The 54,146-nt window shown below is 69.8% G+C and carries 53 protein-coding genes, 1 tRNA gene and 2 pseudogenes (1 of these 56 running past the window's edge); 31 read left to right on the top strand and 25 right to left on the bottom strand.

What is annotated here, in order from left to right; genetic code table 11:
• Both AC07NX_RS15525 and AC07NX_RS15520 read left to right on the top strand, forming a co-directional pair.
• Positions 1–1,206, top strand: the 3' portion of a protein-coding gene (locus AC07NX_RS15525; RefSeq protein WP_494642992.1) for a tryptophan halogenase family protein. Its footprint begins 387 nt before the window's first position; the window shows 1,206 of its 1,593 coding nt (coding positions 388–1,593); its start codon lies off the left edge, out of view; it ends in the stop codon at positions 1,204–1,206.
• Positions 1,207–1,629: 423 nt separating this feature from the next.
• The gene (locus AC07NX_RS15520; RefSeq protein WP_494643078.1) at positions 1,630–2,466 is read left to right on the top strand and encodes an alpha/beta fold hydrolase; all 837 of its coding nucleotides are present in this window, start codon (positions 1,630–1,632) and stop codon (positions 2,464–2,466) included.
• 333 nt (positions 2,467–2,799) lie between these two features.
• Here AC07NX_RS15520 and AC07NX_RS15515 read toward each other — a convergent pair whose 3' ends face one another.
• Positions 2,800–3,699: a LysR family transcriptional regulator gene (locus AC07NX_RS15515; protein WP_494642990.1), complete on the bottom strand. Its 900-nt coding sequence runs from the start codon at positions 3,697–3,699 to the stop codon at positions 2,800–2,802.
• Positions 3,700–3,845: 146 nt separating this feature from the next.
• Between AC07NX_RS15515 and AC07NX_RS15510 the strand changes: the two genes are divergently transcribed.
• Genes AC07NX_RS15510 through AC07NX_RS15500 form a run of 3 tightly spaced genes read left to right on the top strand, consistent with a single transcriptional unit; the run spans position 3,846 to position 6,307 of the window.
• Positions 3,846–4,991 (top strand): aldo/keto reductase, encoded by a 1,146-nt coding sequence (locus AC07NX_RS15510; protein ID WP_494642989.1) that lies wholly within the window; start codon positions 3,846–3,848, stop codon positions 4,989–4,991.
• 8 nt (positions 4,992–4,999) lie between these two features.
• Positions 5,000–5,815 (top strand): (R)-mandelonitrile lyase, encoded by an 816-nt coding sequence (locus tag AC07NX_RS15505; RefSeq protein WP_494642987.1) that lies wholly within the window; start codon positions 5,000–5,002, stop codon positions 5,813–5,815.
• A 15-nt stretch (positions 5,816–5,830) separates the two neighbouring features.
• Positions 5,831–6,307: a GlcG/HbpS family heme-binding protein gene (locus AC07NX_RS15500; protein ID WP_494642986.1), complete on the top strand. Its 477-nt coding sequence runs from the start codon at positions 5,831–5,833 to the stop codon at positions 6,305–6,307.
• Positions 6,308–6,586: 279 nt separating this feature from the next.
• Here AC07NX_RS15500 and AC07NX_RS15495 read toward each other — a convergent pair whose 3' ends face one another.
• Entirely contained in the window at positions 6,587–8,260 is a 1,674-nt protein-coding gene (locus tag AC07NX_RS15495) for a glycoside hydrolase family 13 protein (protein WP_494642985.1), read from the bottom strand.
• A 153-nt stretch (positions 8,261–8,413) separates the two neighbouring features.
• Between AC07NX_RS15495 and AC07NX_RS15490 the strand changes: the two genes are divergently transcribed.
• Positions 8,414–8,758, top strand: coding sequence for a hypothetical protein (locus AC07NX_RS15490; protein ID WP_494642983.1), 345 nt, complete (start codon positions 8,414–8,416; stop codon positions 8,756–8,758).
• Between the two features lie 47 nt (positions 8,759–8,805).
• On the opposite strand, the gene AC07NX_RS15485 is transcribed toward AC07NX_RS15490, so the two are convergent.
• The 5 genes from AC07NX_RS15485 to AC07NX_RS15465 form a co-directional block, all read right to left on the bottom strand.
• Positions 8,806–8,895, bottom strand: a tRNA-Ser gene (locus AC07NX_RS15485).
• A 138-nt stretch (positions 8,896–9,033) separates the two neighbouring features.
• Positions 9,034–9,456: a PaaI family thioesterase gene (locus AC07NX_RS15480; RefSeq protein ID WP_494642982.1), complete on the bottom strand. Its 423-nt coding sequence runs from the start codon at positions 9,454–9,456 to the stop codon at positions 9,034–9,036.
• 83 nt (positions 9,457–9,539) lie between these two features.
• The gene (locus tag AC07NX_RS15475; RefSeq protein ID WP_494642980.1) at positions 9,540–10,382 is read right to left on the bottom strand and encodes an MBL fold metallo-hydrolase; all 843 of its coding nucleotides are present in this window, start codon (positions 10,380–10,382) and stop codon (positions 9,540–9,542) included.
• Positions 10,383–10,508: 126 nt separating this feature from the next.
• A complete protein-coding gene (locus AC07NX_RS15470) occupies positions 10,509–11,216 on the bottom strand; it encodes a hypothetical protein (RefSeq protein ID WP_494642978.1) in 708 nt (235 codons plus the stop codon).
• A 94-nt stretch (positions 11,217–11,310) separates the two neighbouring features.
• On the bottom strand, positions 11,311–12,372 hold the full coding sequence (locus AC07NX_RS15465; RefSeq protein ID WP_494642976.1) for an RluA family pseudouridine synthase: 1,062 nt from the start codon (positions 12,370–12,372) through the stop codon (positions 11,311–11,313).
• Between the two features lie 96 nt (positions 12,373–12,468).
• On the opposite strand from AC07NX_RS15465, the gene AC07NX_RS15460 reads away from it, so the two are divergent.
• Complete coding sequence (locus AC07NX_RS15460) at positions 12,469–14,979, top strand: TonB-dependent receptor (RefSeq protein WP_494642974.1); 2,511 nt, start codon at positions 12,469–12,471, stop codon at positions 14,977–14,979.
• A gap of 131 nt (positions 14,980–15,110) precedes the next feature.
• Complete coding sequence (locus tag AC07NX_RS15455; RefSeq protein ID WP_494642972.1) at positions 15,111–16,820, top strand: alkaline phosphatase D family protein; 1,710 nt, start codon at positions 15,111–15,113, stop codon at positions 16,818–16,820.
• 196 nt (positions 16,821–17,016) lie between these two features.
• Here the strand turns inward: AC07NX_RS15455 and AC07NX_RS15450 are convergent, their stop codons facing one another.
• Positions 17,017–17,646: a LysE family translocator gene (locus AC07NX_RS15450; RefSeq protein ID WP_494642970.1), complete on the bottom strand. Its 630-nt coding sequence runs from the start codon at positions 17,644–17,646 to the stop codon at positions 17,017–17,019.
• Positions 17,647–17,727: 81 nt separating this feature from the next.
• On the bottom strand, positions 17,728–18,129 hold the full coding sequence (hisI, locus tag AC07NX_RS15445; RefSeq protein ID WP_494642968.1) for a phosphoribosyl-AMP cyclohydrolase: 402 nt from the start codon (positions 18,127–18,129) through the stop codon (positions 17,728–17,730).
• Positions 18,130–18,192: 63 nt separating this feature from the next.
• Between hisI and AC07NX_RS15440 the strand changes: the two genes are divergently transcribed.
• A complete protein-coding gene (locus tag AC07NX_RS15440; RefSeq protein WP_494643076.1) occupies positions 18,193–19,038 on the top strand; it encodes a DUF817 domain-containing protein in 846 nt (281 codons plus the stop codon).
• Between the two features lie 68 nt (positions 19,039–19,106).
• On the opposite strand, the gene AC07NX_RS15435 is transcribed toward AC07NX_RS15440, so the two are convergent.
• Positions 19,107–20,642, bottom strand: coding sequence for a UbiD family decarboxylase (locus tag AC07NX_RS15435; RefSeq protein ID WP_494642966.1), 1,536 nt, complete (start codon positions 20,640–20,642; stop codon positions 19,107–19,109).
• 134 nt (positions 20,643–20,776) lie between these two features.
• Here AC07NX_RS15435 and AC07NX_RS15430 point away from each other — a divergent pair, with 134 nt between their 5' ends.
• Complete coding sequence (locus AC07NX_RS15430; RefSeq protein WP_494642964.1) at positions 20,777–22,624, top strand: DUF4153 domain-containing protein; 1,848 nt, start codon at positions 20,777–20,779, stop codon at positions 22,622–22,624.
• Here AC07NX_RS15430 and AC07NX_RS15425 read toward each other — a convergent pair.
• From AC07NX_RS15425 to AC07NX_RS15415, 3 genes are all read right to left on the bottom strand, one after another.
• Entirely contained in the window at positions 22,621–24,411 is a 1,791-nt protein-coding gene (locus tag AC07NX_RS15425; protein ID WP_494642962.1) for an ABC transporter ATP-binding protein, read from the bottom strand. The two genes, AC07NX_RS15430 and AC07NX_RS15425, sit on opposite strands and share 4 nt — an antisense overlap.
• A gap of 46 nt (positions 24,412–24,457) precedes the next feature.
• Positions 24,458–24,748: a DUF454 family protein gene (locus AC07NX_RS15420; protein WP_494642960.1), complete on the bottom strand. Its 291-nt coding sequence runs from the start codon at positions 24,746–24,748 to the stop codon at positions 24,458–24,460.
• Positions 24,749–24,935: 187 nt separating this feature from the next.
• Positions 24,936–25,169, bottom strand: a complete 234-nt coding sequence (locus tag AC07NX_RS15415) for a hypothetical protein (protein ID WP_494642958.1) — start codon at positions 25,167–25,169, stop codon at positions 24,936–24,938.
• A gap of 230 nt (positions 25,170–25,399) precedes the next feature.
• Between AC07NX_RS15415 and AC07NX_RS15410 the strand changes: the two genes are divergently transcribed.
• Both AC07NX_RS15410 and AC07NX_RS15405 read left to right on the top strand, forming a co-directional pair.
• Positions 25,400–26,422 (top strand): UbiA family prenyltransferase, encoded by a 1,023-nt coding sequence (locus tag AC07NX_RS15410; protein ID WP_494642956.1) that lies wholly within the window; start codon positions 25,400–25,402, stop codon positions 26,420–26,422.
• A gap of 223 nt (positions 26,423–26,645) precedes the next feature.
• Positions 26,646–27,599, top strand: a complete 954-nt coding sequence (locus AC07NX_RS15405; protein ID WP_494642954.1) for a fatty acid desaturase family protein — start codon at positions 26,646–26,648, stop codon at positions 27,597–27,599.
• 30 nt (positions 27,600–27,629) lie between these two features.
• Here AC07NX_RS15405 and AC07NX_RS15400 read toward each other — a convergent pair.
• A pseudogene (locus AC07NX_RS15400) lies at positions 27,630–27,776 on the bottom strand (hypothetical protein); the annotation flags it as partial.
• Positions 27,777–27,875: 99 nt separating this feature from the next.
• Here AC07NX_RS15400 and AC07NX_RS15395 point away from each other — a divergent pair.
• The 4 genes from AC07NX_RS15395 to AC07NX_RS15380 all read left to right on the top strand — a co-directional run bounded on the left by AC07NX_RS15395 (position 27,876) and on the right by AC07NX_RS15380 (position 30,006).
• Complete coding sequence (locus AC07NX_RS15395; protein WP_494642952.1) at positions 27,876–28,535, top strand: class I SAM-dependent methyltransferase; 660 nt, start codon at positions 27,876–27,878, stop codon at positions 28,533–28,535.
• Between the two features lie 43 nt (positions 28,536–28,578).
• Positions 28,579–28,923, top strand: a complete 345-nt coding sequence (locus AC07NX_RS15390; protein WP_494642950.1) for a VOC family protein — start codon at positions 28,579–28,581, stop codon at positions 28,921–28,923.
• A 115-nt stretch (positions 28,924–29,038) separates the two neighbouring features.
• Positions 29,039–29,479: a YkgJ family cysteine cluster protein gene (locus tag AC07NX_RS15385; protein ID WP_494642948.1), complete on the top strand. Its 441-nt coding sequence runs from the start codon at positions 29,039–29,041 to the stop codon at positions 29,477–29,479.
• On the top strand, positions 29,476–30,006 hold the full coding sequence (locus AC07NX_RS15380; RefSeq protein ID WP_494642946.1) for a YkgJ family cysteine cluster protein: 531 nt from the start codon (positions 29,476–29,478) through the stop codon (positions 30,004–30,006). Before AC07NX_RS15385 ends, AC07NX_RS15380 begins: the two co-directional genes overlap by 4 nt.
• A gap of 269 nt (positions 30,007–30,275) precedes the next feature.
• On the opposite strand, the gene AC07NX_RS15375 is transcribed toward AC07NX_RS15380, so the two are convergent.
• Positions 30,276–31,181, bottom strand: a complete 906-nt coding sequence (locus AC07NX_RS15375; RefSeq protein ID WP_494642944.1) for an NAD-dependent epimerase/dehydratase family protein — start codon at positions 31,179–31,181, stop codon at positions 30,276–30,278.
• Between the two features lie 45 nt (positions 31,182–31,226).
• Here AC07NX_RS15375 and AC07NX_RS15370 point away from each other — a divergent pair, with 45 nt between their 5' ends.
• The 3 genes from AC07NX_RS15370 to AC07NX_RS15360 are packed head-to-tail and all read left to right on the top strand — an operon-like array spanning position 31,227 to position 33,076.
• Positions 31,227–31,571, top strand: coding sequence for an MmcQ/YjbR family DNA-binding protein (locus tag AC07NX_RS15370; protein ID WP_494642942.1), 345 nt, complete (start codon positions 31,227–31,229; stop codon positions 31,569–31,571).
• Positions 31,568–32,215, top strand: coding sequence for a Pr6Pr family membrane protein (locus AC07NX_RS15365; RefSeq protein ID WP_494642940.1), 648 nt, complete (start codon positions 31,568–31,570; stop codon positions 32,213–32,215). The genes AC07NX_RS15370 and AC07NX_RS15365 overlap by 4 nt, the downstream gene beginning before the upstream one ends.
• Before the next feature lie 21 nt (positions 32,216–32,236).
• Positions 32,237–33,076, top strand: coding sequence for an aldo/keto reductase (locus AC07NX_RS15360; RefSeq protein ID WP_494642938.1), 840 nt, complete (start codon positions 32,237–32,239; stop codon positions 33,074–33,076).
• Between the two features lie 110 nt (positions 33,077–33,186).
• On the opposite strand, the gene ppk2 is transcribed toward AC07NX_RS15360, so the two are convergent.
• The gene (ppk2, locus tag AC07NX_RS15355) at positions 33,187–33,948 is read right to left on the bottom strand and encodes a polyphosphate kinase 2 (protein WP_494642936.1); all 762 of its coding nucleotides are present in this window, start codon (positions 33,946–33,948) and stop codon (positions 33,187–33,189) included.
• Between the two features lie 46 nt (positions 33,949–33,994).
• On the opposite strand from ppk2, the gene AC07NX_RS15350 reads away from it, so the two are divergent.
• The 3 genes from AC07NX_RS15350 (at position 33,995) to AC07NX_RS15340 (ending at position 37,908) form a co-directional block, all read left to right on the top strand.
• The gene (locus tag AC07NX_RS15350) at positions 33,995–34,711 is read left to right on the top strand and encodes a 16S rRNA (uracil(1498)-N(3))-methyltransferase (RefSeq protein WP_494642934.1); all 717 of its coding nucleotides are present in this window, start codon (positions 33,995–33,997) and stop codon (positions 34,709–34,711) included.
• Between the two features lie 32 nt (positions 34,712–34,743).
• On the top strand, positions 34,744–36,399 hold the full coding sequence (locus AC07NX_RS15345; RefSeq protein WP_494642932.1) for a family 43 glycosylhydrolase: 1,656 nt from the start codon (positions 34,744–34,746) through the stop codon (positions 36,397–36,399).
• A 150-nt stretch (positions 36,400–36,549) separates the two neighbouring features.
• On the top strand, positions 36,550–37,908 hold the full coding sequence (locus AC07NX_RS15340) for a glutamate--cysteine ligase (RefSeq protein WP_494642931.1): 1,359 nt from the start codon (positions 36,550–36,552) through the stop codon (positions 37,906–37,908).
• Between the two features lie 24 nt (positions 37,909–37,932).
• Here the strand turns inward: AC07NX_RS15340 and AC07NX_RS15335 are convergent, their stop codons facing one another.
• On the bottom strand, positions 37,933–38,091 hold the full coding sequence (locus AC07NX_RS15335) for a hypothetical protein (protein WP_494642929.1): 159 nt from the start codon (positions 38,089–38,091) through the stop codon (positions 37,933–37,935).
• Between the two features lie 106 nt (positions 38,092–38,197).
• A complete protein-coding gene (locus AC07NX_RS15330; protein WP_494642927.1) occupies positions 38,198–38,779 on the bottom strand; it encodes a DUF427 domain-containing protein in 582 nt (193 codons plus the stop codon).
• Positions 38,780–38,964: 185 nt separating this feature from the next.
• Between AC07NX_RS15330 and AC07NX_RS15325 the strand changes: the two genes are divergently transcribed.
• Positions 38,965–40,866, top strand: coding sequence for a peptide MFS transporter (locus tag AC07NX_RS15325; RefSeq protein ID WP_494642925.1), 1,902 nt, complete (start codon positions 38,965–38,967; stop codon positions 40,864–40,866).
• 48 nt (positions 40,867–40,914) lie between these two features.
• Here the strand turns inward: AC07NX_RS15325 and AC07NX_RS15320 are convergent, their stop codons facing one another.
• Positions 40,915–41,376 carry a cupin domain-containing protein gene (locus AC07NX_RS15320; protein WP_494642923.1) on the bottom strand — a complete coding sequence of 154 codons (462 nt, stop codon included), beginning with the start codon at positions 41,374–41,376 and terminating at the stop codon, positions 40,915–40,917.
• Positions 41,373–42,119 (bottom strand): hydroxyacylglutathione hydrolase, encoded by a 747-nt coding sequence (gene gloB / locus AC07NX_RS15315; RefSeq protein WP_494642922.1) that lies wholly within the window; start codon positions 42,117–42,119, stop codon positions 41,373–41,375. Before gloB ends, AC07NX_RS15320 begins: the two co-directional genes overlap by 4 nt.
• 99 nt (positions 42,120–42,218) lie before the next feature.
• Between gloB and AC07NX_RS15310 the strand changes: the two genes are divergently transcribed.
• Positions 42,219–43,040: a class I SAM-dependent methyltransferase gene (locus tag AC07NX_RS15310; RefSeq protein WP_494642921.1), complete on the top strand. Its 822-nt coding sequence runs from the start codon at positions 42,219–42,221 to the stop codon at positions 43,038–43,040.
• 29 nt (positions 43,041–43,069) lie between these two features.
• A complete protein-coding gene (locus AC07NX_RS15305; protein ID WP_028038154.1) occupies positions 43,070–43,414 on the top strand; it encodes a P-II family nitrogen regulator in 345 nt (114 codons plus the stop codon).
• A 29-nt stretch (positions 43,415–43,443) separates the two neighbouring features.
• Here the strand turns inward: AC07NX_RS15305 and AC07NX_RS15300 are convergent.
• A pseudogene (locus tag AC07NX_RS15300) lies at positions 43,444–43,551 on the bottom strand (hypothetical protein); the annotation flags it as partial.
• 39 nt (positions 43,552–43,590) lie between these two features.
• The gene (locus AC07NX_RS15295) at positions 43,591–45,147 is read right to left on the bottom strand and encodes an MFS transporter (RefSeq protein ID WP_494642919.1); all 1,557 of its coding nucleotides are present in this window, start codon (positions 45,145–45,147) and stop codon (positions 43,591–43,593) included.
• 92 nt (positions 45,148–45,239) lie between these two features.
• On the opposite strand from AC07NX_RS15295, the gene AC07NX_RS15290 reads away from it, so the two are divergent.
• The gene (locus tag AC07NX_RS15290; protein ID WP_494642918.1) at positions 45,240–46,784 is read left to right on the top strand and encodes a phospholipase D-like domain-containing protein; all 1,545 of its coding nucleotides are present in this window, start codon (positions 45,240–45,242) and stop codon (positions 46,782–46,784) included.
• Between the two features lie 68 nt (positions 46,785–46,852).
• On the opposite strand, the gene AC07NX_RS15285 is transcribed toward AC07NX_RS15290, so the two are convergent.
• The 3 genes from AC07NX_RS15285 to metX all read right to left on the bottom strand — a co-directional run bounded on the left by AC07NX_RS15285 (position 46,853) and on the right by metX (position 49,741).
• On the bottom strand, positions 46,853–47,599 hold the full coding sequence (locus tag AC07NX_RS15285; RefSeq protein WP_494642916.1) for an endonuclease/exonuclease/phosphatase family protein: 747 nt from the start codon (positions 47,597–47,599) through the stop codon (positions 46,853–46,855).
• Complete coding sequence (gene metW / locus AC07NX_RS15280) at positions 47,596–48,264, bottom strand: methionine biosynthesis protein MetW (protein WP_494642915.1); 669 nt, start codon at positions 48,262–48,264, stop codon at positions 47,596–47,598. Before metW ends, AC07NX_RS15285 begins: the two co-directional genes overlap by 4 nt.
• 325 nt (positions 48,265–48,589) lie before the next feature.
• Entirely contained in the window at positions 48,590–49,741 is a 1,152-nt protein-coding gene (gene metX / locus AC07NX_RS15275) for a homoserine O-acetyltransferase MetX (protein WP_494642913.1), read from the bottom strand.
• A gap of 75 nt (positions 49,742–49,816) precedes the next feature.
• Between metX and AC07NX_RS15270 the strand changes: the two genes are divergently transcribed.
• Genes AC07NX_RS15270 through AC07NX_RS15250 form a run of 5 tightly spaced genes read left to right on the top strand, consistent with a single transcriptional unit; the run spans position 49,817 to position 53,998 of the window.
• Positions 49,817–50,329, top strand: coding sequence for a SixA phosphatase family protein (locus AC07NX_RS15270; RefSeq protein WP_494642912.1), 513 nt, complete (start codon positions 49,817–49,819; stop codon positions 50,327–50,329).
• A complete protein-coding gene (locus tag AC07NX_RS15265) occupies positions 50,326–50,670 on the top strand; it encodes a DUF952 domain-containing protein (RefSeq protein ID WP_494642910.1) in 345 nt (114 codons plus the stop codon). The genes AC07NX_RS15270 and AC07NX_RS15265 overlap by 4 nt, the downstream gene beginning before the upstream one ends.
• Positions 50,667–51,740: a quinone-dependent dihydroorotate dehydrogenase gene (locus AC07NX_RS15260; protein WP_494642909.1), complete on the top strand. Its 1,074-nt coding sequence runs from the start codon at positions 50,667–50,669 to the stop codon at positions 51,738–51,740. Before AC07NX_RS15265 ends, AC07NX_RS15260 begins: the two co-directional genes overlap by 4 nt.
• Positions 51,737–52,474: a TVP38/TMEM64 family protein gene (locus tag AC07NX_RS15255; protein WP_494642908.1), complete on the top strand. Its 738-nt coding sequence runs from the start codon at positions 51,737–51,739 to the stop codon at positions 52,472–52,474. Before AC07NX_RS15260 ends, AC07NX_RS15255 begins: the two co-directional genes overlap by 4 nt.
• Before the next feature lie 9 nt (positions 52,475–52,483).
• On the top strand, positions 52,484–53,998 hold the full coding sequence (locus AC07NX_RS15250; RefSeq protein WP_494642907.1) for a sensor histidine kinase: 1,515 nt from the start codon (positions 52,484–52,486) through the stop codon (positions 53,996–53,998).
• Positions 53,999–54,146 lie beyond the last annotated feature (148 nt).

Genomic DNA, 54,146 nt, shown 5'->3' with positions numbered 1-54,146 from the left:
ATCCCGTTCTCCGACGCCGTCACCCTGCAGGACAAGGTCTGCGAGGCCGGCCGGGGTCCCAAGCGGCTGGACGATCCGCAGTACGGCGGGCCGATGGCCTACGCCTACCACTTCGACGCGGGCAAGCTGGCGGGCCTGCTGCGCGACGTCGGCAAGGCCACGGGCGTCCGGCACGTGCTGGGCAACGTGCTGGCGGTCAACAAGGCCGAGGACGGCTCCATCGCCTCGGTCACCACCCGCGAGCACGGCGACCTGACGGCCGACCTCTATGTCGACTGCACGGGCTTCGCCGGCGCCCTGATCGGCGAGGCCATGGGCTCGGCCTGGATCGACAAGGGCGACACCCTGTTCGTCGACCGGGCCCTGGCCCTGCAGGTCCCCTATGACCGCCCCGACGTCCCGGTGGCCACGACCACGATCTCGACCGCCCACGAGGCGGGCTGGACCTGGGACATCGGCCTGCCCGACCGGCGCGGCACGGGCTATGTCTATTCCAGCCGGCACACCACCGACGATCGCGCCGAACAGGCCCTGCGCGGCTATGTCGGCAAGGCGGGCGAGGGGCTGACGCCGCGGCTGCTGAAGCTGAAGGTCGGCCATCGCGACCGGCACTGGATCGGGAACTGCGTCGCGGTGGGCCTGTCCGGCGGCTTCCTGGAGCCGCTGGAATCCACCGGCATCGTGCTGATCGAGGCCGCCGCCTACATGTTGGCCCGCAACCTGCCGCGCCGGGGCGCGATGGAGGCCGCCGCCCGCCAGTTCAACGCGGCCATGACCGACCGCTACCTGCGGGCCATCGACTTCATCAAGCTGCACTACTGCCTGAGCCAGCGCACCGACAACCGCTTCTGGACCGACAACGCCGACCCGGCCTCGATCCCCGAGACGCTGCAAGATCATCTGGCGATGTGGAAACACCGGCCGCCCAACGTGTTCGACTTCCCGAACCTGCACGAGAGCTTCAAGTACTTTAACTACCAGTACATCCTGTACGGCATGGGGTTCGAAACCACCGTCGATCCGGCGGCGCACGTCCATGGCGACCTGGCCCGGGCCGACTTCGCGCGAGTGCGGGAGGCGGGACTGCGCGCCGCCGCCGGCCTGCCCGACCATCGCGCCCTGCTGACCGACGTCTATGCGCGCGGCTTCTCGACCCAGGCGCCCGACCTCGCCACGGCCGAGGCCGGCGAGGCGCCGCGGCGGTGAGCCCGCCCGCCTTCGCGCCGGGTCCCGACCCGCGCGCCGAGGCACCGCGGATCGGCCCGGGAAGGCCATGCGGTCCCCGCCTTGGCCGGCTGACAGCCAACACCTTCTTCCGCCCGGAAGTCTGACCTCGCCCGGCGCCAACGCTGTCAGGCGCGAAGAACCTTCAAGTCACGGCAGGCATGTCCAAGCCCTGGGGCGACGAACGGCCTAGCCTCCGGCCCGAACCTGGCGGTCCTTCCGCCGGGCCGACGGAGAGGGCGGGGCATGACCACAACTTCCAGCGAGCAGGACGGCGCCTCGCGGCGCGGCGTCGTCACCAGCGGCCTCAGCCTGGCCCTGGTGGCCGCCCTTCCGTCCCTCGCGCCGACCCCATCGTCCGCGGCGACGCCCAAGGCCTCGCCCAAATCCCCAGGAGACAGCAAAATGAGCAGCGGCTTCGTCACCACTAAGGACGGCACGCAGATCTTCTACAAGGACTGGGGCCCCAAGACCGCCCAGCCGATCGTGTTCCACCACGGCTGGCCGCTCAGCGCCGACGACTGGGACAACCAGATGATGTTCTTCCTGGGCGAAGGCTTCCGGGTCATCGCCCACGACCGCCGCGGCCACGGTCGGTCCAGCCAGACCGACACCGGCAACGAGATGGACACCTACGCGGCCGACGTCATCGCCCTGACCGACCATCTGGACCTGAAGAACGCCATCCACGTGGGCCACTCGACCGGCGGCGGCGAGGCCATCCACTACGCCGCCCGCGCCAAGCCGGGCCGGGTGGCCAAGGTGGTGCTGATCGGCGCCGTGCCGCCGATCATGGTCAAGTCCGACAAGAACCCGGGCGGCCTGCCGATCGAGGTGTTCGACGGTTTCCGCGCCGCCCAGAACGCCAACCGCGCCCAGTTCTTCCACGACGTCGCGGCCGGCCCGTTCTACGGCTTCAACCGCCCGGGCGCGAAGGTCTCGCCGGCCACGGTCGAGAACTGGTGGCGCCAGGGCATGATGGGCGGGGCCAAGGCCCATTACGACTGCATCAAGGCCTTCTCGGAAACCGACTTCACCGACGACCTCAAGTCGGTCGACGTGCCGGTCTTCCTGATGCACGGCGAGGACGACCAGATCGTGCCGATCGAGGATTCCGCCAAGCTGGGCATCAAGCTGCTCAAGCACGGCGCGCTGAAGACCTATCCGGGCCTGCCGCACGGCATGTGCACCACCCATCCGGAGATCATCAATCCGGACCTGCTGGCCTTCATCAAGGCGTAGGGTCGAATGAACTGGAGCACGCCTCCGCCGTTGTCATCCCGGCCGTAGCGAAGCGAAGAGCCGGGACCCAGGACCACCGCAGCGCGCCGGCCCTGGGTCCCGGACAGCCTCTGCGAGGCTTCCGGGATGACAACGGTTCAGGCGCCTTTTTCGTCTCCGGCGGGGTTGCGAAGCGGCGCGTGATGAGGGCTGTTTCCGGCGGCCTGGGGCCAATCGACATTCAGATATAACTCCGTCATTCCCGCCCGGAAATGAGGGGATACACCGGTACTGGCAAACCTTCGTCGCTGGCAGAACGCGGACCTTCGCCTCAGCCTAGACCGTATTGGCCAATCAAGCGCTGTCCGGCCTGAACCTCAACGCCTCGACGAGTTTGGAGAACGCTGGCGAGGCGTTTCGCCGGCTGGGGTAGTATAGATGATAGCCAGTGAAGGGGGGGCACCAATCCTCCAGCACCCGCACCAGGTCGCCGGAGGCGATGCTGGGCGCCGCAATGTCTTCGGGCATGTAGGCCAGGCCCAAGCCCTGCAGCGCGGAGTCGAGGCGCTGGCGGATTGTGTTGAAGACGAGTTGCCCGACAACCCGCACCCGGAGCTCGCGACCGTCTTTCTCGAACTCCCACGCGAAAATTCCGCCATGCGTTGGGAGCCGCATGTTGATGCAGTTGTGGTCCGTAAGATCTTGCGGCGTCAGAGGCGGCTTGCGTCCCTGAAAATAGGCAGGTGACCCCACCACGGCCATTCGCATGTTCGGGCCAATGCGCAGCGCGATCATGTCCTTTGCGACCTGTTCGCCAAGGCGTACGCCGGCGTCGAAGCCTTCGGCGACGATATCCACCATTCCATAATCAACGAGAATTTCCACGTTGATGTCGGGGTACTGCGGCAGCAACCTGGCGAGGCCTGGCTGAAGCACCGTCAGCGCCGCATGTTCGCCCGCTGTTATACGAATTGAGCCAGCAGGCTGTTCACGCAATTCGCTCAACGCAGAGAGGGCGTGCTGGATTTCCTCGAAGCGCGGCGCGACGGTTTCCAAGAGCCGCTCGCCCGCCTCTGTTGGCGCCACACTACGCGTGGTCCGGGCCAGCAGTCGGACACCTAGTCGGGCCTCAAGGGCTTTGATGGTCTGGCTCAGAGCCGAGGGGGAGACCCCCATCTTGGCGCTAGCACGCGTAAAGCTGCGCTCCTTGGCCACCAGCGCAAAGGCTGCGAGTTCATCAAAGCCCTGCGCCATTTGTAAGTCTCACTTCAAAGAGCATCCCGATTATCCCGCCTAATCGGGTTGGATGGCCAGGTCTATCTTTCTCGGCATCGCGAAGACCGGAGGCCCCTGCGTTGGTTGCTGGACGCGCGAACCCTCTTCAGACGAAAGGCGAGAGCATGGAGAAGACGAAGAGCGCGATCAGCCGCCGTGGCCTTGTTGGGCTCGCGACTGCGGGCATGGTCGTCACGTCCGCTGCATCGCCGGCCGCTGCCGCTTCCGCCCGGAAGCCCGCCAAGGGCGTTGGTCCGGGCCGGCGGCGTCTGGGTGCGCTGGAAGTCTCGGCCATTGGGCTCGGGGTCCAGAACAACTTCCGAAAGTACACGACCGAGACCCCTTATCGGCCTGAGCAGGTAGATCTTATCCGCGCGGCTTTCGACAATGGCGTGACCTTCTTCGACTGCGCGGAGGCTTACGGTCCGCACGAGTGCGAGCGGATCCTGGGCGACGCCATCCAGCCTTTCCGAGACGAGGTGGTGATCACATCGAAGTTTGGCTGGGACATCGATCTTGAGACGGGTCAGCGGCGGCCTGGGCTCAACAGCCGACCCGAGCACATCAAGCGCGCGGTCGAAGCCATGCTGCGGCGTCTGCGCACCGACAGAATCGACCTGCTGTATCAGCATCGCGTCGATCCGGCGGTGCCAATCGAGGATGTAGCCGGCGCGGTGCAGGGCTTGATGCAGGAAGGAAAGGTCAAGCACTGGGGCCTCTCCGAGATGGGCCAGGATACACTCCGCCGCGCGCACTCAGCTCTGCCCGTCACTGCTGTTCAGAACGAATACTCGATGCTGTGGCGCGGGCCAGAGCGTGACGTGATCCCCCTTTGTGAGGAACTCGGCATCGGCTTCGTTCCGTGGAGCCCCTTGGGTGTGCAGTTCCTTACCGGCTGGATCGACGCCAACACGCGCTTTGCGCCCGGGGACATCCGAGGTGTGGAAAGCCGCTTCGCGCCAGAAAACCTGCCCCATAATCTGAAGTTGGTGGAGCTATTGAAGCGGTGGGGCGAGCGCAAGCAAGCGGCGCCGTCGCAGATCGCGCTGGCCTGGCTGATGGCGCAAAAGCCTTGGATCGTTCCGATCCCTGGGACGACGAACGTCACGCACATGATCCAGAACACCGGGGCCGTGGCGGTTGAGTTTACGCCGGCCGAGCTGGCGGAACTCGATGGAGCGGTTCGCGAAATCGAGGTGCGCGGTCAGCGCTTGCCAGACGCGGTTCTGGCGCACTCGGGTCGGGAAGCTCCTCCTGCGGTGCGTCGATGAGGCCGTGGATGATAGCGACCCTCACGGCCGCATGTGTGGCTGGATCGGCGGTCGCGCAGACGCCCGCCCCGACTGTCGCGCCCGAAGACATGCGGTGGGCGGCCCCTGCGCTCGCCCGCTATACCGACGAGGTTCTGTTCGGGAGCGTCTGGCGCGGACCCGACTTGAGTCCTCGTGACCGAAGTCTAGTCACCCTGTCTGCTCTGGTCGTCGGCGGGAACACCGCGCAGATGACGAACCACCTCAACCGGTCTCTGGACAATGGGGTGAAGCCATATGAGATCGGCGGGCTCATCACGCACCTGGCGTTCTACTCGGGCTGGCCCAAGTCCGTTTCAGCTCTGGGCGTGGCACGGCAGGTGCTGGAGGCGCGGGGGCTGACGGCTGCCGATATGCAACCGCCCGCGCCCGCGCCGGGCGACGCGGACGGCCTGCGCGTCGTGCGCAGGGGAGCCGAACCGATCAGTCGCGGCCCAGCGAGTAGTTTTACGGGGGTCGTACAGGTCTCGGCGCCGTTCAGGGGGATCGGCGCCTCGCGCATAGCTGGCGCATCGGTCAGGTTTGAGGCCGGCGGCCGAAGCGCCTGGCACCGTCACGCGTATGGCCAGACCCTTGTCGTAACAGAAGGGTGCGGCTGGGGGCAGCGCGAGGGCGGACCTATCGAGACGATGTGCGCTGGAGATGTCGTGGTCACAGCGCCCGGCGAGAAGCACTGGCACGGCGCGACGGCGACATCCGCAATGTCTCACGTCGCCATTTCAGAGGGCGGTGTAGAGTGGCTGGAGCCGGTCGCCGAGGCTCACTATGCGGCCGGGCCGCGCTGAGATGGGGGCCGTCACTTGAAGTTCACCATGGTGCTGACATGCGTCGTCCTGGCGTCGACTCCGGCCACCGCTCAGGCGCCTGAGGTACAGGCCATGGCCTACGGCCCCCCCATCTCGGCCGATGAAGCCCTGGCCCTCATCCGCAGCGGGATCGACCAGAGCGTCGCCAAAGGGCTCAAGATGGCCTTCGCCGTGGTCGAGCCGTCAGGCGAACTCGTCGCCTTTGCGAAAATGGACAATGCTCCCTACGCATCGACCCAGCTCGCACAGCAGAAGGCTCGCACCTCCGCCCGTCTCAAGCTCACTACGGCGAATATGGAGGAGCGCGTACAGGGCGGGCGCACCGCGCTGATCACCTCGGACGAGGTGCTTGCCATCGGGGGTGGCGTCCCCATCGTCGCTGGAGGACGTGTGGTCGGGGCGCTAGGCGTGTCAGGCGCGACCGCCACCGAGGATGCGGCGCTGGCGGCGGCGCTCGTCGCCGCAAGGTAAGTTGCGTGCACGGCAGCCCCGGCGAACGCCCGTAACAGCTCGTGAGCAGGCATTGGCAAAGGCCACGTTTCTCGACCTTCAGACCGCTACCGCCAGCAATTGTCGGTCTCGGTGAACACACGCCCTTGTGGCGGGAACCTCTTTGTCGGCCGCGGGTGCGGTAGGGGCGAACCGCTGGCGGTTCGCTTGAGGCTCACGTGCCAGCTGAACCAGGGGCTCCCGCCACAAAGGCGGGAATGACGAAAGGTTTGGTGGTCTTCGGCTGAATGTCGATCCGGCCTAGAGATCGCTGACCGTCAGGATCGCGAAGTCCCAGCCGTCCAGCGTCACGACCCTGTCCGTAACCTCGGCGCTTCCGAACGCCGCGCCCTCCACCGCCAGGCCGTCCGGCAGGACGTAGCGCACCGGCTCGCGGCCGAAGTTCAGCAGCACGACAATCCGCTCTCCCCGGCGATAGGCGAAGATCTGTGGGTGATCGGGGTCGAGGTCGCGGTAGTCGCCCTCGCGCAGGTCGACCGACTCTCGCCGGAAGGCGATCAGGGCGCGGGTGTGGGCCAGCACCGAGTCCGGCCGCGCCGCCTGGTCCGCCGCGTTGATCGCCGCGGCGTTGGGATTGACCGCCAGCCAGGGCCGGCCCGTGGTGAAGCCGCCGTTCGGACCGTCCGTCCACTGCATCGGCGTGCGGCTGTTGTCGCGGCCCATGGCCCGGGCGTTGGCCAGGTACTCCTTCTCCGACACCCGGTGGCGCACGTCGCGCCAGCGGCCGGCCACCTCCAGGTCGTCGAAGTCGTCCAGGGTCTGGAACGGATAGTTGGTCATGCCCAGCTCCTCGCCCTGGTAGAGGAACGGCGTGCCGCGCTGGGTCAGGATCAATGTGTTGACGGTTTTGGCGGAACGCTCGACCCAGGCCGGATCGTCGTCGCCGAAATGCGAGACCGAACGCGGATTGTCGTGGTTGGACAGGAACACCGTGTTCCAGCCGAACGGCCCGGCCGCCTGGTCCAGCTCGGTATAGAGCGCCTTCAGCCGGGGCAGGGTCCAGGTCGTCTTGCGCCAGCCGTCGATGTCCATCCGCACGATGTCGAAATTGAACACCAGGTCCAGCTCGCGGCGGCGGCTGTCGATCAGGTCGCGCGCCTGGTCGGGGCGGACCCCGAAGGCCTCGCCGACGGTCATCGTGTCGTAGCGGTCCAGAACCTCGCGGCGCATTTCGCGCAGATAGTCATGCAGCCGGGGCCCGGCGGCGTAGACGAACTGCGGCGCGCGCAGTTCGTCCGGCGTCAGGTCCGGCAGGCCGGGCGGCTTGGCGATGAACGGGATGACGTCCATCCGGAAGCCCGACACGCCCTTGTCGAGCCAGAACCGCATCAGGTCGTGGACCTCCTGCCGGACCTTGGGGTTCTCCCAGTTCAGGTCGGGCTGCTTGGCCGCGAAATAGTGCAGGTAGTACTGGCCGGTCGCCTCGTCGAAGGTCCAGGCCGGGCCGCCGAAGAAGGCGGCGTAGTTGTTGGGCGGGCCGCCGCCCAGGTCGGCCGCCTTACCGTCGCGCCAGATGTAGTAGTCGCGATAGGGGTTGTCGCGGCCCTTGCGGCTCTCGACGAACCAGGCGTGCTCGTCGCTGCTGTGGTTGACCACCAGGTCGATGATCAGCCGGATGCCGCGGGCCCGCATCCCGGCCAGCATGGCGTCGAAGTCGGCCATGGTCCCGAACTGGGCCATCACCTGGCGGTAGTCGCGGATGTCGTAGCCGTTGTCGGCGTTGGGGCTGTCGAAGTGCGGGCTGAGCCAGACGACGTCGACGCCCAGGTCCTTCAGATAGTCCAGCCGCGCCGTGATCCCCGGCAGATCGCCGATCCCGTCGCCATCGGTGTCGAGGAACGAGCGCGGATAGATCTGGTAGACGACGGCGTCCTTCCACCAGGGGCGGGGGGCGGGTGTGGGATCGGCGCTCACGACAGGACTCCGCTCGGGCGACTCGCGCCGACGCTAGCCGCCGGGCGCGCGGCTGGCGACCGCCGACGCCTTGCGTCGTCGTTTTCGGACGCTAAAGTGGTGTTGTTCATCAAGGCGTAATTGAGATTGTCTTCGGCTTGAAGGGAGGTCTCGATGTCGTTCAAGACCGAGCTGGCGATGGCGCGCGAGGACGCCAAGCTGGTGCAGGCGCGCCGTGACGAGGAGCAGGCCCGACAGGCCGAGGCCGCCCACGTCATGGCGACCGACCCGGACCGCTACTGGGCGCGCTACTACCTGACCGACGATCTGGTCATGCAGGCCATCCGAGGCAGCGGCAGCTTCGCCATCAGCCTACCGGCCACGGCCTTCGGTTCCCAGACCGCCGCCCGCCTTGACGAATTCCGTGACGCGGGCGCCGAGGTCGATGTGCTCGAAACCAAGGTCCCCGTCGTCAACGGCGGCGACACGATCCTCGTCAAGCGCGTCACGATCCGCTGAGGGGCGCGACGGCTGTCCGCGAGCGAGGTCGAGTTTTCTGGGGTTAGTGGCGGAGAGGGTGGGATTCGAACCCACGGTGCCCTTCCAGGCACGCCGCATTTCGAGTGCGGTACATTCGACCACTCTGCCACCTCTCCAGGGGGTCTTCGCAGGCCGCCCGGAGGCGTGCCTTGAGTGAGGGCGGGATACCTAGCGGCGTCGTCGAAAGAGCGCAAGAGCCTGTGACAAGCTTTTGTGTCGCGGGCCGCGGTTTCCGGCCGGGAGGCCGCCGGGCCTCAGGCCTTGGGGTAGAGAACCATCTGGGTGCAGCGGAAAAGGGCGATGGTCTTGCCGGTGGCTTCGGCGGTGACGATCGCGTCCCAGACCTGGGTGTTGCGGCCGCCGTGGACCAGGCTCGCCTCGCAGGCCACGCCGCCGCCCTCGCGCACCGTGCCCAGGAAGTTGGACTTCAGCTCGATGGTGGTGAAGCCGCTGGCGCCGTCGGGCAGCGACACCACGCAGCCGTAGCCGCAGGCGCTGTCGGCCAGGGCGATGACGCTGGCGGCGTGCAGGAAGCCGTTGGGGGCCATGTGGTGCTTGGCGACGGTCATGCGGCCGGTCACGCAGCCGGGGACCGCCTGCGTCCATTCCAGGCCCAGCAGGCCCGGCAGCTTGCCGGCCTGGGCGGCGGTCAGTTCGGCGCTCTTGTCTTCGGCCACGGCGGCGTCTCCCGGTTCGTCAGCGTCAAGTTCTTCGCGTGCGAAGCATCTAGGCGCGTGGCCGGGGCGAGGCAAGTCCGTTTTTAAATGGAACTGAGGTCGACGGGGTGGAAGCGCTTGCCGTCCTCGCCTTGGGGCGGCAGGCGGAAGGCGCGGATCCCGACCTGCAGGGCCGGCGCGGCCAGGGGGCCGGGCGTGGCCAGGACGGCGGCGCGGCGGGCGACGAAGGCCTCGGCCGGCACGGCGTCGCCGGCGTCGACGTTGCGGGCCTTCTGGTCGCCGACGGTGGTGTTCCAGGCCTCGGCGTCCGCGCCGGTCCGGCCGACCAGCAGGCGGGTCTCGGGCGGCAGGCCCAGCAGCCGGCGGGCGGCGGCGTGTTGTCCGGCCGCGTCGGCGCCCGGGGCGGCGCTGTCGTCCAGGCCCTGGTCCGGCGGCAGCAGGGCGGAGCCGGCGAAGACCACGTCGCCGACCTGGTAGGCGGTGGCCCCGGGCAGCCGGCCGGGCAGGGCGATGGCGGTGATCTCGATCCCGCCCATGGGCAGGGCCTCGCCGTCCTGGGCCAGCTTGTCGAAGTCCCAGCCGTCCAGGTCGACGCCGTCGCTCCCCAGCACGGGGACCAGGCGCCTGAGGCTGTCCAGCACCGGGGCGCCGATGCAGATCGAGGCGCCGGTCTCGTACTTCAGGTGGCCGGCGGCCGACAGGTGGTCGGTGTGCAGGCCGGTCTCCAGGATCCAGGTCGGCCCCAGGTCCTTGGCGCGGACGTCGGCGATGATGGCGTCGACGAAGCGGGTGTCGACGGCCTGAGTCAGGGGATCATAGTCGAGGACGGGGTCGACGAAGGCGCAGAGCTGGGTGGCCGGATCGGCGATCAGATAGGTCACCCGCCCGGTGGCGGGGTGGTGGAAAGCGGTGATTTCCGGCTGCATAGATCGGTCCGATGACGCCCTGAGGCGGGCACCTTGACCGCAAGCTCTTAAGTATCGGCGAACAAGACCAGCCGGTTCGCCCCCGAGGCGATAGGTCTCAGGCGCTGACCCCGCGCCTGACGCGCTTTAGGGCCGCGTCGCCGCCGCGCAGCTCTTGTCGCCGCGCATCTCGGTGACCCAGACCGGCTCGACATAGCGGTCGCCGTCGCGGAAGCCGGGGGCGCAGCCGTCCGGCGTGTCGGACTTGGAACGTCCGCCGCCGCCGCGCATGTCCAGCGACAGGGCCAGGGACTGGGACGTTCCGCCGCGCGGACCCCAGCCGTAGCCGTATCCGCCGCCATAGCCGTCGTAACCGTAGCGGCCGTGCTTGCCGAAGTCGGTCTGGCTGACGGCGACGCCCAGGGTGCCGGTCTCGCCGATCGGGATCAGGCTGGAGACATAGCCGCTGCGATAGCCGCCGGTGCCGACGCTGACGCCCATCTCGCCGTGGACCTGGCGCTTGCCGTCCTTGTCCAGCGGATAGCCGTTGACGTCGAGCGCCGGGCGCGCGGCGTAGTCCAGGCCGCCGGCGCTTCGCGCGACCGGCGGGGACCCGGCCAGCCAGGCGGCGACCTGGTCCTCGGTGCTGATCGGCTTGGCGACGCGGTCGGCCTGCGCCTGGGCCTGGGCGTCGGCCTTGGCCTTCTCCAGTTCGGCCTCGGTCGGCGGCCGGGTGGCGCGGGCGGCGGCGGTGGTCACGACCTCGTCGTCGGCCGAACGGGCGAGCGCGGCGCCGGGGGCCGTCAAGGGCAGGGCCAGGAGGGCGGCGGCGAGGACGATGCGGGACGCGAACATGGACGAAACCTCCGACCCCGTCACACTGGGCGCGATCTGTAACCGAATTAGGGCCTGAATGTATCGGCGTAGCAAGGTCTAGCTGGGGACGCCGTCACAGCGCTTCAAGGGCGGCTTCCAGCGCCGCCATGTCCGGCGGCATGGGGGTCTCGAACCGCAGGGTTTCGCCGGTGATCGGGTGGACGAAGCCCAGCACGGCGGCGTGCAAGGCTTGGCGCGCGAAGCCGATTTCGGTCAGGGCCGCCTTCACGGGCGCGGCTGGTGCGCCGGCGCCATAGACCGGGTCGCCCAGGCAGGGGCTGCCCTTGCTGGCCATGTGCACGCGGATCTGGTGGGTGCGGCCGGTCTCCAGCCGGCAGGCGACCCGCGCGGCCAGGGGCTTGTTGGCGGCGCCGAACGTTTTCTCGACGCGATAGTGGGTGACCGCCTCGCGGCCGCCGGTTTTCAGCACCGCCATCTTCTTGCGGTCGTGCGGCGAGCGGCCCAGGCGGGTCTCGATGGTCCCGGCCGGCGGATGCGGCGCGCCGCGGGTCAGGGCCAGGTACATGCGGTCGATGTCGTGGGCGGCGAACAGGGCCGACAGCCCCTGGTGGGCGGCGTCGGTCTTGGCCGCGACCATCACCCCGGAGGTGTCCTTGTCCAGCCGATGGACGATGCCCGGCCGCGCCACTCCGCCGATCCCCGACAGGCTGGTCCCGCAGTGGAACAGCAGGGCGTTGACCAGGGTGCCGGTCTCGCAGCCGGGCGCGGGGTGGGCGGCCATGCCCGGCGGCTTGTCGACGACGATCAGGTGGGCGTCCTCGTAGAGCACGCTGAGCGGGGTGTCCTCCGGCTCGGGCTCGGCGGCGACCGGCGGCGGAACGAGCACCGCGTAGACCCCGGCCGGGGCCTTGGCCTTGCCGTCGGCCATCGGGCGCGGCGCGGCGCCCTCGACGACCAGCGACACCTGGCCGGCGGCGATCAGGGCCTGCAGCCGGGCCCGCGACAGATCCGGCGCGGCGGTCGCCAGGGCCTTGTCCAGCCGCTGGCCGGCCAGATCCGGGCCCAGCGCGATCCGCACGACCGCGCCGCCGCCGGCGATGCCCGATCCGGGGACGTCCAGGTCGTCGACCTCGTCGTCGACGAGCGGCGGGATCGGGTCGGGCGGCGGGATCAAGGCGTGTTCATGGCTCCGTCATGGGTCTGTCGTACCGCCGACACCGCCCGCGCCTAACGGCTCAGGTTCTTGTCTTGCGCCCGAAGGGGATAGTCGATGCGCGTGTTCCACACCACCTTGCTGATGACGGCCGTCAGCGGCCTGGCGCTCTGCGCCGGCGCGGCCCACGCCGCCGAGCCCGGCGCTCCGCCCGCGGAACCGGTCGACGGCCAGGTCGAGGAACTGATCGTCACCGCCCAGAAGCGCGAGCAGAAGGCCCTGGACGTGCCGATCGCCCTGACGGCCTATTCGGGCGCCATGCTCGACAGGCTGGGCGTACAGGAGTTCGACAAGCTGTCGGCCTTCGTTCCCGGCTTCCAGGTCCAGAACCAGTCGCCCAACAACCCCGGCTTCGTGATGCGCGGCATCACCTCCGACAGCGGCGAGGCCACGGTCGAGCCGCGAGTCTCGGTGTTCCAGGACGGCGTCTCGATCTCCAAGTCGCGTGGCTCGTATGTCGAGCTGTTCGACGTCCAGCGCATCGAGGTGGCCAAGGGGCCGCAATCGACCCTGTTCGGGCGCGGCGCGATGATCGGGGCGGTCAACATCATCCAGAACAAGGCCGATCCCCGCGCCCTGGACTGGCGGGTCGGGGCCGAGCTGGGCGACCATGGCTATGGCCTGTTCGAGGGCATGGCCAACGTGCCGCTGAGCGACACCTTCGCCCTCCGCCTGGCCGGCCGCTACAAGGAGCGCGACGGCGCCATCGAGAACCTGCTGGGCGGCCGCAACCTGGGCTCGACCGACACCGGCGCCCTGCGCCTGTCGGCCCACTGGTCGCCGACGGCCAAGCTCGACGCCGACCTGATCCTCAACTACGAGGCCGACCATCCGACCGGCACGGCGTTCAAGTCCAACAGCTTCAACCCGACCAACATCGCCACCGGCCAGGCCCTGGGCGACCGCGACCCCAACAGCCCGGCCGGCCTGTCCAGCGGCTACGGCTTCGAGGGCGGCGCGTCCCTGGGCCTCAAGCGCTTCGTGCAGGGCGCGACGGCCCTGGTCGACTACCGCTTCAACGACGCCTGGAGCCTGTCGTCGATCACCGCCGCCCGCCACTTCGCCAGCGACGAGGTGTTCGATCCCGACGGCTTCTCGCTGCCCATGTTCGTGTTCGCCGAGGACGCGCGCGGCCGGCAGTACAGCCAGGAACTGCGCCTGAACCACGACGACGGCGGCAGGGTCAGCTGGTTCGGCGGCGTCAGCTATTTCGACGAGGAGGCCCGGACCCGCGTGCCGCTGCAGTTCGACGAGTGCTACGCCCTGGCCCTGCTGACCGGCCAGTTGACCAAGCCCAATCCCCAGCCCACGGCGGTGCTGACCAACACCGCCTTCCTGTCGGCCCTGGTCACCGGCCTGACCCGGGGCGCGGCGACCGGCGCGGTCGCCCAGGGCATCGCCAGCAATCTGGGCGTCCACACCGAGCAGTTCACCAACTACGGCGCGACGAAATCGTGGGACGTCTATGGCGACGCCACCTGGCATGTGACCGACCGCTTCGAGCTGTCGGCCGGCCTGCGCTACACCAATGACGACAAGTCCAGCGGGATCGCCTCGCAGGTCAGCCAGCGCTCGATCCTGGGCGGGACGATCGGGGCGCTCAGCCAGCCGGCGGCGACGCGCCAGGCGATCCTCGGCGCCCTGGCGGTTCCGGGCGCGGCCAACATCCCGACCTCGGCGGCCTATCCGATCCCGATGTTCGGCCTGTTCGCCCAGCCGACCACCGGCAACGGCCAGGTCTCGACCCAGGACTTCACCGACGACGGCCTGACCTGGCGCCTGGTCGGCCGCTACCAGGCGACGCCCGACGCCAGCCTGTACGCGTCCTACGCCCGCGGTCGCCGTCCCAAGGTGCTGTCCTCGGCCGCGCCCGTCGCGCCGATGTCGCCGGGCAAGTTCACGCCGGTGGCGGCCGAGACCGTCGACAGCTACGAGGCCGGCGCCAAGAGCCGCCTGCTGGACGGACGGCTCCATGTGGAGGGCGCCGTCTACTTCTACAGCTACGACAACTTCCAGACGACGGTGCAGGACGGCGCCCAGGTCATCACCACCAACGCCGGCAAGGCCGAAAGCTACGGCTTCGAGGGCCAGGCCACCTGGCAGGCGGCCAGCTTCGCCGAGGTGTTCGCGACCTACGGCTACAACCACGGACGCTTCAAGGCCGGCATCCGCGACGGCAACCGCTTCCGCCTGTCGCCGGACAACAAGGTCTCGCTAGGCGCCAGCCTGCACGCCGACCTGCTGAACGGCCGCTTCACCTTCACGCCGATCTACGCCTGGCAGTCCAAGACCTTCTTCGACGACGACAACGACATCCCGGCCCTGCAGAAGAACAACCTGATCCCCGACCTGGTGCAGGACGAGTTCCAGAAGAGCTACGGCCTGCTGGACCTGCGCCTGCAGTACCAGCCCTCGTTCGCCCGCTGGACGGTCGGGGCCTTCGTGACCAACGCCACCGACGAGAAATACGTCAAGGACGCCGGTAACACCGGCGACGGCTTCGGCATCCCGACCTTCATCGCCGGCAATCCGCGCTATTACGGCGTGACCTTCTCACTGCGGCGCTAGGCGCCCGATCGCCCGGAGGACAGGCGCGGACGCCTGTCCTCGACGGCCTTGGCTGGACAGACATCATCATTCCGCTGTTGTCTCTGCGTCGACGCGCGAGACGACCAAGCGGCGCCCTCGGGGAGTTGAGCATGACCATCGACAGACGCAGGGCCCTGGCCCTTTTCGGCCTGGGCGGCGCGAGCGCGGCCGGCGAGGCCATGGCGGCCGCCCCCCGGAAGCTGTTCGCCGGCCGGGCCGCGTTCCTGCACGGCGTCGCCTCGGGCGACCCGCTGGAGGACCGGGTGGTGCTGTGGACCCGGATCACGGCCGAGGCGACGACCGCCCCGATCGCGGTGCGCTGGGACGTGGCGACCGATCCCGGCTTCAAGGCCATCGTCCGCCAGGGCCAGGCCACGGCGACCCCGGCGCGCGACTACACGGTCAAGGTCGACGTCACCGGCCTGAAGCCGGCGACCGACTACTTCTATCGCTTCCGGTACGTCCGAAACGGCAAGCCGTTCGGCAAGGCCGCCGGCGGCCGCACGCGCACCCTGCCCAAGGGCCAGGTCCGCGACGTCGTCCTGGCCGTGGCCTCCTGCAGCCTCTACCCGAACGGCTATTTCAACGCCTATGACGCGATCGCCAAGTTGCCGCGCGTCGACGCCGTGCTGCACCTGGGCGACTACATCTACGAGTACGGGGCCGCGCCGGACGACTACGGCATGGCCTCGCCGACCGCCAAGACCCGCGTGCCCGACCCGCCGCGCGAGCTGCTCAGCCTGGCCGACTACCGCCGCCGCCACGCCCTCTACAAGACCGACCCCGCCCTGCAGGCCGCTCACGCCCGCGCGCCGTGGATCGTGGTCTGGGACGACCACGAGACCGCCGACAACAGCTGGATCGGCGGGGCCGAGAACCACCAGCCCGCCACGGAGGGCGACTGGGCCAAGCGCAAGGCCGCCGGGATCAAGGCCTATTACGAGTGGATGCCGATCCGCGAGCCGGCGCCCGGGACCCTGCCCGAGGCCTCCTGGCGCCGCTTCCAGTTCGGCGACGTCGCCACTCTGATGATGACAGAGACCCGGCTGACGGCCCGCACCCACCAGCTGGACTACGCCCACGACCTGCCGGTCAAGGACGGCAAGCCCGACTTCACCGCCTTCGCCGCCAAGCTGGCCGATCCCGACCGCCGGATGATGGGTCAGGGCCAGGAGCAGTGGCTGGCCCGCGAGGTCGACGCCTCGATGAAGGCCGGCACGGCCTGGCAGGTGCTGGGCAACCAGGTGGTGATGGCCCGGGTGGTCCCGCCCGACCTGAAGGCGACCATGGGCGAGGCGGCCTATGCGGCCCTGCTGGCCAAGCTGCCGGACTACGTCGCCAAGCCGGTCGAGCAGAGCCGCGGCCTGTCCCAGGCCGGCGCGCCCGGCAACCTGGACGCCTGGGACGGCTATCCGGCCGACCGGGCCCGGGTCCACGACATCTTCAAGGCCTACAAGGCCCGGCCGATCGTGCTGTCGGGCGACAGCCACGCGTTCTGGGCCAACGAGCTGTGGGATGACGCGGGCGCCGCGCGGGTGGCGGCCGAGTTCGGCGTCACCTCGGTGACCTCGCCCGGTTACGGCGACTACCTGCCCGGCGCGCCGTTGGACCAGGCCTATGTGGCGCGCAACAAGGAGGTGAAGTTCACCGACCAGGCCGCCAAGGGCTTCCTGCTGCTGACCCTCGAACATGGCCGGGCGACGGGCGAGCTGATCGCCGTGTCGACCATCCTGGATCCCCAGTACCAGACCCGGGTGCTCAAGCGGTTCGTGGTGACCCCGGGCGACGGCGGCGGGGTCAAGGCGCTGGCGGAGGGGTGAGGAGGGTTGGACCCAAAGCCCGCCTGACGTTGTCATCCCGGCTGTAGCGAAGCGGAAGGCCGGGATCCAGGTGAACCGCACCGCATCGGCCCAGTCCCCTAGGTCCCGGACAGCCTCTGCGAGGCTTCCGGGATGACAACGAGCCTGGCGTCGGATCTCGTTCGGATCGTGCGGCGCTCGACGCGGAGGCGTCCCCCTATCGCCGCTCCAGCGCGATCCGCACGCCGAACGCCACGAACACGCCGCCGGTCACCCGGTCCAGCCATTTGACCACCCCGGGGCGCCTCAGCGCCCGGGCGATCGGGGCGGTGGCCAGGATCAGGCCGCCGGCCCAGGCCAGGCCCATGACCACGTGCATCGAAGCCAGCAGCAGGCCGAAGGCGGCGGGGTTGGCGCCGGCCGGGATGAACTGCGGCAGGAACGACACGTAGAACACCCCGACCTTGGGGTTCAGCAGGTTGTTCCAGAACCCCTTGGCCAGGGCCGCGGCCAGGCCGCCGGCCGGCGGCGCGGCGTCGGCCCCGGCCTCGAACCGCTGGCGCGGCCGGCGCAGCAGGGTGACGCCCAGCCAGACCAGATAGGCCGCCCCGGCCCACTTCAGGATCGTGTAGGCGGTCTGCGAGGCGGTCAGCAGGGCCCCGGCCCCGAACGCCGCCGCCGCGCCCCAGGCCAGGCAGCCCAGTCCGATCCCGACCGCCACGGCGCTCGCCCGTCGCCAGCCCTCGGCGGCCGCCGTGCGCAGCACCAGGGCGGTGTCGAGGCCGGGCGTGAGGGTCAGCAGGCCCGCGGCCAGGGCGAAGGCGATCAGGGTTTGGGCGGTTGTCACGGCGCGATCTCCACGCGATCTGCAAATCCCGTCGCCATCGGCTGGACGCCCCTGGCCGAGGGTGGCGGCATGAGAAGAGCCCTAAGCCTCGCGTTCGACCAGCCGGTCGTTCTCCCAGACGCGGTAGAAGCACGAGCGGAAGCCCACGTGGCAGGCGCCGCCGTCGCCTTGCGGGCGGACCTTGATCAGCACCGCGTCCTGGTCGCAGTCGATCCGCAGCTCGGTGACGACCTGCAGCTGGCCGCTGGTCTCGCCCTTCTTCCAGAGGCTGTTTCGCGAGCGGCTGAAATAGTGGGCGATCCCGGTGTCGAGGGTCAGCTTCAGGGCCTGGTCGTCCATCCAGGCGAACATCAGGATCTCGCCGGTGTCGGCGTGCTGGGCGATGGCGGCGACCAGGCCGTTGGCGTCGAACCGCGGCGTGATGGCGGCGCCGCGCTCCAGGGCGGCCTTGTCGGCGGCGGCGGGGAAGATCTGGGAGGTCATGCGACGACATATGGCGCCCCCTCGCCGGGCGTCAAAGCGTGGATCAAGGAACGGGTCGCGGCGCTGGACTCTTGGGCGCGGCCCTGGGCCGAGCGTTCCCGCCTCAACGGCTGGGCCTACGAGTTCCTGCTGTTCGGGCTCAAGCAGGCCTGGGCCTGCCTGTTCGGCGCGCTGATGCTGGCCCTGATCGTCGGTACGCACCTATTCTGGCCATCCGGCGCGCCGCTGGCCCGCTACGACGTTCTGGTCCTCGCCGCCCTGGCCATCCAGGTCGCCCTGCTGGCCCTGAAGCTGGAACGTTGGGACGAGGCGGCGGTGATCGGCGTCTTCCACGTCGTCGGCACGGTGATGGAGGTGTTCAAGACCGCCCACGGCTCGTGGATCTATCCGGAACCCGGCCTGCTGAAGATCGCCGGCGTGCCGCTGTTCAGCGGCTTCATGTACGCCTGCGTCGGCAGCTACATCGCCCGGATCTGGCGGCTGATGGACTTCCGGTTCACGGGCTATCCGCCGATCTGGACGACCTGGACGCTGGCGATTCTGGCCTATCTGAACTTCTTCACCCACCACTATGGGCCGGACATCCGGATCGGCCTGTTCGCGGCCTCGGCGGTCATCTTCGGCCGGACCTTCGTGGTGTTCACGCCCGACCGGACGCCGCGCCGCATGCCGCTGCTGCTGGGCTTCGTGCTGGTGGCGCTGTTCATCTGGCTGGCCGAGAACCTGGGCACCCTGGCCGGCGCCTGGATCTATCCCAGCCAGCGCCACGGCTGGACGATGGTGTCGCCCGCCAAGCTCGGGGCCTGGTACCTGCTGATGCTGCTCAGCTACGTGCTGGTGACGGCGGCGCATAAACCCAGACCCTCCCCCTGTGGGGGAGGCGGCGCGCAGCGCCGGTGGGGGGAGTAGTGGGCAGGTTCAGCCAACTCCCCCCTCCGTCGGCCGCGCCGACACCTCCCCCACAGGGGGAGGACCTTCTACTTCGCCTTCCAGATCGGCTTGCCGTCCCCCGGCAGGCCCAGCCGGGCCCACTTCTCGCTGACCGCGTCGATCACCGCCTGGTCCATGCGGATCTCCTGGCCCCATTCGCGGTGCGTCTCGGGCGGCAGCTTGTCGGTGGCGTCCAGGCCGATCTTGCTGCCCAGCCCGCTCTCGGGGCTGGCGAAGTCGAGATAGTCGATCGGGGTGTTCTCGATCACCGTGATGTCCCGGGCCGGGTCCATCTTGGTGCTGATCGCCCACATCACGTCCTTCCAGTCGCGGGCGTCGATGTCGTGGTCCACGACGATCACCCACTTGGTGTACATGAACTGGCGCAGATAGCTCCAGACGCCCAGCATCACCCGCTTGGCGTGGCCGGGATAGGCCTTCTTCATCGATACCACGGCGATGCGGTAGGAGCAGCCCTCGGGCGGCAGCCAGAAGTCGACGATCTCGGGGAACTGCTGGCGGATCAGCGGGATGAACACCTCGTTCAGCGCTTCTCCGAGCACGGACGGTTCGTCCGGCGGCCGGCCGGTGAAGGTGGTCAGGTAGATCGGCTGCTTGCGCATGGTGATCGCCGTCACCTGGAAGACCGGGAACGTCTCGACGCTGTTGTAGTAGCCGGTGTGGTCGCCGTACGGCCCTTCGTCCGCATACTCGTCGAGCAGCACGTGGCCCTCGAGGACGATCTCGGCATGGGCGGGGACCATCAGCGGCACGGTCTTGGCCGGCGCGAGGTCGACCTTGGCCCCGCGCAGCAGGCCGGCGAACTGGTATTCGGACAGGGTGTCGGGCACCGGGGTCACGGCGGCCAGGATGGTGCCGGGATCGGCGCCCAGCACGGCGCAGGCGGGCAGGGGCTCGCGGTTGCCGGCCTTCTTGTGGCGGGCGTAGTGCTGGGCCCCGCCGCGGTGGGCCAGCCAGCGCATGATGCAGCGATCCTTGCCGATCACCTGCATGCGGTAGATGCCAAGGTTGAAGTCGTCCTCGCGGTCCTTGCCCGGACCCTTGGTGACCACCAGCGGCCAGGTGATCAGCGGCGCCGGCTCGCCCGGCCAGCAGGTCTGGACCGGCAGCTTGGCCAGGTCGATCTGGTCGCCGGTCAGGACGACCTCCTGCACCGGGGCCTTCTTCACCGTTCCGGGCCGCATGGCCATCACGGTCTTGGCCAGGGGCAGCATGTCCAGCGCGTCCTTCAGCCCCTTGGGCGGCTGGGGCTGGCGCAGGAAGGCCAGAAGTTCGCCGACCTCGCGCAGCTCGCCGGCGGTGGTGCGCGGCTCGCCGCCCAGGGTGACGCCCATGGCCACCCGCTTGACCGTGCCGAACAGGTTGGCCAGGGCCGGCATCGGCGAGCGCGACCCGTCGGGCAGAATGACATTCTCGAACAGCACCGCCGGCCCGCCCGTGGCCAGCAGACGCGTCTGGATCTCGGTCATCTCCAGCACGGTCGACACCGGCTCGGTCACCCGCACCAGCTCGCCCTTCGCCTCGAGGACGTCGATGAATTCGCGAAGCGAGCGATAGGCCATGTGGGCGGACTCCTGAACGCGGCGGAACCTAGAGGCCGCCCCGCCCCCCGGCAAGGTCGCGCCGGCCAGCTTGACCCTAGGCGCCGCGCCGGCGGCGTGATCTCTGGCCCCACGACATTCGAGGTTGCAGCAGGATGACCGACTTTCTCAGCGAGGCCGAACCCGCCGCCCCCCCTCCCGAGCCTTGGGCCGTTCGCCGGGCGACGCTGATCCGCCTGGCCACGGGCCTGGTCCAGGGCCTGCTGCTGTACGGCCTCTGGCAGGCCGACAGGTCCAAGGTCTGGCCGGCCACCCAGCGCGAACTCTACGCCGCCTTCCTGATGATCGTCGTGTTCGCGCCGTTCGTGGTGCTGGCCGGGGTCTCGGCCCTGCGCCCGCGGACCCTGGCGGTGTGGAAGGCCGTGGCCGCCCTGGTCGTCGGCGGCCTGGGCGCCTACGGGGTGTGGAGCGGCGATCCCGCCGCCCAGGGCGTCAACGGCCTGGGGCCGCAGACCATCCTGGCCATCGCGGCCCTGGTCTTCATCGGCCACCACCTGGTCCAGCCGGCCGACATGGAGCGGCGGCGGATCGCGGCCTATCCCACCTATTTCGACGTCACCTGGAAGCACGGGGTGCAGGGCGCTCTGTCGCTGGGCTTCACCGGCGCTTTCTGGCTGCTGCTGTTCCTGGCCGCGGCCCTGTTCAAGCTGATCGGGGTCGACGCCATCGAGACGCTGATCCGGCGCGAGTGGTTCATCTTCCCCGCCACCGCCGTGATGTTCGCCGCCGCCGTCCAGCTGACCGACGTGCGGGCCAATCTGGTGCGCGGCGTGCGGACGGTGGCCCTGACCCTGCTGGCCTGGCTGCTGCCGCTGATGGCCCTGATCGCCGCGGCCTTCCTGCTGACCCTGCCGTTCACGGGTCTCGAGCCGTTGTGGAAGACCCGTAGCGCCACGGCCATCCTGCTGGTCGCCGACGCCTTTCTGATCCTGCTGGCCAACGCCGCCTACCAGGACGGGACCGAGATCACGGCGCTGGTGCTGAGGTGGGCCGCGCGGCTGGCGGGGGTGCTGCTGGTCCCGATCACGGTGCTGGCCGCCTATGGCCTGTCCCTGCGGATCGGCCAGTACGGCCTCAGCCCCGACCGGATCATCGCCGCCGCCTGCGTGCTGGTCGCGGCCGGCTACGCGGTCGGCTACGCGGCGGCCGCCGTGCGCCCGGGCGCGTGGATGCGGACGCTGGAGGCGACCAACATCGCCATGGCCTTCGTCGTCATCGCCGTGCTGCTGGCGTTGTGCACGCCGGTGGCGGATCCACGGCGACTGTCGGTGGAGGACCAGGTGGCGCGGCTGGAGAAGGGCAGGGTGAAGGCGATCGATTTCGACTTCCGTTTCCTGCGGTTCGACGCTGGTCGTTATGGCCAGGCCGCGTTCGCAAGGCTGAAGTCCAGCGATAAGGCCGAAATCCGCGAGGGCGCTCGGTCTGCTAACCTGCTTCGCGACCGCTACGGCGCATCCGAGGGAGAGCGAGCCGCGCCCACGCCGGCGGACCGTAACAGGAAGATCCTCGCGAAGATCGAGATGCTGCCGGCCGGGAACGCTCTGCCTGAAGATTTCGCGCGACAGTTCTCCATGCCCGGTTCGATCCCGCTGGGCGTCTGCTCCGACTACGACGACAGCTGGTGCATCGCCACCCGCCGTCAGATCGATGGCGCGGGCGAGTCCGAGTTGTTGCTGTCGGAAGGGCGCTCGATCGTCATCTATCGCAAGGCGGCCGGCGGCCTGTGGGAGGAATACGGCGTCACCGAGCTTTCGAATTGTCCAAGGTTCAACATCCGCGATGTCTTCGCGGGCGAGCGCCTCAAGGCCCTGCCGCCTTCGTTGCCGGACCTCGAAATCGCGGGCGAGACCTATCACATGACCCTCGGCCCGATGGGCTGCAACCCCGCCGAGCCGCCGCCGGCCGTGCTAGCGCCGCTGAAGGGGGCGAAGTCAGCGCGCTAACCCACGCCCTCGCTCACCGCGTTGAGCCGCGCATACACGCCCCCCGCCGCCTTCAGCTCCCCGTGTCGGCCCTCCTCCACCACCCGGCCGTTCTGGAAGACCAGGATCCGGTCGGCGCCGCGCACGGTCGACAGGCGGTGGGCGATGACGATGGTGGTGCGGCCGTGCATCAGGGCCTCGGCGGCCTCCTGCACCTGGCCCTCGGTCTCGACGTCGAGCGAGGAGGTGGCCTCGTCCATGACCAGGATCGGAGCGTCGGTCAGGAAGGCGCGGGCGATGGCCACCCGCTGGCGCTCGCCGCCCGACAGCTTGACGCCGCGCTCGCCCACCAGGGTGTCGTAGCCCTGGGGCAGGCGCAGGATGAACTCGTGGGCCCGGGCCTTCCTGGCCGCCTCGACGATCTCCTCGTCGCTGGCGTCGGGACGGCCATAGGCGATGTTCTCGCGCAGGGTGCGGTGGAACAGGGCCGGGTCCTGGGGCACCACGGCGATGGCGCGGCGCAGGGAGCCTTGGGTCACCCGCGCGACGTCCTGGCCGTCGATCAGGATCCGGCCGCCCTGCAGGTCGTGCAGGCGCTGGACCAGCTTGACGAAGGTCGACTTGCCCGAGCCCGTCGGCCCGACCAGGGCCACGCGCTCGCCCGGCGCGATCTTCAGCGAGAAGTGGTCGTACAGCGGCGCGCCGGCCGACTTGTAGCGGAAGGTCACGTCCTCGAAGGCGATGGCGCCCGGGCCGCGCCTGAAGTCGGGCGCGCCCGGCGCGTCGGCGATCTGGGGCGCCAGGCCCTCCCAGGCGGCCAGGTCCTCGGTGTCGTCCAGGCCCTTCTGCAGCATGCGGATGTTCTCGCCCATGTTGCGCAGATAGCCGCTCATCAGCATGAAGGCGGTGATGGCGAAGGCCACGTCGCCGGGCGTCGCGGTGCCCCTGGCCCACGCGTGGATCATCGCCGCGGTCAGCCCGCCCTGCAGCAGCACCAGCAGCAGGTTCTGGCCCAGCCAGACATTGGTGAACTTGTGCCAGGTGACCATCACCGCCTCGCGCCAGGCGGCGGTGACCTGGGCCACGCGGGCGCTCTCGCGGGCCTCGGCGCCGAAGCTCTTGACGGTCGGGTTGGAGGTCACGGCGTCGGCCAGGCTGCCGCCGATCTTCGAATCCAGCGCGTTGGACTTCAGGTTGGCGGGACGCACATGGCGGGCGGTGACCACCAGGTTGACCGTGATGTAGGCGGCGACCACCACCAGGGCGACGGCGCCGGCCAGGGGCTGGCGCAGCAGGAGCATCACCGACAGGCCGACCAGCACGATCAGGCTGGGGGCCAGCCAGATGGTCACCGCGTCGGTCACGCTGTCATAGCCCCACATGGCGCGGGTCAGCTTGCGCACCGTCGCCCCGGCGAAGCTGTCGGCGTGCCAGTCGGACGAGAAGGCCTGGACGCGGGCGTAGCCCTCGTTGGTCATCTCCTCCATGTTGCGGGCGGCCAGCGGGATCCAGAACCGCATGGCCAGGTTGCGGATCAGGGAGAAGCCCAGATAGACGCCGACGAAGGCCGCCCAGGCGACCCAGGCCGCGTCGACGGCCGAGGGGCCCCGAGTCACCGTGTCGATCAGCCGGCCCGAGGCCCAGGGCAGGGCCAGGTCGAAGCAGATCGCCGCCAGCGTCAGGGCGACGCCCGTGAAGAACAGGCCCTTCCGGCGCAGCCAGAAGCGGGCGATGAAGCCCAGCACCCGGGCGTTGCTCAGGGCGCGGCGGGGTCCGCCGTCTTCATCCTCGTCTATGGCGTCGGTCATGGTGGAGGACAGATAGGCGCTCCACTCGTCCGGCGCGAGCGGCGGTTCAAGCCTGTCTGGACCTGTTGCCCCGGCGCCGCGCTCCGCCGAACGGCCGCCAGCGCAGGTACCAGCGGATGGCCGGCCCGACGATCGGCGTGCGCAGCAGCGGCCGCACGGCGTGGGGCCGGGTCTTCAGGAAGCACATGACCGCGCCGATCCAGAACACCGTGGTCGGCAGGCCAGGGGTGACGATCCCGACCGCCCCGATGGCGACCAGGGCCGCGCCCAGGCCGTCCAGAACCCAGTGGACCGGGCGGGACAGGCGCTTGCGGGACGGAGGGGGAGCGTCGGTCATGAGACTGGAATGTGGGGGATGACAGGGGAAACGGAAAGGCGCGGTTTTGAGCCCGCTCCCCCTCAGTCGGCTTCGCCGACAGCTCCCCCGGAGGGGGAGCATCTATTCGGTGCGGCGGCCGGTCATCAGATCCTCCCCCTCTGGGGGAGGTGGCCCGAAGGGCCGGAGGGGGCCAGCGGCGCCGGCCCTAGGCGAAGCGCAGGTGGCTCAGGGTGTCGCCGCGCAGGCTGGCGCGGATGCGGCGGCCGAATTTCGGGCTCGAGGTCAGGCGGCCCACCATGTCCGCGTCGCCGACCCGCTCGAAGGCCCGGGCCGCGGCGGTCCACAGGGCGGTGGTGACCGGATGCGGCGCCACGATCCCGGCGGCCAGGCCCAGGGCCAGCAGGGTCCAGGCTTCCAGGCGATGGGTCAGGCGGGTCATGGCGGAAACCTTTCGAAGAGAAAGAGAAGGGCCGCCGCCCCGGGGGGAAAGGACGGCGGCCCTTCTCGGGCCGCGAAACGGCCGCAGGGGACGCCGTTCCGCTGGACACACCTTTGACGGCGGGCGGCCGATCAATCCAATTGATCGTTTTTCGGATCGAGATCGGAAAGCTCTATGACCGCGGTTCGGCGCGGTTGCGCGAGGCGGGAGCCGGGGGCTAAGCCTTGGCCATGAGCGCTCCCGACACCGCCATCCTGCCCGACGCCGCCGCCGGCAACTGGGTCGACCGCCATGCGCCGCCGGGCCTGCGGCCCTGGCTGAAGCTGGGCCGATTCGACCGGCCGGCCGGGATCTGGCTGCTGATGCTGCCCGGCTGGCAGGGCATCGCCCTGGCCGCGGCGAGCCAGGGGCGCTGGCCCAATCCCTGGCTGCTGATCGCCTTCTTCGTCGGGGCGGCCTTGATGCGGGCGGCCGGCTGCGCGTTCAACGACATCGTCGACCGCGACTTCGACGCCCAGGTCAGCCGCACGGCCATGCGCCCGATCCCGGCCGGCCTGATCAGCGTCAAGCAGGCCTGGGCGTTCCTGGTCGGCTGCTGCCTGGTCAGTTTGCTGATCCTGCTGTGCCTCAATCCGCTGTGCCTGCTGCTGGGCGTGCTGTCGCTGGGGCTGGTGGCGGCCTACCCGTTCATGAAGCGCATCACCTGGTGGCCGCAGGCCTGGCTGGGCCTGACCTTCAACTGGGGCGCGCTGCTGGGCTTCGCAGCGGCGAACGGGGGGGCGGCAACACTGTATTATGTCGTGGCTGGAGGCATGTCGCTGGCAAGTCCAGGCAGCATGGCCGTGTTCGCTCCGATCGGCGGCCTAACCTGGGCCGCCGTCCTGCTCTACGCCTCGGGTCTGTTCTGGACCCTGGGCTACGACACGATCTACGCCATCCAGGACATCGAGGACGACGCCCTGGCCGGGGTGAAGTCGTCGACCCGCCGGCTGGGCCGGCATGTCCAGAAGGGGGTCCTGGCCTTCTACGTCGTCTGCTTCGTGCTGGTCATGGCGGCGGCCTGGGTCGGCGGCCTGGGGCCGCTGTTCCTGCCCCCGGCCGCCCTGGTCGCCGTCCACCTGTCGCGCCAGGCGGCCCGGGTGCGGCTCGACGACCCGGCCGGCGCCCTGGCCCTGTTCAAGTCCAACGCCCAGGTCGGCTTCGTGCTGTTCCTGGCTCTGGCGGCGGGGATGTGGAAGCCGCCGGGGCTATAGGGGGCGCCCTTTCAGCCCTTTTTCGTTGTCATCCCGGAAGCCTCGCAGAGGCTGCCCGGGACCCAGGGGACTGGGCTGAGGCGGTGCGGCTGTCCTGGGTCCCGGACAAGCGCTGCGCGCTTTCCGGGATGACAACGATAGGCCGGCGCATGGAACGTCCTTCGAAGCGGCGTGACGTCGGGTCATTCTGTCAGCCCGACGCCGAACGTGGCATGATGGTTCCATGGCCGTCGCGTCCCGCATCAAGCCGCAGGAGCTGTTCACGCCGCAGGAATGGGCGCCGCTGTCGGCGCGCTCGTCGTGGCGGGGCCTGCTGATGGTCGCCCACGCCTGGGCCGTGATCGTCGCGGCCGGGGCGGTGTTCGTCCTCTGGCCCAATCCGCTGACCTACCTGCTGGCGGTGATGCTGATCGGGGCCCGGCAACTGGGCCTGGCCATCCTGATGCACGAGGCGGCGCACGGCGGGCTGCACCCGGACCTGAAGGTCAACGACTGGGTCGGCGAATGGCTGTGCGCGGCCCCGACCGGCGCGTCCCTGGCCAAGTACCGGCCCTATCACCTGACCCACCACAAGTACGCCCAGCAGGCCGAGGATCCGGACCTGGTGCTGTCGGCGCCGTTCCCGACCACCCGCGCCTCGCTGCGCCGCAAGATCATCCGCGACCTGACCGGCCAGACCTTCGTCAAGCAGCGGTTCGGCCCGCTGCTGGGCAAGCTGAAGGGGGCGAAGGACCAGGGCCAGCCCAAGGGCGCGGTCTTCGGCGGCGAGGTGGCGCGGCAGAAACCCTTCCTGCTGTGGAACCTGGGCATCCTGCTGGCGCTCTCGGCGATGGGCCTGTGGTGGGCCTGGCTGGCGCTGTGGATCGTGCCGATGGCGACCTGGTTCCCGCTGGTCACCCGGCTGCGCAACATCGCCGAGCACGCCCTGGTGGCCAAGGACGAGCCCGACCCCTTCCGCCACGCCCGCACCACCCAGGCCAACTGGATCGAACGGGCCCTGGTCGCGCCCTACCACGTCAATTTCCACGCCGAGCACCACCTGTTCATGCACATGCCCTGCTGGAACCTGCCCAAGGCCCATCGGCTGCTGGCGGCCAAGGGGCGGATCGCGGGCATGCTGACCGCGCCGGGCTATCTGTCGGTGCTGAGGGCGGCGTCCAGTCGGGTCCCGGCTTAGGGCGGATCGACATCAGCCGAGGACCACCAAACCGTTCGTCATTCCCGCCCTTGTGGCGGGAACCCCTGGTTCAGCTGACACGTGAGCCTCAAGCGAACCGCCAGCGGTTCGCCCCTACTGCACCTGCGGCCGACAAAGGGGTTCCCGCCACAAGGGCGGGAATGACGGCGCTACAATATCTGAACGTCGATTGGCCCTAGGACGCCTTTGACTCCCCGTTGAATGCCGATCCGGCTTAGGCCTCGCGTCCCGGGCCGGCGGGTGCTCTAAGGCCCCATGATCGAAGCCTCCCTCGCCGGCCGCCGCGCCTTCATCCTGGAGAACACCCGGCTGCAGGCCCCGCCGCACACGCCGGAACTCCAGCTGCACCTGGCCGACGAGATCACCCCGATCTGGACCCTGACCGAGGAGGCCCTGGCCGAGATCGGCCTGCCGCCGCCGTTCTGGGCCTTCGCCTGGGCCGGCGGCCAGGCCCTGGCCCGCTACGTGCTGGACCATCCCGAGGTCGTCGCCGGCAAGCGGGTGATCGACTTCGCGTCGGGCTCGGGCCTGGTGGCGATCGCGGCGATGAAGGCCGGGGCGGCCAGCGTGCTGGCGGCCGACATCGACGTGTTCTGCGAGGCGGCGATCGGCGTCAACGCGGCGGCCAATGGGGTCGAGGTCGCCTTCACCGAGATCGACCTGCTGGACGCCCCGCCGCCGCCCGCCGACGTGCTGCTGGCCGGCGACATCTGCTACGAGCGGCCGATGGCCGAGGCGGTGATGGCCTGGCTGGGCCAGGGGCGGGCGGCGGGGGCGGCCGTGCTGATCGGCGACCCGGGCCGCACCTATTTCCCCAAGGCCGGCCTCGAGAAGCTGGCCGAGTACCAGGTGCCCACCACGCGGGAGCTGGAGGACATGGCCGTCAAGCGCACCAGCGTCTGGACTCTGCCCTGACGGCATCCTAGAACATAGCAAGAACAACCGGAGGGCCGCGACCATGCGCGAAGACGGCAAGATCGACTATATCGAATGGCCCGCCGGCGACCTGCCGGCCACCAAGGCCTTCTACACCGCCGCCTTCGGCTGGACCTTCACGGACTACGGCCCGGACTACGCGGCCTTCGAGGGCCAGGGGACCGACGGCGGATTCTGCACGCCGCAGGAGGGCTCGACCGACCGGCCGCTGGTGGTGCTGTACGCCCACGACATCGAGACCATGCTGGCCAGGGTGACGGCGGCGGGCGGCGTGGTCACCAAGCCGATCTTCGGCTTTCCCGGCGGTCGCCGCTTCCACTTCACCGACCCGTCCGGCAACGAGCTGGCGGTGTGGAGCGAGACGTAAGAATTATCCGCCCATCCCGGCGTTCGCCGGGACGGGCGGCCGATCGATGGCCGACAGAAAAACCGTCACGAAACCGCGATAAATCCGTCTCCGGACGATTACGGGGCGAGCGACGGTGGACCAGACCAGGACCTGCGGCGACTGCGGAATGTGCTGCAAGCTGATGGGCGTGGCGGCCCTCGACAAGCCGGCCCACGCCTGGTGCGGCCACTATCGCAAGGGCGCCGGCTGCGGGATCTACGTCGACCGGCCCCGGGCCTGCGCCGATTATGCCTGCTACTGGCTGAACGCGCCCAATCTCGACGACCGCTGGCGGCCGGACCGCGCGCGCTTCGTGCTGCATCGCGAGGACGAGGGCCGGACCCTGGTGGTCGAGGTCGATCCGGCCGCCCCCGACGCCTGGCGCAAGGCCCCGTTCCATGCCGCCTTCAGGGCCTGGGCGGCGCGGGGCGTGTCCCGGGGCCTGACCCTCAACGTCCTGGTCGGGCGGCGCGGCTACACGATCCTGCCCGACCGCGACATCGACCAGGGTTTGGTGCGCGAGATCCCGGCATGAGCGAAGCGGCCCCCGTCCCATCCCCCGTTCCGTCGAAGTCGTGCGGCGATTGCGGCATGTGCTGCAAGGTCCTGCATATCGGCGAGCTGGCCAAGCCGGCCGGCCAATGGTGCGGCGTGTTCCGCAAGGGCTCGGGCTGCGGCGACTATGAGGCCCGGCCCCAGGCCTGCCGGAGCTTCCACTGCCTGTGGCTGACGTCCGAGCGGCTGGACGCCGCCTGGCGGCCCGACAAGGCCGGCTTCCTGATGTATCCCGACCGCGACGGCAAGCGGCTGAACGTGGTGGTCGATCCGGGCAAGCCGGCTTCGTGGCGGCGCGAGCCCTACTATTCGCGGCTGAAGGCCATGTCGCAGCGCGCCCTCGACGGCTACGAGCTGCTGATCTGCATCGGCGACCGCCGGGTGGTGATGTTCCCCACCGAGGACGTCGACCTGGGCGTGTTGAACCCCGACCACAAGCTGGTCAGCGGCTATGTCGACAAGGACGGCGGCAAGGTCCCGTTCGCCATGGTGCTGAGCGACGTCTAGAGTATTTTCGAGCGAAGTGGATCCCGGTTCGCGTAAAGAAAATGCGTTAAAACAAATCTCTAGAGCCCCGGCCTGATGCAATCAGGTCGGGGCTCTAGAGCGATTGCCGTTCCTTGAACCGCCCCGGTTGTCATCCCGGAAGCCTCGCAGAGGCTATCCGGGACCCAGGGGGCGGGCGAAGGCGGTGCGGCTGTCCTGGGTCCCGGACAAGCGCTGCGCGCTTTCCGGGATGACAACGGAAGGGCGCGCCGCGGTCGTCGAACGTCCCTTCAGAACCGCGGCCGGAAATCCCGCGGCGCCCAGCCGAAGTCGGCCCGGGCCGCGGCGTCGTCGAAGGTCAGGTCCTGGGCCATGCGGTCGGCCATGGTCGCCGTGGCTCCCGGATAGAACGGCTTGGCCAGGGTCAGCAGCAGGCGAAACAGCCAGGCCGGCAGGGGCAGGATCAACGGCCGCCGGCCGAGGCCCGCATAGATCCGCTCGGCCATCGCGCGATAGGTCAGGGTCTCGCCGCCGACCAGGTCGTAGGCCCTGTTCCGCGCGGCCGGCGCCCCGGCGGCGGCGATCGCGCCCCCGGCCAGGTCGTCGGCGTGCACCGGCTGGCGCAGGCCTTCGCCGCGCCCCGACAGCGGCAGCACCTTGAACCGCCGGATCAGGCCGGCCAGGCGGCTGACATTGGCGTCGCGGCCTTCGACATAGATCAGGGTCGGCCGCAGGATCGTCCAGGCCACGCCGTGCTCGGCGCAGAAGGCCTCGACCCTGGCCTCGGACTCGGCCAGGGCGCGAGCCACGGCCCGCTCGGAGGGCTCCGGCGAGTCCTGCTTGGTGAAGCGGCTGGTCGAGGAGAACGCCACCAGCCGGGTCATGCCGCGCGCCTTCAGGGCCGGCAGGGCCCCGGGCAGCAGCCAGATCGGCGACAACGACAGCACCGTGGCGATCGGCGGCAGCTCGTCGGCCAGGTTCGGGTCGGCCAGGTCGCCGTCCACCCAGCAGACGTCGTTGGTCGGCGGGCGCCGGCTCAGCGAGATCGGCTCGATCCCCTTGGCGTTGAGCCGCGCCAGCATGAACCCGCCGATCAGGCTGGTGGCGCCCAGCACCAGCACAGGCGAGGCCAGGTCCGGCGGGCCCTGGACCGAGGGCGCGGGGGCCGGAGGCGATGGGGTGTTTTCAGCGTCCATCTTCCCCGTATAGTCGCGCCGCAAGCCGCGACCCAGGACTTTGACATGACCTTCGAGGACGTGCGCGCCTTCGCCTTCAAGCTGCCCGGCGTGAGCGACGGAACGGCCTATGGCCATCCGTGCCTGAAGGCGCACGGCAAGTTCCTGACCCGCGTGTGGGACGACGGCGACACCCTGGTCTGCCCCGGGGTCGGCTTCGACGAGCGCGAGCTGCTGATCGAGGCCGAGCCCGAGACCTTCTTCGTGACCGACCACTACAGGAACTATCCCTATGTCCTGGTCCGCCTGTCGCGCGTCGACGCCGGCACGGTGGAACGGTTCATCGAGCGCCGATGGCGGGCGACCGCGCCCAGGAAGCTGCTCAAGGCCCACGACGCGGAGACGGCATGAGAACCTTTTGGCGAAGCGGCGCGGCGGCCCTGGTCTGGCTGGGCGTCCTGCTGCAGTTCTGGCTGATGGTCCACGGCCGGCCGCCGGCCGAGGCCGCCCACGCGATCGTCAAGTTCCTCAGCTTCTTCACCGTGCTCAGCAACATCGCGGTCGGGACGGTGCTGACCGCTCTGGTTATGTCGCCGGGCCGTCCGCTGGGGCGCTGGGCGGGGCGGGCGGGGACCCGCGTGGCGGTCGGCGTCTACATCGCGATCACGGCGGGGATCTACCACGCCCTGCTGGCCGGACTGTGGCGGCCGACCGGTTCGCAACTGGTCGCCGACGTCCTGCTGCATACCGTGACCCCGGCCCTGTTCCTGGCCGATTTCCTGGTCTTCCCGCCGGGCGAGGCCGCCAGGTGGGGCTCGGCCTGGAAGGCGCTGGTCTTTCCGCTGGCCTACGGCGCCTGGTCGCTGGCCCACGGGGCGGCGACGGGGTTCTATCCCTACCCGTTCCTCGACGTGGGCAAGCGCGGCTACGGGGCGGTGCTGGTGACGATGCTGCTGATGGGCGCCGGCTTCTACGCCATGACCCTGGTGTTGACCGGGCTGCAGCATCTGCAACGGCGACTGGCGCCGGCTTCCCGAGCGACTATATCGGCCTGAGCGCCCTCCCGGAGACCCGCCATGCCCCATCCCATCCCCGACATCCGCGCGGGCGACGTGGCCATGCCGGTCATCGGCCTGGGCACCTGGCAGCTGGACGGCGGCGCCGCCCAGGCGATGGTCGAGAAGGCCCTCGAGCTGGGCTATCGCCACATCGACACCGCCCAGGCCTATCGCAACGAGCAGGATGTCGGGGCCGCCCTGGCGGCGACCGGCGTGCCGCGCGACCAGGTCTTCCTGACCACCAAGGTCTGGGTGGACCAGTTCGCCCAGGGCGACCTGCAGCGGTCGGTCGAGGCCAGCCTCCGGCGCCTGAAGGTCCCCCGGGTCGACCTGCTGCTGCTGCACTGGCCCAAGCCGAAGCCGGCCCTGGCGGAAACCATGGCGGCGCTGAACGACGTCCACGGTCGGGGCCTGACCCGCGCCATCGGCCTGTCGAACTTCCCCTCCGCCCTGATGGCCAGGGCCCAGGCCGCCTCGGACGCGCCGATCGCCACCAACCAGGTCGAATACCACCCCTACCTGTCGCAGAAGACCCTGATCGCCAAGGCCAGGGCGATGGGCTCGACGATCACCGCCTGGTCGCCCCTGGCCCAGGGCAAGGTGGCGACCGACCCGGTGCTGGCCGAGATCGGCGAGGCGCATGGCAAGACGCCCGGGCAGGTGACCCTGCGCTGGCAGGTCCAGCAGGGCGTGGCCACCATTCCGCGGACCAGCAACCCGGCGCGGCTGGCCGAGAACTTCGCCATCTTCGACTTCGCCCTGTCGGACGCCGAGATGGCGCGGATCTTCGCCCTGGCGCGGCCGGACGGACGGCTGGGGAACTGGCTGGATCCGGCGTTCGCCTGGGACGCGGATTAGCCGCCGACCCCCTCCGGCCCCTCGGGCCACCTGCCCCAGAGGGGGAGGAGTTACGCCATGATAGATGCTCCCCCTTTGGGGGAGCTGTCGGCGAAGCCGACTGAGGGGGCCTACCGCGCCAGCCGCCCGTCCGTCAGCGCCGCCGGCTCGAACTTGAAGATGACCTCCGGGTCCGGCTTGGGAACGCCCTTGAGCAGCTTCTTCGGGGCCGAGACGTGCAGCAGCCAGCGCAGGATGTTCAGCCGCGCGGCCTTCTTGTGGTTGGCGCGCACGCAGATCCACGGGACGGGGGTGGAGTGGGTGCGCATGAGCATCTCGTCGCGGGCGGCGGTGTAGTCGTCCCACTTGCTCTGGGCGACCGCGTCCAGGTCGCTGATCTTGAAGGCCTTCAGCGGGTCCTTGCGGCGAGCTTCCAGCCGTTTGGCCTGCTCGTCGCGACTGATGTCCAGCCACAGCTTGCTCAGCCGGACGCCGTTCTGCACCAGCATCAGCTCGAAGGCCGGGACGTCGCGCAGGAACTGCTCCTGTTCGTTGGGCGTCGAAAAGCCCATCACCCGCTCGACCCCGGCCCGGTTGTACCAGGAGCGGTTGAAGACCACGGCCTCGCCGGCCGCCGGCAACTGCTGGACGTAGCGCTGGAAGTACCACTGGCCGCGTTCGCGATCGGAGGGCGCGGGCAGGGCGATCACCCGGGTGGCGCGGCGGTGGGCGTGTTCGGTGACCCGGGCGATGGCCCCGTCCTTGCCAGCGGAGTCGCGGCCCTCGAACACGGTCACCGTCTTCCAGCCCTCCTTGATCGCCTGTTTCTGCAGGGCGATCAGAGCCAGTTGCAGGTCGCGCAGCTCGGTTTCGTAGTCAGGGGACTTGCTCATCGGCCGAGCCTACCCCCGGAACGTCGAGTTGCGCTAGAAGGGGCGAATGATCCGCCTTTTTGTTCCGCACCCCCTCAAGATCGGCGCCGGCGTCGCGCCCACGATCGACCAGTCGCGCTACCTGACCGCCGTGATGCGGCTCAATGTCGGCGACGAGATCCTGGTGTTCAACGGCCAGGACGGCGAGTGGCGCTGCAGCCTGACCGAGGCCGGCAAGCGCGGCTGCCTGTTGCGCGCCGAGGCCCAGACCCGCGAGCAGGACCGTGCGCCCGACCTCGACCTGGTGGTCGCCATGGTAAAGCGCGGACGGGTCGAGACCATCGTCGAAAAGGCCGCCGAACTGGGCGCGCGCCGGGTGCGCCTGACCCAGACCCGCCGCACCAATGTCGACTTCCTCAAGCTGGGCCGCCTGGACGCCATCGCCATCGAGGCCGCCGAGCAGACCGGCCGGCTGGACGTGCCGGTCATCGACGACCCGCAGAAGCTGGACAAGATCCTCGACGCCTGGGATCCGGCCCGTCGGCTGATCTTCTGCGACGAGGGCGGCGACGCCAGGGGCATGATCGAGGCCCTGGCGGGAACGGGCGCGCCGGCCGCCATCCTGATCGGTCCCGAGGGCGGCTTCGCGCCGGAGGAGCGGGAGAAGCTGCGCGCGCTGCCGTTCGTCATCCCGGTGACCCTGGGGCCCCGCATCCTGCGCGCCGACACCGCCGCCATCGCCGCCATGACCCTGTGGCAGGCCGCCGTCGGCGACTGGCGCTGATCAACACCGAAAAAGATCACGAGGAAATCCGCATGGCTCGTTCCCGTCGCGAAGCGCTGCTTCTTGGCCTGGCTTCGGCCGGCGGCCTGGCCGCGCCGGTCCAGGCCGCGTCGCGAGAGGCCGCCCGCGGGCCGGCCGCGAAGGACCCGGCCTGGCGCGCCGGCGTCGAGGGCCAGAGGCGAGCCGACCTTGGGAACGGTCTCTATCGCAACCCGGTCCTGTCGGGCGACCGTCCCGATCCCAGCGTCCTCAAGGACGGCGAAGACTACTACGCGGTCTTCTCCTCGTTCCTCTACTATCCGGGCGTGGTGATCTGGCGGTCGCGAGACCTGGTCAACTGGATCCCGGTCGGACCGGCCCTGAAGACCCCGCTCGGCTCGGTCTGGGCCCTGGACATCGCCAAGCACGGCGGGCGCTACTTCATCTACATCCCGGTCCTGATCGCGGGGACGCCGCAGGGCCTGCCCTTCAAGACCTATGTCGTCCACGCCGACAGCATGAGCGGCCCGTGGAGCGAGCCCATCGACATGGACATCGACGGCTCCATCGACCCTGGCCACGCGGTCGGCGAAGACGGTAAGCGCTACCTGTTCCTCAACGACGGCCATCGGGTCAGGATCACCGACGACGGCCTGCGCCGCGACGGTCCGGTGGAGAAGGTCTATGACGGCTGGCCGATCCCGAACGACTGGGTGATCGAGGCGCCCGCCCCGGAAGGACCCAAGATCCTGCGCCACGGCGGATGGTTCTACCTGTTCTCGGGCCAGGGCGGCACGGCCGGCCCGCCCACCAGCCACATGGTGGTCGTCGCTCGGTCCCGCTCGATCGACGGGCCGTGGGAGAATTGCCCGCACAACCCGATCGTCCGCACCACCGGCATCGATGAGCCCTGGTGGTCGCGCGGCCACGCCACGCCGGTGCAAGGACCGGCCGGCGACTGGTGGTTCGCCTATCATGGCTATGAGAACGGTTTCCGCACCCTGGGACGCCAGCTGCTCCTGGAGCCGTTCGAGTGGACCGCCGACGGCTGGCCCAAGGCCCTGGGCGGCGATCTCTCCCGCGCCTCGCCCAAGCCGAAGGGCGCTCCGTCGGGCGAGCACGGCCTGGCGCTGTCTGACGACTTCCGCGCCGACGTCCTGGGGACGAAGCTGGCCTTCTACGCGCCGGAGCCCGGCTATCTGGAGCGGGTCCGCTTCGGGGCGGACGGCCTTGTCCTGCAAGGACGGGGCAAGGGCCCCGCCGACTCCTCGCCGCTGACCTTCATCGCCGGCGACCGCTCCTACGAGATCACCGTCGACATCGAGGTCCAGGGCGCGGGCCAGGGCGGGCTGCTGCTGTTCTACAACGACAAGCTGTTCTGCGGCGTGGGCGCGGAGGACGGCAAGCTGCGGGCCTACAAGTTCGGGGTCGAGCAGGAGTATCCGCCGCCCGGCCCGATGCAGGGGCGGCGGCTGACCCTGCGCCTGGTCAACGACGAGAACGTGGTCAGCCTGTTCCTTCGCCAGGACGGCGGGGCCTGGCGCCGGATCGTCTCGTACGAGGTGGCCGGCTACAACCACAACATGGCCGACGGCTTCATGAGCCTGCGCCCGGCGATGTTCGCCTCGGGCGACGGCCAGATCGTCTTCCGGTCGCTGACGTACAGGGCTCTGGAGCGCGGGGGGCGCGAGGCCCCGCGACGAGCCTGAGCGCCAAACCGGAACCTCGCCTGTCGCGAAAGGCTGGGCGGGCCTCTTGAGGTTCGCTAAGAAAACGCCCAACTGCGCAGCACGACAGTTCGCGGCCTGGTCGGAGGGACGTTCCCCTCCCTTCTTGAAGCGTGTTTTGGGGAGGGGCCGATGGCCGAAACCGTGAGCCAGGAGCGTCCGCTGACGCTGGACGATCTGACCGCCTATTTCGCGCAAGGCTCCAAGCCCAAGGAGCAGTTCCGGGTCGGCGCCGAGCACGAGAAGTTCGGCTTCTACCTGAAGGACCACGCGCCGGTCCCCTACGAGGGCGACAAGGGCGTGCACGCCCTGCTGACCGGACTGCAGCGCTTCGGCTGGAAGCCGGTGATGGAGGGGCCGACGATCATCGGGCTGGAGCGCAACGGCGCCAATGTCAGCCTGGAGCCCGGCGGCCAGTTCGAGCTTTCCGGCGCGCCGCTGAAGACCATGCACGACATCTGCGAGGAGACCGGCCAGCATCTGGACGAGGTCAAGACCGTGGCCGACGAGCTGGGCCTGGGCTTCCTGGGCCTGGGCTTCTCGCCCCTGTGGCGGCGCGACCAGGTGCCCGTCATGCCCAAGGGGCGCTATGTCATCATGCGCAACTACATGCCCAAGGTCGGCGGCCTGGGCCTGGACATGATGCTGCGCACCTGCACGGTGCAGGCCAATCTCGACTTCTCCAGCGAAGCCGACATGGTCGCCAAGTTCCGCATGAGCCTGGCCCTGCAGCCGATCGCCACCGCCCTGTTCGCCAACTCGCCGTTCACCGAGGGCAAGCCCAACGGCTTCCTGTCGGCCCGCGCCAACGTCTGGACCGACACCGACGCCGACCGCACCGGCCTGCTGGACTTCGTGTTCGAGGACGGCTTCGACTTCGAGCGCTACGCTCGCTACGCCCTGGACGTGCCGATGTACTTCGCCAAGCGCGGCGACAGGTACATCGACCTGGCCGGCCGCAGCTTCCGCGACTTCATCGACGGCAGGATCCCCGAGCTGCCGGGCGAGCGCGCCACGATGAAGGACTGGGCCGACCACACCACGACCCTGTTCCCCGAGGTCCGCCTGAAGACCTATCTGGAGATGCGCGGCGCCGACGCCGGTCCGTGGAGCCGCCTGTGCGCGCTGCCGGCCCTGTGGACGGGGGTGTTCTACGACGACGCGGCCCTGGCGGCGGCCTGGGACCTCTGCAAGGACTGGACGGCCGAGGACCGCGCGGGCCTGCGCCGCGACGTGCCCCGCCTGGGCCTGAAGGCCAAGGTGGCCGGCCGTACGGCCCAGGACGTGGCCAGGGACTTCGTGGCCATCGCCAAGTCGGGCCTTAAGGACCGCGCCCACCTGAACGGCGGCTTCCTGGACGAGACCATCTATCTGGGCGACCTGGAGGAGATCGCCGAGACGGGGATCACCCCGGCCGAACGCCTGCTGGCGCTGTACGAGGGCGCGTGGAAGGGCGACATCGGCCGGGTGTTCGAGGACTTCGCGTACTGAGATCCACGCCCGGCGCCGGCGGCTTTAGAAGATCGCGCGGATGGCGGCGATGATCCCGGCCCAGGCCAGGATGCTGGCCGCCACCAGCCCCAGGCGTTCCCAGGCGATCCTGGCGCGGGCGGGGCTCGGCCGCGCGCGGCCGGACGGGGGACGCAAACCGGAATCATAACCGATGTAAGCCACGGCGTTTCTCCCAGAGCGCCTCTCTGCGGGAGGCTTCAAGCTTGAGCGTTGAGGTCATTGCAGCGCTCCAAAGGTTAACGAACGCCTTACGCTCCAGGTTCCCGGCCTAGATCGACCCGGTTCCCTCATAAGGCTTGGCCACGGACGGCGGGCCGTCTTCGCGGATGTCGTCGCCTTCCCAGGCCTCGTCGTCCGGCATCGAGACATTGGCGTCCCAGTGCTCGGCCTGGCTGGCCCCGGAGCCGCTGTCGGTGTGCCGGACCACCTCGTCGACCCCGCGCGGATCGGCGGGGGCGAAGGAACGGGCGGCCTCGGTGTCCGCGGCCGACTGGGCGCCGACCTGGAAGTCGAAGTGCTGGGGATAGAAGGCCAGCCGGCCGGCGATCTGGCCCATGCCTGGCAGGGGGGCCTCATAGGACCAGATGGCGTTCTCGATGATCTGCCGGTCGCGCATGATCGTGTAGTACGAGGCCTGGCCCTTGTAGGGGCAGTGGGTGGCCTTGTCGGTCTTTTTCAGGAACGCCATGGCCACGTGCTCGCGCGGGAAGTAGCGCACGGGGTCGTGCCCTTCCTCGCGCAGCACCAGCACGTCGTCGCTGGTGGCGATGCTGTGGCCCTCGAACAGCACCTGGACCCGGCCAGGCTCCCTGGCGCAGGTGATCGGATGGTCCTGATGGGTGGCGTCCATGGCTGAATTCTCCAGCGAGGCAAGGTGACGCCTATCAAACGCGCGGGGCGGGAACGGGGCTCCAAAGCGGCAAGCCATTGCTTGTGAAACGCAAAGCGCCGTGATCTTCTCCCCGCCAATTGGGGAGGGGAGGGCGAAACCACCTGCTGGTCGCCCGCGCCGCTTGTACGTTTCAAGGTTCGTGAATGAATATCGTCGTCGCCGCCGGCATCCTGGTCACCCTGGTGACCGGCGTACCCGTGCTTATCCAGCTGCTGCGAGGCCATCCGCGCGGCCTGATCATCTGCTTCCTGGCCGAGATGTGGGAGCGCTTCTCCTACTACGGCATGCGCGGCCTGCTGATCTTCTACCTGACCCAGCACTTCCTGTTCGATCCCAAGGCGGCCAGCGGCCACTATGGCTCCTATACCTCGCTGGTCTATATCGTGCCGCTGCTGGGCGGCTTCCTGGCCGACCGCTACCTGGGCACGCGCAAGGCGGTGGCCTTCGGCGCGATCCTGCTGGTGGCCGGGCACCTGGCCATGGCCGTCGAAGGCCGGCCCGCGACCCAGACCCTGACCTACGCCAACCAGACCTACGACTTCCAGGTCGAGGGTCGCGGGGAGGCACGCGTGGCGAGGATCGTCATCGACGACAAGCCGTACGAGGTGGCCGCCGACGCGGCGGGCGGCTTCGAGATCAAGAACCTGCCGGCGAGCGCGGCCTTGCCGGGCGTCCTGCCCAAGGGGCAGTACACGCTGGGCGTGAAGGACCGCGATCCGCTGTACCTGAACATCTTCTGGCTGGCCCTGGCGCTGATCATCGTGGGCGTGGGCTTCATGAAGGCCAATGTCGCCACCCTGGTCGGCCAGCTCTATCCGCAGGGCGACCCGCGCCGTGATCCGGGCTTCACGCTCTACTACTACGGCATCAACCTGGGTTCGTTCTGGGCGGCCATCCTCTGCGGCCTGCTGGGCGTCAATTTCGGCTGGTCGGCCGGCTTCGGCGCCGCCGGCCTGGGCATGCTGGCCGGTTTCGTGGCCTTCGTGCTGGGCAAGCCCTGGCTTCTGGGCAAGGGCGAGCCGCCGGAGCTCTCCAAGCTTAAGGCGCCGGTCCTGGGGCCGGTCAACCGCGAGGGCGTGATCTACGCCGGCTCACTGGGCGTGGTCGGGCTGATCTTCTTCCTGGTGCAGTACACCCCGGTGGTCAGCGCCACCCTGATCGCCGGCATGTTCGGGTCGCTGGGCTACATCCTGTGGTTCGCCTTCGTGAAGTGCGAGAAGGTCGAGCGCGAGCGGCTGCTGCTGGCCACGGTGCTGGTGCTGGGCGCGGTGGTGTTCTGGACCCTGTTCGAACAGGCCGGCTCGTCGCTGAACCTGTTCGCGGCCACCAACGTCAACCTGACCCTGCTGTCGCATCCGGTGACGTGGTTCGGGGGCGCGATCGTCCTGGGAGCCCCCGAGCAGTTGGCCGCCGCCGGGATCGACACGGCCGGCAAGCTGTGGGTCAACACCGCCTTCAACGCCGCCCAGACCCAGGCGATCAACGCCGGCTGGATCCTGATCTTCGCCCCGGTGTTCGCCGCGCTGTGGACGGTGCTGGGCCGGCGGGGGCGCAACCCGGGGCCGATGGTCAAGTTCGGCCTGTCGCTGATCCAGGTCGGCGCCGGCTTCCTGATCCTGCTGGTCGGCGCCTATTTCGCCGACGGCGCCTTCCGCATGCCGCTGATCTTCCTGATCCTGATGTACATGCTGCATACCTCCGGCGAGATGTTCATGTCGCCGGTGGGGCTGTCGCAGATGACCAAGCTGTCGCCGCTGTCGATCGTGTCGTTCGTGATGGCGGTCTGGTACATGGCCCTGGCCATGGCCAACCTGTTCGGCAGCTGGATCGCGGCCGTCGCCTCGACCGAGACGATCGGCGGCCAGGTGCTGGACCCGGCCGCGGCCATGACCCAGTCGCTGCTGGTGTTCAAGGTGATCGGCCTGATCTCGATCGGCATCGGCGTGCTGTTCCTGGCCCTGTCGCCGATCCTGAAAAAGTGGTCGCACGGCTCGGACGACACCACCCCCGAACCGACCGCCGAGCCGGCTTCGATTGCGCCGTAAGGCAAAAGGCCCCGGATCGCTCCGGGGCCTTTTTGTTGGACGCACGCGCTATGCGCCGGGCCGCCATCCCTCGGGCGCCAGTTCGAAGCCCTCGAACCGGAAGCCCGGCGCCACGGTGCAGCCGACCAGGGTCCAGGCGCCCAGGCTGACGGCGGTCTGCCACCATCCGGTCGGCACGATCAGCTGCGGCCGGCAGCCGGCGCGCAGGTCCGGTCCCAGGGTGTGGGCGGTCGCGCCCTGGCCGTCCGGGGGCGACAGGGTCAGACGGATCGGCGCGCCGGCGTACCAGTGCCAGGTCTCGACGGCGTCGATCCGGTGCCAGGCCGACAGCTCCTCGGCCTGCAGCAGGTAGTAGATGGCGGTGGAGGCGGGGCGGCCATTGGCGTCGACCGCGGTGTCCTCGAAGGTGCGCCGGTACCAGCCGCCCTCGGGGTGGGGCGCCATGTCCAGCAGGCGGATGATTTCACGGGCGCCCAGGTCGCCGGAGAGGCCGCGCAGGTCGCTGCTCATCCCTTGAAGCCGTCCTTGGCGGCGCGGATCTCGCCGAACGCTTCGGCCGGCGGCAGATGGGGGCGCAGCAGCGGCGCGCGCAAGAAGGGATTGGTCGCCTTCTCCAGGCCGATCGTGGTCGGCACGGTCGGCTGGCCGCGCTCGCGGGCGGCGAACACCGCTTGCGCCCGATCCCTGAGCGCCGGGGCGTCGTCCACCGACAGGGCGAAGCGGGCGTTGGCGGCGGTGTATTCGTGGGCGCAATAGACGGTGGTGTCGTCCGGCAGGGCGGTCAGTTTGGCCAGCGAGCCCCACATCTGCTCGGCCGTGCCCTCGAACAGCCGGCCGCAGCCCAGGGCGAACAGGGTGTCGCCGACGAAGGCGATGCGATCGGCCGCGTCGTGATAGGCGATGTGCCCCAGGGTGTGGCCGCCGGTGTCGATCACCGCCAGCGAGGTCTCGCCCAGCATCACCGTGTCGCCCTGGCCCACCACGCGGTCCAGCGGCGCGATGCGGGTCACCTCCTGGGGGCCGACGATCGTCGCGCCGGTGGCCGCCTGGATCGCCGCGTTGCCGCCGGCGTGGTCCGGATGCCAGTGGGTGTTGAGGATCAGGTCCAGCGTCCAGCCCAGCCTGTCCAGCTGGGCCAGGATCGCGTCGGCGTCGGGCGTGTCGATCGTGGCCGTCGTCCCGGTGGCGTCGTCGCGCACGAGAAAGCCGTAATTGTCCGACAGGCAGGGAAACTGGTGGACGGTCAGCGACATGGTTTCGACTCCGGACAGGGCCATGTTCTCTTGGGTGCGGGGACGTGACGTCAAGGACCCGGCCGCCTACATAGATGATGCGATCGATCGGGAGACTCAATGCGCCGCGACGTGCTCGATCTCAGAGCCTTCTACGCCAGTCCGCTCGGCCGCGCGGCCCGCGAGATGCTGGGCCGCAAGGTCGAGGAGGCGTGGGGCGACGCGCGCGGGCTGGACGTGCTGGGCCTGGGCTACGCCACGCCGTTTCTCGACAAGGCCCGCACCCAGGCCCGCCGGGTCGTGGCCGCCATGCCGGCTTCCCAGGGCGTCGAGGTCTGGCCCAGCGGCGGGACCAACGCCGCGACCCTGGTCGAGGAGACGGCCCTGCCGTTCCCCAACGCCATGTTCGACCGAATCCTGGCCGTCCACGCGCTGGAGGAGGCCGACGATCCGGGCGCCGTGCTGCGCGAGATCTGGCGGGTCATGGCGCCGTCCGGCCGCCTGATCGTCGCCGTCGCCTCGCGCGACGGCCTGTGGGCGGGGGCCGAGAGCACGCCGTTCGGCCATGGCCGGCCGTTCAGCCGTCACCAGCTGGAGGCCCTGCTGCGCGAGGCGGACCTGGAGCCCGCCGGCTGGACGCGGGCGCTCTACGCGCCGCCTCTGTCGGTGGCCGCGCGCTGGGCCGAGGGGTTCGAGCAGGTCGGGGCTCGCCTGTGGCCGCGCTTCGCCGGACTGATCCTCATGGAGGCCGTCAAGCAGACCTTCGCGGTCAAGCCGCGCGGCAGCCGGGCGCGCGTCCGGGTTTTCGCGCCGGGCGTGCTCGCGCCCTCTCCCGGCGGCCCCGCTCCGGTTCGGGCGGCGCCTGTTCGAAAGGCGCCGGGTACTCTAAATGCCGCAAGGCCCTTGGAGCCGTCGATTCCCGGGCCTAGCTTCAAGCCGTAGAACAAGCCGTCACTAGCGGGAGCCGCGCCATGAAGATGATCGTCGCCGTTATCAAGCCCAGTCGCCTGGACGCCGTGCTTGAGGCGGTCACCGAGGCGGGCGCCTCCGGCCTGACGGTCACCGAGGTCCGCGGCTACGGCCGACAGAAGGGCAAGACCGAGGTCTATCGCGGCGCCGAGTACGAGGTGAAGCTGCTGCCCAAGGTCAAGCTGGAGATCGCCGTCGCCAACGACGTGGTCGAGCCGGTGGTCGAGGCCCTGCAGCGCACCGCCAATACCGGCAAGATCGGCGACGGCAAGGTGTTCGTCCTGGACCTGGAGCAGGCCCTGCGCATCCGCACCGGCGAACGCGACGCCGCGGCGATCGCGGGGTAGTCAACTATACGCCTAACGCCCCGATGGTTGTCATCCCGGAAGCCTCGCAGAGGCTGTCCGGGACCCAGGGGCCGGCGCATTGCGGTGGCCCCTGGGTCCCGGCTCTCTGCTTCGCTGCGGCCGGGATGACACCCTGAGTGGGTTACCTGGGCGCAGAAATCTTGCGCGGCTGTGGCCTACCCCTCCAGCTCCCGCAGGTCCCGGCCGCGCGTCTCGGTCCCGAACCAGGCGACCAGCACCAGGGCCAGCGCCAGGGGCGCGATGATCATCAGGGCGGCCACCTTCAGCGGCGGCACGGCGGCCAGGATGCCCAGCAGCTGGGCGATCAGCCCGCCCGACTTGCTGCAGGCGGCGACCCAGCCGGTGGCGCGGCCGCGGACCCGCAACGGGAAGCTCTCGGCCGTATAGGGCAGCAGGATGGCCAGCAGGCCGTTGGTGCCGATGATCATCAGCGCCACCGGCAGCACCGGGCTGACTCCGGGGCCGATGGTCAGGACGCCGGCCACGCCCACGGCGCTGACCGCGATCGTCGCCGCCATCGACCACTTGGTGCTCCAGCGGCTGTAGAGGAAGGCGCAGACGAACACGGTCGGGAAGGCGATCAGGGCCGACTTGGCCAGCAGCTGGCTGGAGACGCCCACGCTGTGGCCCTCGGCGACCAGCTCGGCCGGCAGCCAGAGCAGCAGGCCGAAATTGACCAGGCCCCAGGCCACGGCCGCGATGCTCAGGGCGACCGTCTTGCCCATGAAGCGCCGCTCGACCGGCGGCGGGGTCAGGACATGGTGATGATCCTCGGGCCTGTCCTCCTTCTCGCGGACCACGGAGCCGAACCGCTTCATCACCGCGTGGGCGGCGTCGAGGCGGCCGATGGCCATCAGGAACTTGGCGGATTCGGGGATGAAGCCGGACAGGGCGATCAGGATCAGGCCGGTTGGCAGGTTCAGGAACCACATGATCCGCCAGCCGAACTCCGGCTGCAGCCAGGCCGACGAACTGGACGAGGCCAGGTAGCCGCCCACCGCGCCCAGGCCGCCGACCAGCACCAGGGCCCAGCCGCGGTGCTTGGACGGCATGGTCTCGGCCAGCAGGGCGTAGACCACCGGCAGCAGTCCGCCGGCCGCCGCGCCCATCATGAAGCACATGCCGACGTTCCACCAGAAATCGGGCATGGCCCCGCAGATCGAGGTGCCGACGAACATCACCGCCGACAGCAGGATCGAGGCCCGCCGCCCGAAGAGGTCGGCCAGAGCGCCCCAGATGATCGAGCCCGCGACGGTGCCGGTGAGGGCCGCGAACGGCAGCCAGGCGACCATCGCCTTGCTCACGCCGTATTCCTTGATCATGCCGGGCACCACGAAGCCCAGGCTGGCCGGCTTCATGATGTCGATGACCAGGGCCACCACCAGCACCAGCATCAGGCCCCAGTGGGCCAGGGACAGCGGCGCGTCCTCGGGCGGCGTGACCTCGATCGTGTGCTCCAGGTGATGGTCGACGCCGCGACGGGGCAGCAGGCCCCAGCCGGCCAGGGCGCAGCCGGGCGGGATGAGCAGCATGCCCACGGTCATGCCCAGGTCCATCTTCATGCCGGCCAGCTGGTAGCCGATGTCGGCGCCCATCAGGTACATCGGCAGGTGCAGGACCACGCCGGCGGTGACCACCAGGCAGCCCAGCCAGAAGGCCCACAGGCGCTTGCGGTCGGCGAGGACGTGATGGGCGGGTGTCTGGGCTGTCATCGGCGTCCAACAAACATGGGCCAGCGTTCTATCCAAGCGGAGCCATAACATGGGCCCGTGCGTTGACGAATTTCCATGGCACAAGGGGCGATATGGCCGACGACGCATCCTCGCTGACCTCCACCTCGCCGCCCGCCTCGCTGCTCAGGCCCGGCGCCACCTGCTGGCGCGTGGAACAGGCCGAGCGGCTGGCGCTGTTCATCGACAACGACGAGGCGTTCGACGCGCTGAAGTCCATCCTGCTGTCGGCCCGCAAGTCGATCTGGATCCTGGCCTGGGTGTTCGACCCCCTGACGCGCCTCGACCCCGACCGGGTCAGGAAGAGCCGCGATCCCCGGCACGTGGACCGCATCGGCCTGCTGCTGCGCCGGCAGGCGGCGCTGAACCCGGGCCTGGACGTGCGGATCCTGGTCTGGGACATGCCGTTCCCGATCGCCGCCTCGCAGCTGTTCGGACCCCATCGCGGCCAGGTGTTCTTCACCGGCTCGCGGGTGAAGTACCACCTCGACAACACCCTGCCGGCCAGCGCCTGCCATCACCAGAAGGTGGTGGTGGTCGACGGCTCGGTCGCCCTGGTCAGCGGCGGCGACATTGGCGTCGATCGCTGGGACACCACCCAGCACCTGGACAACGATCCCCGCCGTCGCCTGCCGACCGGCCGCCATTATCCGGCCCGGCACGAGGTGGCGGCCCTGGTCGACGGCAAGGCGGCCGAGGCCCTCGGCGACCTGTTCATCGCCCGCTGGGGCCGGTCGACGGGCGAGGCGCTGGAGCGCTCTGAAAAGCCCGAGGCGGCGCCCTGGCCGGACTACCTGGTCCCCGACCTTCGCAACCTGTCGGTCGGCATCTGTCGCACCCAGCCGGCCTGGAAGGACGATCCGGAGATCAACGAGTCGATGCTGATGCACCTGGCCGCCATCAAAGCGGCCAGGCGGCTGGTCTATCTGGAGAACCAGTACCTGACCTCGCCGATCATCGTCGAAGCCCTGGCCGAGCGCCTGGCCGAGCCGGACGGCCCCGAGGTGGTGACCGTGGGGCCGGCCCACAGTCCCAGCTATTTCGACCAGATGACCATGGACAGCGCCCGCACCTCGGCGATCAACCGCCTGCGCGAGGTCGACGTCCACGGCCGCTTCTCGGCCTTCAGCGCCCGCACGCCCAAGGGCGCGGCGATCATCGTCCATTCCAAGGTGGCGATCGTGGACGACCGGGTGCTGCGGCTGGGCTCGGCGAACCTGAACAACCGCTCGATCGGGCTGGACACCGAATGCGACATCGCCTTCGAGGGGACCGACGAGACCAGCCGCGCCGCGGTCCGCGCCTTCCTGGGCCGGCTGATCGGCCACTTCCTCGATCACGAGACCGGCTATGTGCTGGAGACCTACGACCGCCTGGGCGGCCTGGCGGCGACGATCAACGCCCTGGATCGCAAGGACGGCCAGCCGCGCCGCCTGGCGCCGGTGCCGATCAGGCCCCTGACCGGCGTCCAGCAGTTCATCGCCGACTGGAGCCTGGGCGACGCGATCTCGCCCACCGACGCCTGGCGCCCCTGGGGCCGCCGCAAGCGCCTCAAGCGCGAGCTGCACCGTCTGACGGTGGATACCCTGCCGGAGTTGCCGGATCACCTGCGGGAGTGATCTTGCTCCGCTCATCCCGGCGTTCGCCGGGATGAGCGGCTTGAAGGCAAGGTACGAAACCGAGCGTGTCAGGCGCCGGTGATCTCCAGGTCGACCACCAGGGGCAGGTGGTCCGAGGCCGCCCGCGCCAGCGACCCATAGGGCGAACGAACCGCCACCGTCTCCAGGCCCTTGGTCAGGAAGACGTGGTCGATGCGCATGAACGGGAAGCTGGACGGGAAGGTCGCGGTCGGCGTCTTGCTCCAGGTCGCGCTCTGGGTCTGCGCGTCGCGCAGGGCGGCCCTCAGCAGGCGATAGGTGGCCGAATAGGGCGTGGCGTTGAAGTCGCCCAGCAGGATGCCCGGGGCCTTCCAGGCGTCGTGGGTGATCCAGTCCTCCCCGAGCAGGGCGGCCGCCTGCCGCTTCTGCTCCGGAGGCGCCAGGCCCAGGTGGGTGTTGATGATCTGCACCGGCGTCCCGCCGACGTCGACGGTGATCCAGATCGCGCCGCGCGGCTCCAGGCCGGGAATGCGCGGATACAGCGGCAGGCCGTCGGCCTTGACCTTCTTCTCGGGCAGGGCGGTCAGGATGGCGTCGCCGTAAAGCTCCTCCTCCACCGCCATGGCCGGATGGAAGTGCGAGCGCATCTTCAGCAGTTCGGCCAGGCGGTGGGCCTGGTCGACGCCCCGGGTGCGGGCCCGGCGGACGTCCAGTTCCTGCAGCGCCACGACGTCGGCGTTTTCCGCAGCGATGACCTCGGCCACACGCTCGACGTCGAGCTTGCGGTCCGTGCCCACGCAACGGTGGACATTGTAGGTCATGAGACGAAGCTTCATCCGTCGAAGAGATCGCCTGAGGTCGCTGGAGGTTCCGTCCTCGCCAAGCTTTGGACGGGCGGGGGATTGCGGCTGAGCATGAACAGGCAGCTTTCGGCGCGCCAGTTCTCGATGGCTTTCGTCGGGTCGATCTGCCGGGCCGGGCCGTCGCCCGCGAAGGCGGCGCAGGCGTCGATGCGCACGCCCAGGTCCTCGGTCAGGGCCAGGAAGTCGGCCAGGGTGCACAGGTGGATGTTGGGCGTCGCCCACCAGGGCAGCGGCAGGGCCTTGGTCTCGGGCATGCGGCCCCGGTGCAGCAGCGACCAGCGCACGCGCCAGTGGCCGAAGTTCGGGAACGACACCACGGCCCGGTCGGCGATCCGCAGCAGCTCGTCCAGCACGTGCCGCGGCCGCCGCGTGGCCTGCAGGGTCTGGGACAGCACCGCATAGTCGAAACTGCGGTCGGGGAAGTGGTCGAGGTCCTGGTCGGCGTCGCCCTGCACCACGGACAGGCCGCGCGACATGCAGGCGGCCACGCCCGCGGCGCTGATCTCCAGCCCCCGGCCGTCGACCTGTTTTTCCTTCGTCAGCAGATCCAGCAGCACCCCCTCGCCGCAGCCGACGTCCAGCACGCGGGAGCCGGGGCGGATCAGGCGCAGGATCTCCCTGAAATCTTCGCGGATCATGCTCCTCCCCCTGTGGGGGAGGTGTCGGCGCAGCCGACGGAGGGGGGAGTGATCGGCTGATAGCCACAACCCGGATCGACGACCCCAAAACGCCCCCCGCGGGCCTTCGGCCGCCTCCCCCACAGGGGCAGGGGTATCGCATATGGAAAAACGGCCATCTCGGTGCGCAGTGGAGCCGACTCGAAAGTCAGTATTCGCGCGCGATCCGAAGCTTTCCTTGGGTCGATCCAGGTGGCGCCAAAGCCGGTCCGAACCCTGATTTGGGCCGGAATTTCCATATGCGATACCCCTGCCCACAGGGGGAGGGCCTGGGTTACGCGAGCCATCACAGTCCTCTTTCCCGTTCGACCGAGCCGAGGAAACCCTGCAGGGCCGCGTCCATCACCGGTTCGTCCAGCAGGAAGGCGTCGTGTCCCTTGTCGCTCTCGATCTCGACGAAGGCCGCGCGGCAGCCGGCGGCGGTCAGGGCGCGGACGATGTGGCGGTTCTCGGCGGTCGGATAGAGCCAGTCGCTGGTGAACGACAGCACGCAGAAGCGCACGTGGCGGGCCCTGGCGAAGGCCTGGGCCAGCACGCCGCCGTGGGCCGCGGCCAGGTCGAAATAGTCCATGGCCCGGGTGATGTAGAGATAGGAGTTGGCGTCGAAGCGGTCGACGAAGCTGGTTCCCTGGTGGCGCAGGTAGCTCTCCACCTGGAAGTCGGCGTCGAAGCCCCAGGACAGGCCGTCGCGCTGCAGCTCGCGGCCAAACTTCCGCTGCAGGGCCGGCTCGGACAGGTAGGTGATGTGGGCGGCCATCCGGGCCACCGCCAGGCCCTTTTCGGGCCGCGACTTGCCTTGCGCGTAGGCGCCGGCCTTCCAGTCGGGATCGGCCATGATCGCCTGGCGGCCCACCTCGTGGAAGGCGATGTTCTGGGCCGAGTGGCGCGAGGCCGAGGCGACGATCACCGCGCTGAACAGCTTGTCCGGATAGTCGGTCGCCCATTGCTGGACCTGCATGCCGCCCATCGAGCCGCCGATCACCGCCAGCAGGGTCTCGACCCCCAGGGCTTCGACCAGCATCGCCTGGGCCCGCACCATGTCGGCGATGGTGATCACCGGGAAGCTCAGGCCGTAGGGCTTGCCGGTGGCCGGATTGGTCGAGGCCGGGCCGGTCGAGCCCATGCAGCCGCCGACCACGTTCGAGCAGATGACGAAGTGCTTGGCCGGATCGATGGGCTTGCCAGGGCCGACCAGGCGGGTCCACCAGCCGGGTTTGCCGCTGACGGGGTGCGCGCCGGCCACGTGCTGGTCGCCGGTCAGGGCGTGGCAGATCAGGACAGCGTTCGTGCCGTCCGCGTTCAGCTCGCCCCAGGTGCGGTAGGCGATCTCGAGGTTTTCCAGCTGGGCGCCGGAATCCAGCCGCAGGGGCTGATGCGACGGGAACCGCCAGGTTCCGCCCTCCGACAGCACAGGTCCGGCGAAGTCGAGTTCAGCCATGCCCGCCTTGGACCGCTTGGCGCCTCCCGTGTCAACCGCGCTTCCTGAGCGCCGCGGTGAAGGCTATGGAGGGTCATGGACCGACTGATCCTCATGCGCCACGGCAAGGCCGAGCAGCACGCCGCTTCGGGCGGCGATTTCGAACGCGCCCTGGCGCCGCGCGGCCAGAACGACGCGGCCCTGATGGGCAAGGTCCTGGCCAAGGCCGGCCTGACGCCGGACCTGGCCCTGGTCTCTTCGGCCCGCCGCACCCGCGAGACCTGGGACGCCGCCGCCCCGGCCTTTCCCAAGGCCCGGGCCGAGACCCGCCGCGATCTCTACCACGCCGAGGCCCAGGACGTGCTGGCGGCGATTCGCCAGGAAGCGCCCGATGGCGGAACCGTCATGGTGGTGGGCCACAATCCCGGCCTGCACGAACTGGCCCTGCGCCTGGCCCTGGGCGGTCCGGCCGATCCCGCCAGGCTGGCCCAGCTGCGCGGCAAATTTCCCACCGCGACCGTCGCGGTGTTCTCGATCGATCCCGACGGAGCCCCGACCTTGAGCCACCTGTTCTATGCTTCGGAAAACGGCGGGCACGGCGGCGAATGAGCAAGATCTACAAGATCCTTCCGAAGGCGGAGTGGGACGCCGCCCGGGCCTCTGGAACCTTCGCCGGCTCGGCGGTCGACCTGGCCGACGGCTTCATCCACTTCTCCGGCCACGACACCGCCCAGCGGACCGCCGAGCTCTATTTCAGGGGCCAGTCCGACCTGATGCTGCTGACCGTCGAGGCCGACCACCTGGGCGAGGCCCTGAAATGGGAGGCCTCGCGCGGCGGGGCCCTGTTCCCGCACCTGTTCCGCGACCTGAAGGTGGATGAGGTGATCGCCGAGCGGGCGCTGGCGCTCGACGTCGACGGCGCGCCGATCCTGGGCGAGCTGAGCGCATGAGCCTGCACGACGTCGCCGCCCGCGCCCTGCACGTGCTCGACCCCGAGGACGCCCACGGCTGGGCGATCCGGGGGCTGAAGATGGGCCTGGGCCCGCGCCAGTCCGACGTCGACGACCCGATCCTGGCCTGCAGCGTCGCCGGCCTGCCGCTATCCAACTGCGTGGGCCTGGCCGCCGGCTTCGACAAGAACGCCGAGGTTCCCGCCGCCATGTCACAGGCCGGCTTCGGCTTCGTGGAATGCGGCACGGTCACGCCCCTGGCCCAGGCCGGCAACCCGCGGCCGCGGCTGTTTCGCCTGACCCAGGACCAGGCGGTGATCAACCGCATGGGCTTCAACAATGAGGGGCTCGAGCCGTTCGCCGCGCGCCTGTCGGCCCTGAAGGCCCGTCGCGCCGGCGGCCGCCAGCCCGTCGTCGGGGCCAATATCGGGGCCAACAAGGACGCGGTCGACCGCATCGCCGACTATGTCGCCGGCCTGACGCGGCTGTGGGGGCTGTCGGACTATTTCACCGTCAACATCTCCTCGCCCAACACGCCGGGCCTGCGGGCGCTGCAGACCAGGGCGGCGCTGGAGGAACTGTTGGGCCGCATCGCCGAGGCGCGCGGCCTGCTGAAGGCGGCCGGAGCGGTCGACTATCCGATCTTCCTGAAGGTCGCGCCCGACCTGGAGGACGGCGAGGTCGAGGCCATCGTCGAGACCGTCGCCGCCAACGGCCTGAACGGGATCATCGTCAGCAACACCACGGTCGCCCGGCCCGCCGACCTGACCTCGCCCCACAAGGGCGAGAGCGGCGGGCTTTCGGGCCGGCCGCTGCTGACCGACTCGACCGCCATGCTGGCCCGCTTCCACGCGGCCGACGGCGGCCGTCTGGTCCTGATCGGGGCGGGCGGGATCGCCAGCGGCGCCGACGCCCTGGCCAAGATCCGCGCCGGGGCCTGCGCCGTGCAGCTCTATTCGGCCCTGGTCTATGGCGGCCCCGGCCTGGTCCAGCGCATCAAGCGCGAGCTGGCCGCCCGGCTTCGCGCCGAGGGCTTCGCCGCGGTGACCGACGCGGTCGGCGCGGGATGACGCCCGACGCCACCCTGGCCTGGCTGCGCCGGTTCGGGCCGCTGGGCGCGCTGCTGATCCTGCTGGTCGTCGCCCTGGCCAGCGGCCTGGCGGGCAAGCTCGACCTGGCCACACTGCAGGCCCACGGACAGGCCCTGCAGACCTATGCCGCGGCCAACCCGCTGAAGTGCGCGGCGATCTATATCCTGATCTACGTCGCCACGGTGTCGATCTCGCTGCCGGGGGCCCTGATCCTGTCCCTGACCGGCGGCTTCCTGTTCGGGCCGATCGGCGGCGGGGCGGTGGCGGTGACCGGGGCGACCGGCGGTTCGACCGTGGTCTACCTCGTCTGCCGCACCGCCTTCGGCGACTTCCTGCGCCAGAAGCCCGGCGCCCTGCTGACCCGGATCGAGGAGGGCTTCAAGGCCGACGCCTTCTCCTACCTGCTGACCCTGCGCCTGATCCCGGCCTTTCCCCTGCTGCTGGTCAATGTGGCCTCGGGCCTGATGAACATTCCGGTGCGCACCTACCTGCTGGCCTCGTTCCTGGGGATGATCCCCAGCTCGTTCGTCTATGCCGGGATCGGCGCGGGCCTGGGCCACATCTTCGCCAGCGGCGAGCCGGTGACGATGCACACCTTGTTCTCGCCGCGCATCTATCTGCCGATCGTGGCGATGGGCGCCCTGGCCCTGTTGCCGCCGCTGTGGCGCTATTGGCGGCGCCGACGCGTTGCCGAAGCCCCAGACGTGAAGTAACCCAGACGAATGACCGAGCCGGTCGCGCCCGCAGTGTCGGAACCTCCCAAGCCAGGGCGTCGCTTTCCCTGGCCCGGCGGCCTGTCGGCGCGGCTGCTGCTGCTGACCGCCCTGTTCGTGGCCATCGCCGCCGCCTTCATCCTGCCGCCGGCCCTGGCCGACTTCGAGAAGCAGTGGCTGCTGGACCGCGTGCGGTCCGCCGAACTGGCCTCGACCATCGCCGACGCCGATCCCGAGCGCCGGGTGACCGATCGCGTGTCGCAGCAACTGCTCGACCAGGCCGGGGTGGTGATCGTGGCGCTGGAGGTGGACGGCGCCCGCCGCCTGGTCCTGCCCACCGAGCCGCGCGGCCTGAAGATCAAGCCGCCCTACCTGGTCGACCTGCGCCGCCAGAACCCCGGCTCCTGGCTGGCCGCCCCGTTCTTCACCCTCAAGAGCGCGCCCGGCAGCATGGTGCGGGTGATGGCCGAGCCGCGCTTTCGCCAGGAGGCCGAGTTCGTCGAGATCGTCCTGCCCGACGCCCAGCTCAAGGCCCTGCTGGTCGGCTATCTGGGCCGCCTGGCCGCGGTGACGATCTTCGTGGCCGGCCTGGCGGGCGGGCTGATCTATCTGGCGCTGAACTTCCTGCTGGTGCGGCCGATGCAGCGTCTCACCCTGGCCATGGAGCGGTTCCGGGCCAATCCGGAGGATCCCGCCGCCCGGGTGGTGGTCTCGCGCCGCCGCGACGAGATCGGCCGCGCCGAGCGCGAACTGGACATGATGCAGACCGACCTGATCACCGCCCTGCAGGCCAAGGCCCGCCTGGCGGCCCTGGGCGAGGCGGTGGCCAAGATCAATCACGACCTGCGCAACATGCTGACCAGCGCCCAGATGGCGTCCGACCGCCTGGCCGCCCTGGGCGACCCCAAGGTGGCCCAGGCCCTGCCGCGCCTCGAACGCGCCCTCGACCGCGCCATCACCCTGGCCAGCGACGTGATGGCCTACGGCAAGTCCAAGGAACCGGCCCCGGCCCTGCGCGCCACGCCGCTGCGCGCCGCCCTCGACATGGCCGCCGAGGACGCCGGCCTGCTGCCCTCCGGCGTGGCCCTGGAGACGGTGATCGACGGCCGCGAGCAGGTGCTGGCCGACCCGGACCAGCTGCACCGCATCCTCACCAACCTGCTGCGCAACGCCCGCGAGGCGATCGAGGGCGCCCCCGACCGCGGCGGCAAGGGCCGGGTGTTCGTCGAGCTGCGCCGGGCCGAGGGTCTGAGCGTCCTGCGGCTGTCCGACGATGGTCCCGGCGTGCCGGAGAAGGCCCGCAACAACCTGTTCCAGCCGTTCGTCGGCTCGGTGCGGCGCGGCGGCACCGGCCTGGGTCTGGCCATCGCCCGCGAACTGGCCCAGGGCCACGGCGGCGACCTGGCCCTGGTCGAGACCGGCCCTGGTGGCTCGGTGTTCGACCTGACCCTGGCGGGAACGCCCGATCCGCTGCCGGAAGCGCCGCCGGAGCCCGTGAAGCCCAAGGCGAAGTCCAAGCCCTAGCGACGGCTACATGGCCCGCGCGATCCATCCGTAAGCGATCGCCAGCCCCAACTTGTCATCCCGGGCGTAGCTGTTCAGTCCGGGGACATGCCTGACGGGTGTTCGGGGACATAGCTGACACATCATCATTGGCGGACTGGCTCGAAGG

This window comes from Caulobacter sp. GW821-FHT09A05 (assembly GCF_059418465.1).
This window is presented reverse-complemented; position numbering and strand designations above follow the sequence as displayed.

Excerpts from the sequence above, each read along its gene's own strand:
- AC07NX_RS15515 (WP_494642990.1), bottom strand. The coding sequence starts at position 3,699 with ATGGCGCAGGGCTTTGATGAACTCGCAGCCTTTGCGCTGGTGGCCAAG.
- AC07NX_RS15425 (WP_494642962.1), bottom strand. The coding sequence starts at position 24,411 with ATGACCGACGCCATAGACGAGGATGAAGACGGCGGACCCCGCCGCGCC.
- AC07NX_RS15260 (WP_494642909.1), top strand. The coding sequence starts at position 50,667 with ATGAGCCTGCACGACGTCGCCGCCCGCGCCCTGCACGTGCTCGACCCC.
- AC07NX_RS15370 (WP_494642942.1), top strand. The coding sequence starts at position 31,227 with ATGACCTTCGAGGACGTGCGCGCCTTCGCCTTCAAGCTGCCCGGCGTG.
- hisI (WP_494642968.1), bottom strand. The coding sequence starts at position 18,129 with ATGACCTCCCAGATCTTCCCCGCCGCCGCCGACAAGGCCGCCCTGGAG.
- AC07NX_RS15330 (WP_494642927.1), bottom strand. The coding sequence starts at position 38,779 with ATGGACGCCACCCATCAGGACCATCCGATCACCTGCGCCAGGGAGCCT.
- AC07NX_RS15490 (WP_494642983.1), top strand. The coding sequence starts at position 8,414 with ATGTCGTTCAAGACCGAGCTGGCGATGGCGCGCGAGGACGCCAAGCTG.
- metX (WP_494642913.1), bottom strand. The coding sequence starts at position 49,741 with ATGGCTGAACTCGACTTCGCCGGACCTGTGCTGTCGGAGGGCGGAACC.
- AC07NX_RS15410 (WP_494642956.1), top strand. The coding sequence starts at position 25,400 with ATGAGCGCTCCCGACACCGCCATCCTGCCCGACGCCGCCGCCGGCAAC.
- AC07NX_RS15510 (WP_494642989.1), top strand. The coding sequence starts at position 3,846 with ATGGAGAAGACGAAGAGCGCGATCAGCCGCCGTGGCCTTGTTGGGCTC.
- AC07NX_RS15270 (WP_494642912.1), top strand. The coding sequence starts at position 49,817 with ATGGACCGACTGATCCTCATGCGCCACGGCAAGGCCGAGCAGCACGCC.
- AC07NX_RS15455 (WP_494642972.1), top strand. The coding sequence starts at position 15,111 with ATGACCATCGACAGACGCAGGGCCCTGGCCCTTTTCGGCCTGGGCGGC.
- AC07NX_RS15390 (WP_494642950.1), top strand. The coding sequence starts at position 28,579 with ATGCGCGAAGACGGCAAGATCGACTATATCGAATGGCCCGCCGGCGAC.
- AC07NX_RS15320 (WP_494642923.1), bottom strand. The coding sequence starts at position 41,376 with ATGAGCAGCGACCTGCGCGGCCTCTCCGGCGACCTGGGCGCCCGTGAA.
- AC07NX_RS15360 (WP_494642938.1), top strand. The coding sequence starts at position 32,237 with ATGCCCCATCCCATCCCCGACATCCGCGCGGGCGACGTGGCCATGCCG.
- AC07NX_RS15265 (WP_494642910.1), top strand. The coding sequence starts at position 50,326 with ATGAGCAAGATCTACAAGATCCTTCCGAAGGCGGAGTGGGACGCCGCC.
- AC07NX_RS15415 (WP_494642958.1), bottom strand. The coding sequence starts at position 25,169 with ATGACCCGCCTGACCCATCGCCTGGAAGCCTGGACCCTGCTGGCCCTG.
- AC07NX_RS15460 (WP_494642974.1), top strand. The coding sequence starts at position 12,469 with ATGCGCGTGTTCCACACCACCTTGCTGATGACGGCCGTCAGCGGCCTG.
- AC07NX_RS15365 (WP_494642940.1), top strand. The coding sequence starts at position 31,568 with ATGAGAACCTTTTGGCGAAGCGGCGCGGCGGCCCTGGTCTGGCTGGGC.
- AC07NX_RS15435 (WP_494642966.1), bottom strand. The coding sequence starts at position 20,642 with ATGGCCTATCGCTCGCTTCGCGAATTCATCGACGTCCTCGAGGCGAAG.
- AC07NX_RS15430 (WP_494642964.1), top strand. The coding sequence starts at position 20,777 with ATGACCGACTTTCTCAGCGAGGCCGAACCCGCCGCCCCCCCTCCCGAG.
- AC07NX_RS15470 (WP_494642978.1), bottom strand. The coding sequence starts at position 11,216 with ATGTTCGCGTCCCGCATCGTCCTCGCCGCCGCCCTCCTGGCCCTGCCC.
- AC07NX_RS15350 (WP_494642934.1), top strand. The coding sequence starts at position 33,995 with ATGATCCGCCTTTTTGTTCCGCACCCCCTCAAGATCGGCGCCGGCGTC.
- AC07NX_RS15305 (WP_028038154.1), top strand. The coding sequence starts at position 43,070 with ATGAAGATGATCGTCGCCGTTATCAAGCCCAGTCGCCTGGACGCCGTG.
- AC07NX_RS15520 (WP_494643078.1), top strand. The coding sequence starts at position 1,630 with ATGAGCAGCGGCTTCGTCACCACTAAGGACGGCACGCAGATCTTCTAC.
- AC07NX_RS15290 (WP_494642918.1), top strand. The coding sequence starts at position 45,240 with ATGGCCGACGACGCATCCTCGCTGACCTCCACCTCGCCGCCCGCCTCG.
- AC07NX_RS15255 (WP_494642908.1), top strand. The coding sequence starts at position 51,737 with ATGACGCCCGACGCCACCCTGGCCTGGCTGCGCCGGTTCGGGCCGCTG.
- AC07NX_RS15420 (WP_494642960.1), bottom strand. The coding sequence starts at position 24,748 with ATGACCGACGCTCCCCCTCCGTCCCGCAAGCGCCTGTCCCGCCCGGTC.
- AC07NX_RS15405 (WP_494642954.1), top strand. The coding sequence starts at position 26,646 with ATGGCCGTCGCGTCCCGCATCAAGCCGCAGGAGCTGTTCACGCCGCAG.
- AC07NX_RS15325 (WP_494642925.1), top strand. The coding sequence starts at position 38,965 with ATGAATATCGTCGTCGCCGCCGGCATCCTGGTCACCCTGGTGACCGGC.
- AC07NX_RS15505 (WP_494642987.1), top strand. The coding sequence starts at position 5,000 with ATGATAGCGACCCTCACGGCCGCATGTGTGGCTGGATCGGCGGTCGCG.
- AC07NX_RS15310 (WP_494642921.1), top strand. The coding sequence starts at position 42,219 with ATGCGCCGCGACGTGCTCGATCTCAGAGCCTTCTACGCCAGTCCGCTC.
- AC07NX_RS15380 (WP_494642946.1), top strand. The coding sequence starts at position 29,476 with ATGAGCGAAGCGGCCCCCGTCCCATCCCCCGTTCCGTCGAAGTCGTGC.
- metW (WP_494642915.1), bottom strand. The coding sequence starts at position 48,264 with ATGATCCGCGAAGATTTCAGGGAGATCCTGCGCCTGATCCGCCCCGGC.
- ppk2 (WP_494642936.1), bottom strand. The coding sequence starts at position 33,948 with ATGAGCAAGTCCCCTGACTACGAAACCGAGCTGCGCGACCTGCAACTG.
- AC07NX_RS15475 (WP_494642980.1), bottom strand. The coding sequence starts at position 10,382 with ATGCAGCCGGAAATCACCGCTTTCCACCACCCCGCCACCGGGCGGGTG.
- AC07NX_RS15250 (WP_494642907.1), top strand. The coding sequence starts at position 52,484 with ATGACCGAGCCGGTCGCGCCCGCAGTGTCGGAACCTCCCAAGCCAGGG.
- AC07NX_RS15340 (WP_494642931.1), top strand. The coding sequence starts at position 36,550 with ATGGCCGAAACCGTGAGCCAGGAGCGTCCGCTGACGCTGGACGATCTG.
- AC07NX_RS15285 (WP_494642916.1), bottom strand. The coding sequence starts at position 47,599 with ATGAAGCTTCGTCTCATGACCTACAATGTCCACCGTTGCGTGGGCACG.
- AC07NX_RS15295 (WP_494642919.1), bottom strand. The coding sequence starts at position 45,147 with ATGACAGCCCAGACACCCGCCCATCACGTCCTCGCCGACCGCAAGCGC.
- gloB (WP_494642922.1), bottom strand. The coding sequence starts at position 42,119 with ATGTCGCTGACCGTCCACCAGTTTCCCTGCCTGTCGGACAATTACGGC.
- AC07NX_RS15395 (WP_494642952.1), top strand. The coding sequence starts at position 27,876 with ATGATCGAAGCCTCCCTCGCCGGCCGCCGCGCCTTCATCCTGGAGAAC.
- AC07NX_RS15345 (WP_494642932.1), top strand. The coding sequence starts at position 34,744 with ATGGCTCGTTCCCGTCGCGAAGCGCTGCTTCTTGGCCTGGCTTCGGCC.
- AC07NX_RS15375 (WP_494642944.1), bottom strand. The coding sequence starts at position 31,181 with ATGGACGCTGAAAACACCCCATCGCCTCCGGCCCCCGCGCCCTCGGTC.